This is a genomic window from Paenibacillus aceris (assembly GCF_017874035.1).
Taxonomy (GTDB): Bacteria; Bacillota; Bacilli; order Paenibacillales; family NBRC-103111; genus Paenibacillus_E; species Paenibacillus_E aceris.
Genome location: NZ_JAGGKV010000003.1, coordinates 115343 through 173013 on the forward strand (window position 1 = coordinate 115343; position 57671 = coordinate 173013).

Consider the following 57671-nt stretch of genomic DNA (forward strand, 5'->3'; position numbering starts at 1 on the left):
ATCTTGTGCGAACAGACGAATCGGATTCACTTTGAAATAGAGCTTGCCCTTATCTTCAAGTTCTTTCCCGTTAATATACACTCTCTCTTTATCTGTCATGCTGATCTGCAGTTTGATCCATTGGTTTAAAATCTGAATGACCGCTTCCGGGTTTTTGCAGTTTTTTGAAACCACCACATACCCGTTAACGCCTAAACCTATCTGTGATTTAGCAGCCGTTCCATCAATAGAAGGAAGTCCGTACACTTGCCAATCCTGGACCAGCTTGCCATCCTTAATCGCAGCGCTTGCTAGCGGCCATGCGCTTAAATAGAACGCACCGTAAGCCATCCCGATTTTATTGGCCGCTACCAGTTCATTTTCTTTATCCGGATCTTTGGCGCCGAATTCCGGATCGATTTGACCTGATTTGTACATATCCTGCAGTTGTTTCAAAGCGACTTTCATCTGCGGTTGTATACTTCCGTAGACCAGCTTACCGTCCGTGCCCTTCTGCCAGATGCCCGGATATGCATGGTAACCGTTAAAAAATCCAGTCAGCCCATAATCATCAAGAAGATCCTTCTGCAAGGTCAGTCCAAACGATTTGCCCGTTCCCCCTGGATCTTTCTTCGTAAACTCCTCGGAAATTTTCAATACATCCTGCATCGTTTTCGGCTCCGGAAGGTTGAGCTTACTGAGCCAATCTTTGCGCACCCAAAGATAGCTCGACGAACCGTACGGATCGGCAGTAAGCGGTATCGCCATTAGTTTGCCGTCCACTTTCGCGGATTTCATCTGGTTTCCGCCATCTTTGGTGAACCATTCTTTGGTTTCGCTGCTAGCGTATTTATCGAATATTGCGCTCATATCCATCAGCATATCCGCGTCAACTAACTGTTGCAGTTGTACCTGGTCAGCGACGGAAAAAAAATCGGGAATATCATTGGATGCAATCATCATGTTAAGCTTTTGAGCAAACTGTTTCGAATCCGCAACCCACATATTCTTAATACGAATACCCAAATCTTGCTCGTAGGCGTCGTATACCGAGTTTTTGTCCATCGATTCGCCCGGATCCCATTTAATATCCGATGGGTTACTGCGAACAGTCGTCAACTGAACGATTTTCTTTTCCGAATTAGTCGGCGAAGTTGATGTCGTCGGGCTTTGTGCTGCCTCTTGAGAATTTGTTGAACTACAGGCACTTGCAAATACGAGCGTACATGCAACGAGACCAAAAGCCGTTGTTTTCTTCCACTTATTCAATGTGTGTCCCCCTAAACGATCTTCAATAAGAATCCGCTTTCATAAATAATAATAGAGCACTGGTGAATTGAAATCCATCTACCTGTTTTTACTTTGTATACGTTTATTTACTTGTTACTCGATTACGATAATATGCTGCCTTGGCCATGATGTAATCGGTGCAGAATGAGTTGAGTCCTCCTATCGTATTTCCACATACAAAAAAACCAGCTAATTGATTATCAACACTTGGGTTTTGAAGGACTTGAAATAATTCATTGTACTGTTTTTTAACATAACAAGTACCTCTCATCAATTTGGTGGTATATGGAAAGATGAGTTAATAGTGAAGGTCGGCTCTTCTTTTCCAGATAGATTATTTCAGTTAACAGAAAAGAAATTTAATAAAAAAACAACAGGCTATCCCCAGTCATTTCTATGACATATGGGACAGCCTCATATTAAACCGATTTTAAATAAATATACACCATATTGTATTAATATAAACCCTAACGGATTATGGAACAAATCGTCCAACGAGTTCTGCAACAACTTTATAAAGAATTATCGAATTCTATTTATATTTTTGTTGGGGGTGGGGAGCAGAGCGAAAAAAACAGTTTTGAGTTTGTTGAGTAACTTATCTGTATCAAACAAGAATTCGAACATAGGATCTATCTTTGCACCTGTTTCTATTTCAGTTTCACTAATGTTCGAATTAGGAATTAAAGCTTTAGGAAAAAACGTCTTACTGAGGAGGTGAAATTATTAGTGGAGAGGAGGGAGTCCAAGTGTAGGATGAGAAAACCAAAAAAGCACCCACATATATAATGGGGTGCTTTGTAAATACTTCAAGACTTGTAAATGATGAATTCGATCCAACCGATAATGGAAAGCCAGAGGGGAATACAACAAAGGAATCCCCATAATAATCCTTTAGAAAATTTCTGAAAATCATCCATTGGATCAACTCCATTGCGTAGCGTTGGGTTATTTTCTCTTTTATTTTAAACCTTAAACTTGTTATTGTAAACGATTTCATTTTTATTTTTAAAGGAATTCCCGCAACTAACTTTATTCATAACAAAAGAAAAAGCACCCTCTAGGTGCTTAATCTATGTTCGTGATAAGTGATTTTACGCTTAAGATCTCTGCTAATATTTTCGTCTAAACAACCCTCGAGCAGCACAAGATGATAGTTCCGCCAAAACCGATGCCAAGTGCGTTTCCATTTTGATGTAATCTCCATTGAAACAACCTCCTAGTGGTTTAGTTGATAACTATATTGTTCGGATGTGATACCGGGATTGCGGGCGTCTAGAAACAAAGTAGCGGCATAGTTTAGTACTCCGCCTCTTTACTAAATCTGAGGAAGCAACAGACCAACTCGAAACAAAAGTAGCTGCTCATCGGGTACACAATCAAGCATCTCACACAAAACAAATAAAACCGAGGCTCCCCTCTAGAGAAGTTCCTCGGTTTTATCAGTTCGTTTTAAATACCTGGGTAACCTGGCCCATATGGATAATAAGGGTATGGCGGATAGGGATACGGAGGATAAGAATACGGATAGTAGGGATCCGTCACACTCAATAACAAAGGGGCTGCGACCCACGGAAACACATTGTTAAAGCCATCAAACCCGAAATGGTTGAAGCCATGCCCAAAACCAGGGCCGAAGTGCCCTGGACCAACGTGACCAAAGCCAGGTCCGATATGACCAGGGCCAACGTGACCAAAACCAGGGCCGATATGTCCAACATGCCCGAAGCCGCCCGGTCCACCATGTCCAATGCCTCCGCCGTGCCCGATGCCACCACCATGTATACCGCCACCTACGGGCGGACGAAATTCATGATTTTCAGGTTTCGTCACTTCAGGGATCACTCACATTCTTGTATAGTAGTTAATAGCCTAATACACTTTATGTGTGTGAATGCCTAGTTGGTGATTCAGTCGCAGAAAATGGGCGAAATAAAAACCGGGAGCCGTCCGTTAAGGATGCTCCCGGTTACATCATTATTTGCCTAAAATATCATTTTTTGCATCTTCTTTGATTTGTTCGTACTCTGCCCTATATGTATCAACAATACTTGTATCATACCCATTATTCGATAGCTTCGTGTTCAAATCGCTCATGAGTTGATTAAAAGTTGAATCAGCCTCATCGATTTTCGTCGATGCATCTGCAATTAAGCTTGTATCATGTGTACTTTTATATTGATTATACAGCGATGTGAGTTCTTCCTTGCTTTTGGTTTGAAGATCTCTCAGTTGTGCCTCGGTCTCGGATTTAATCGAATCCAAAGATGGCTTCGTGGAACCTCCGCCTCCGCCGCCACCAACAGCACCTCCACCGCCGACTGTACTGCCTCCAGCTGCTGGTGCTGTCGGTTCAGTTTTAGGAGTCTCTGGTACTATTACCTCGGGATCTTTCTTAACCGGAGTAGTCACAGCTGAAACTGTGTAGGTTTTTGGATCCCAGTTAATCGTTTTGCCAACAGACTCTGAGAAGAAGCGAATAGGCACATAAAGGCTGCCATCAACAATATAACCAGGCAAATCGTCTGACGGGCTTTTCGCAACGCCATCGAATACATAAGCAATCTTCTCTTTGTAAACATTCAACTTGCTGGAAGTCAACTTCGCTTTATCTAGCTTCTCATTGCTTTTCGAATATACCTGTGCGTTGAGCTTGTACTCTTTGATATTAATTTTGTCTGTTTCTTTAGGTTCGGAAATCGTAACCGTGTATGTATCAGCATCCCATTTCACCGCTTTATCAAGGGAATAAGAAATGAACCTGATCGGGACATAAGTACTACCTTCATAGATAAAACCCATTTGCCCTTCCGGTGGTGCATACTCTTTACCGTCAAATGTGAAATGCATAGGCACCTGATAGACATCCAAATCTATAGGAGCTTGCGCCGCGGATGCCCCAGTACTCATTCCCATAAACAATGCTAAAGATAATCCTGCTGCTGCTTTGATTCGATTTGTCACTTTCACTTGAAGCACACCTCGTATATGATTATTTGGTTGTAACCACTTTCTGAACTGCTGCTATTTCAGCATCTGTAAACTTGGAATAGGCAATCTTCTTCAGCTCTGCCTTTTCCTCAGACGTTAAACCGCCGCTGGCCATCTGTCGAAGCTTGTTCAGCTCAGCTGCCGAAAATCTGCTCATTGCAAACTTCACAGCCTCTTGTTTACTACTAAAAGATAACGCAGATTGCTTGTTGCTTTTCTTCTCTGTTGAAGCGTTATGAGTTGTTTCATCGCTAGCTGAAGCCTGTTCCTTCGAAGGCTCTTCTCCTTTGAGATCAGATCTCGAATCTGAACTTGGAGATTGAGAGCTTAGCTTATCCGCCGTATTTGGGCTCGCAGCAGCTGACTTGTCTTGGAGAGAAGTTTCCTCCGGTGTCTGCGGCAATGTCGGCAATTCTATTTGCTCAAACAACTGCTGATTAGTATCAGCCTCAGCTAATAGTTGAGTTGACAGTTTGTCTGCGATTACATTTATCGAATAGGTATAACCGGCATATCCGCCAATACCTAAAACTCCCACACCGATCAAAAGCACTAACCATCTTTTTCTCATTTGTGAGACTCCTTCTTCGAATCTTGGTAGCTCTTCCCTTGGCTTAGACCATATTTTGCTGCAATCTGAATCAATTGGTCATACTCGTCTTCAGATAGTTTTTTTAGAATGATCTCCTTAGCATCCTTCTTCTCCTCAACCGATAAGCCATTGCTAGCCATCTTCGCAAACAGTTGAAGATCTGATGCACTCAATTTCTTCAATAGGACTGAAGTAACCGTTACCTTCTCCTTAAGAGAAATGGAATCTTCTACCGCTTTCGCTTTATCCGTTGTTATTTGGGCTTGGTAGTCTAACCCGTCATTAGCTGCCTCTGGCGCTGGCTTTTGTAAGTTTACGATATTTGCTTTCGGAGATTCTGGAACCTCATTATGGGCCTGTTTGGGGGAATCCGCAGTTTCGTTAACCTGTTCAACCTTATCAATTTCTTTCTTTTCACTTGATTCCTGAAACTTTGTTGGAGCCTCTGAAGCATCACTAGTTACTTCTTTTGTACTAGTACTTTCAATCGGTCCTTTAGGATTATTCACTTCTTCAGCAAGGTCACTTATAGAAGCAGGCACCTGAGGAACCATCGACTTCAGTACATAAGACACAGCCATATTCGCTCCAAAATACCCAATTACAAGCAACACAACCACGCTGCTTACTACCCATAACATTCGTTTCTTCCATTTTTTCTTTTTCAACCTATCACCAACCATATTAAATAGGGAATAAGTACTATTATAAGCTTTAATAGTAAATAAGTCACATATTGGATGTGAATTTACAATGAAAATTTTTTCACTGACTAATTTCGACTTACTTTTTAATAGGAAACTGATAAAGTGTACCTTGGAAATTCAGATGGAGGGTGCAAAAGCTATGCCAAATTACTATTTTAGGGAATTTTGGACACCATTAAGCTTAACGGGAATTAAACTCTTTAAGGACGACGAAGGAGTGCTTTGGATCAAATACTGGGGATATAAGCGAAGAAGACTTAGAAAAACTTCCGAATTAAAGTAAAAAGCTGGTGTCTGCACACAGACACCAGCTTTTATTACTTCTATAGCTAAGAGAAATTCAGTCTTCGTTCATGATACTGTGCCTTACGCAGCAATTGCAGCTTTATTTCCTTATCAATACAACTCTCATACAGCTCTAAATTATACTTGAACCAGAAACGATGCCAAATCGTCGTAAGTATCATCCTATGAATTCCCCCCTCAAGTTTTGACGTTACCTTTATATTATAAAATATATATAAAGTTTCGACAAATTTTGAGGGTCTAAAGGCGGGGTTTGTAGGCCTATTTTCCAAAAAATCGGTAAATCAAGGAAAGATAGAGACTTTGCGTATTAAAGTGCTTTGTCGCAATTATCCGGCAATAGTTATACATGTTTTTTATTAGAAGTGCCATATCTCAACACATGTTATTGATAATATTCTATAACGACCTAATCTTATAAGTTCGAACCAACTACTGTTACTCTATCACTATTTTCTTTTTCAATCGTCTTTATTAAATACTTCAAGAACTCATCTCTTAAGTCATCTCTTTTAAGAGCAAATTCCACTGTCGCTTGCAAAAATCCTTGCTTGTCACCTACATCATATCTTCTTCCTTCAAAAATATAGGCATACATAGCTTCTCTTTGTGCTAGTACCTTAAGCGCATCAGTTAGCTGAATCTCTCCTCCTTTACCTGGGTTAGTGTGCTCTAAGATTTCAAAAATAGCTGGAGTGATTATATACCTTCCTAAAATCGCTATATTAGAGGGTGCATCTTCAGCCGTTGGCTTTTCAACTAACCCTTTGACTTTATAGACACTCTCCTCGATATGCTTTCCATCAACAATTCCATATTTGCTAACATCAGCTTCCGCGATCTCTTGCACGCCTAGTATTGTAGTTTTATATTGCTCATACATTTCCATCATCTGTTTAAGGCAAGGCTTGCTATTCACAACAATGTCATCACCTAGCATAACAGCAAAAGGTTCATTTCCTATAAAACTTTTCGCACAGTATATTGCATGGCCTAATCCTTTAGGCTCTTTTTGCCTTATATAGTGAATGTTCACCATATCAGATATACTTCTTACTTCTTTTAATAAATCATATTTCCCTTTTGCTTCTAACTCATATTCAAGTTCAACGGATTTGTCGAAATGATCCTCAATGCTTTTTTTATTTCTTCCAGTAATAATCAAGATCTCTTCAATCCCTGACTCAACTGCTTCTTCAATAATATATTGAAGCGTAGGCTTATCTACGATAGGCAGCATTTCCTTTGGTTGCGCCTTCGTCGCAGGTAAGAATCTTGTTCCAAGTCCTGCGGCAGGTATAATTGCTTTACGTACTTTCACTAGATATTCCCCCTCTGATCTTAATCTAAATAAACAAAAAAATTTTATTTCACACCATAATACTCAACATACCAATTCGCAAACTTTTGCAATCCTACCTCTATTGAAGTGTCAGGCTTAAATCCAATAGCTTCCTGCAAAAGGTCTGTAGATGCGTACGTTGCAGGCACATCTCCAGGCTTGATGGGTTCAAATATCTTCTCAAATAATATTTCTTTGCCTAATACATTACTTAAAACCTTCTCTAAGGTTTCTATAAATACCATCAACTTTTCAGGACTGTTGTTTCCAATGTTATATACTTTATGAGAAACTGGATCAGTAGGCGGTTTGACTAGAAGTCGCTCAATTCCTATAACGATGTCATCTATGAATGTGAAGTCACGATAGAGGTCATTTTCAAAATCACCATTATTAAATATCTTAATTGGCTTACCAGCAAACAAATTATCAGTAAAGCCGAAGTACGCCATATCTGGTCGGCCCATCGGACCATAAACGGTAAAGAATCGAAGGCCTGTAGCTGGAATTTTGTATAAGTGACTGTATGTATGTGCCATCAATTCATTTGACTTTTTAGTAGATGCGTAAAGTGATACTGGGTTATCCACGAAATCAGACTCTTCAAAAGGTACTTTTTTATTAGATCCATAAACAGAACTGGAAGATGCATATACGAGGTGGTCAACTGGATAATATCTGCAAGCTTCGAGGATGTTGTAAAATCCAATGATATTACTTTGAATATATGCATCAGGATTCTCTATTGAATACCTTACTCCAGCTTGGGCTGCTAAATTTACTACAACATTCGGCCTATATTGTTCAAAAATAGTTTCGAGCATGGATTTGTCTGAAATATCACTTTTGATAAAGGTGAATTTTCCATATGGTTTCAATTGCTCCAAACGAGCATATTTAAGATTTACATCATAGTAATCGTTCATATTATCAATACCAATCACTCGACAGCCTTGTTCTAGTAGTTTCTTAGATAAGAAATATCCAATGAAACCAGCTGCACCAGTAATAAGGTATATTTTACTAAGATCTAGAGGTTTGTAATTCAAGGTTCTTCGACTCCTTAATGTCTTCTCTCCTTGCAGATTCTCTTCCAATTGAGTGATATTCCACTCCTGCTTTTCTCATCTCTTCAACGCGATAAATATTTCTTCCATCATATACTAAAGGAGTCCGCATAAAATTCTTATAAGTTTCAGGTGAAACTGCTTTTACCTCTCCCCATTCAGTAAAGATAAAGCAGACATTAGCACCTCTTAATGCATCCTCTATATTCGCTACATATGTCATTCTACCTTTGCTGTTCCCACCTTCTGGATACACTTTGGCAAAGTTTGCTGCTCCTATTGGGTCATATGCGAAGATATCAGCACCTTGCTCTAATAATAAAGGTACATTATCTAAGGAAGCTGCTTCTCTTAAATCATCAGTGCCTGGCTTAAATGTCAGCCCTAATATCGCTACTTTAAGACCGTTAAAAGTAATGAGTCTTTTGCTAGCTTTTTTATATAACATCGTTTTTTGATCATTGTTTACATCAATGGCAGCTTTAACGGTTCTTAACTCATAACCGTGTTGTCTTGCAATATACTCAAGTGCTTTTGTATCTTTTGGGAAGCATGATCCACCAAAACCAATTCCCGCATTTAAAAATTTGCTTCCGATGCGTTCATCAAAACTCATGCCTTTTGCAACATCATGAATATTCGCACCAACCAGTTCACATAGATTCGCAATATCATTCATATAGGAAATTTTAAGGGCAAGGAAGTCATTAGATGCATACTTTATCATTTCAGCGGATCTTCTATTTACTGAAACAATAGGCAATCCAAACAGTTCATATATCTTCATCAACTGTTCTTCAGCCCATTTACTTTCTGTTCCGATAATAATCCTTTCTGCATGAAGCGTATCATGTACAGCAGATCCTTGTGCTAAAAACTCTGGGTTCGATGCTACTTCAACTCTCACATTATGAACTAAAAAGTCATGAATAAATTGCTCGACCTTATCATTAGTTCCAACTGGAACTGTAGATTTTACCACTACAAGACAATCCTTTTCTATAGTTTCAGCAATTTGCCTTGCAACAGTTGCTATATATGAAAGATTTGCAGAACCATCTGGCTGTTCTGGAGTACCTACACCTATAAAGATCGCATCTGCGTCCTTATAGGCAGCTTTGTAATCTGTTGTATAATCTATTCTCCTAACAGCATAATTCTTCTGCATCAGTTCTTCCAAACCGGCTTCGAAAATTGGAGAAACACCAGACTTCATTAACTTCACTTTATTTTCATCAATATCAACACATGTTACTTGATGACCCACTTCAGCAAAACAAACGCCTGCTACTAAGCCAACATAGCCAGTTCCCGCTACTGCGATTTTGAACATATTGTATACTTCCTTACCCTAGTATTTTTATTAAATTCTTAGATCTCCAGATATTATTTCTCTCATTTGAAGAACGATGAAGAATGATATAGTATTTATTATACTTGAAAGGAATTGAAAACAGCATCGCTATAATTTTGTACTTAATAATTATGACTTTCCAGATGACTTTTTTTTTATCTCATCATTTAAGATTTTTTGAGACATTAGAAATGTATTAAAGTAAACTAAAGAGAGGGCTGATGAATAAATGCCTACGGTCCAAAATGAATTCAAAAGTAGTATTTTTGAAATTGCAAAGGCGAAAAGAACCAATACTAGCCTAGCCGTGTCTAAAAAGAAAGCTTCTTTTTGCCTTTCAAATACTTCATAAACTCTACTTATAGGCATAAAAACCAATCGGGAGAATACTGAAATAGAAATTAATTGTGCGTATACCCCAGCATCACGCCACATATCACCAAATGCCAGTGAAAATAGAGAAGGACCCAATAATAATACAATACACATTGGGATTATCCCTATTAAAAACAGTTTTTTTAATAGAATTCTTGACAAAGACTTTAATTTCTGAGGATCCCTTTTCCCTATGTTTGCTGCTTCGCTATAAAAAACATCACTTATTGAATTTCCAATTAATGTAACAGGCATATTTATTACGGTTGTTGCTAAACCATATAATCCTGTAACTTGAGTACCAAAAAAAGCAGTAAGAAAAAACAGTGGAAGTTGGATTCCAGCAGCATTAAGAAATTGGCTAGGGGTTGAAAATAAAGGGAAATTTTTGTAGCGCTTTACCCCCCATAACATCTCTTTTTTACTAATTTTTTCAAGTGTAGTTCGCTTTAATATTGGTTTAGAAAGGCTAACCATTCCCGCGCTTTGACCCGCAATCTTTCCAACTATCAATCCAACTGATCCAAAACCAAATGAACCAAGAAAAATATTAAGGGTGTTTTGAACTATACTCTGACTTAATTTGGTATTTGATATAGTCTTAAAATCTCGTTCTCTATAAGCCAATTGGATAAAAATATTATATAACCCAATAAAAAATAATCCAAAAGATATAAATAATTTATATTTATATAGGATGTCTAACCCCAATAATTGCAACAATGGTTGACTTACAAAAGCCAATATAATACTAATAATAATTGTTATAGATAATAATATAATAATACTTACTGCGACCATATTAATTGCAACATTTTCATTCTCCGCAATTGCTATGGAAGATTCATACCTTAAAGAACCAAGAACTGATAACATACCAATTACTGCAGCATAAGCTGCCAAGACCCCATATTCCTCAGGTAAATATAACCTTGTAATGATTGGTGATACTAAATAGTTAATTACTTGGGCTAGTACCGTACCTCCAGTTATTAATAAGACACTTTTTACAAAAGTATTTTTTAATAATTCCCCATGTTTGATCATAATTTTCTCCTGTTATCTCTACCTCTCTAACTTACTTTGATACTCGGATAAACTTATCTTTTTAGATATTGATAGTATCATTTAAAACCTGACTCCATCTGTTCTCCCATATATTAATATTGAAGGCCTGGGAGATAGTCTGATATCCATTCTCCCCAAATCTTACACGTAAATTTTTGTCTAATATTAAACGTTCTAATGCATTAAAGAGTTGTACTTCATCTGGATTTACTAAAAGACCGTTGTACTGATCTACTACAACATTAGTAATTCCCCCCACATTTGTAGCAACTACCGCACAATTAGATGACATTGCTTCTAATAATGATAGAGATGTACCCTCTGAACCAATTGTTGGAACAACAGCTATATGATACTCACTATGGAAAGAAAGACTATCTTCGCTTCTGTATGTTAAAAAGTTAACTCTTAAGTTGTCTCGAAAGATATCTTTTAAGTATTTTTCATCGGGCCCACTACCAGCAAAAGTAATATTTACGTTAGTATACTTTTCTAAGAGTTTATGTGCCACTGCTGCAAATAACCTTGTACCTCTATACTTTTGGAACCGCCTTGCAAAAACGATATTAATTTTCCCATCTTGTTTTTTATTCGATTTATTTAATCGAGTACAGTTCGGTATTACTTCTATCTCTCTTTCAGTGTATGCTACCTGGGTTCTATACCAATTAAGGAAATTGTAGTCTACAGCTATTAGCTTTTTAATATCATTGAGTCTCTTGATAGTTTTGTAAGCTTTTATTGCTCTCCAAAAAATAAACAACATATTTTTTTGATGAGAGAAATGCTCATGTCCCCTTACGTCCCATGTAATCCCATGCTGAATCCCAATGATTCTTTTTTCAGTATTTTTTACCGACATAGTCTCACATGCAAAAATAATAATATCATTTTCATGGTTATAGTACTTCTTACATTCATCAAACAGAACTTTATTTTTTCTTTTCTTACTCCACTTTTTCTCCATTTCAATGCCATATACACTTATGCCATCATATATATTGTTAAAATTAATATTTGAATATTGAAAAATAACTGGTTCTAAGTTGTTTTCCTTTATTACTTTCACCAACATCTTTATATATGTTTGAATACCACCAATACTTAAGTCTTTCCCATCAGGCGTATAGAAGTTCTCATATAAAATAAATACTCTTCTCATTAATAATCGTTTCCTTACATTAAAGTAGTTTTGATTAAATCATTCTTTTAGCCATTGCAAACACATTATAAAGATTCTTTTCCAAAAATACTTTTCCGGATAAAGCCCAATAGAGCGTTTTGATATTCCCTCTGTGGATTAAAGAAATGATTAACCTCTGGTATCTCATTTGGTATCTAAGCGGTAAGTTTATTTCTCTTAAATTAGCATCAAGAACTGCTTGAACAATCCAATTTTTTCTTTCTTTTTTATTAAATCTCATTTTATTTGAAAATGATAATTCTAATGCTTTTATAATATTGCAAATATATTCTCGCTCTACGATATCTAAAACATTTTTGTTTTGTGGATTCCAACTAACTATTGTCTCGTCTCTATATTGTTTTAACTGATATATTATCTCTAGATAATTAACTGGGTACTTATCCCAAACTTTATTTAAATCATTTGTTAGATAAGTGTAAAATATGTGATCAATAAAACAAACATTTTCAGTATAGCTAATGTATCTTGATATAAATACTTCATCCTGATGTCTCCTCAATGGAGGAAATTCTATGGCATGCTCCTTGATTTTATGCAAGTCAAAAAACTTATTCCATGGTGCTCCCTGAATACCAAAATCACTATCCATAGTAAAAAACTTTTCATAGTTTCTTCGAATTTCTTCTCCTGAGAAACTCTTTGGTTTAAAATTTTTTTCACTTATAGTTTTGCCACCTAAATTAACATTTCTATATCCAAAGACCACTAGATCATAGTTATTGTTTGACATCGACTCTACTAATACTTCAATCGCGGTTGACTCAAGAAAATCATCAGCATCAGGAAAGTATACGTAATCCCCGCTAGCTTTAGTTATTCCATAATTTCTTGCTGGACCAGATCCCTGATTACTTGTATGGAAAACACTCACATTAATAAATTGTAAAGAAAGTTCCTTGCATTTCAAGTAACTTTTATCCTTCGAACCATCATCAATTAATATTATTTCTATATTTGAATATGTTTGTTTCAACATAGATTCTACGCATTTAACAATTTTATCTTCCATATTATAAACAGGGATAACTACACTAACTTTTTTCATTTTTCACTATCTCCCCAGTCTTGAAACACAAATTTAACATTATAGCAATATATATATAAAAATTACCCTCGATCACGAAACTTCCCGAAATAAAGTATCTTAGAAATAGAGCAACAGTAAAAATCATTGCCATATTCTTGATTATTTCAATTTTGCTTAAAAGTATCGTTCTAACAATAAGATATAATATTATCAAAAGAAAAATTGATCCTAGCAAATATCCAAAAGATAATAAAAATTCATAAATAATATTGTGAACATAAATCGCACTAACTAATTGTCTATCCCCAAAAACTCCATAAATCTCCAACCCCATATTTTCCAAAGCATAATTTGCCTCAGTATATATAACATCTCTTCCTTGAGATTCTATTAATTGATTGTTAAAGATTTTTGTAAGAAATCTACTATTACTAGATTCCGCGAATTGCATTAATAAATTTGTAAGTGCATCATTAAAAACAAAAATAGTTAATATTACTGTTGAGCCCAATATTAAAAATATAACTATTGTAAATTTTCCTCTTGCCTTAAAATGAATGATTTCGTACATTATGATAAATAATACTAAAAAAAGAATTGGTGCTCTAGCTCCAAATACAAGTACATTAGCAAAACCTACTAAAAAGGCAATAAAATTAATAAGTTTTGGCTTCCGGCGAAAACTGTAATATATAAAAACAATAAAAGGTAATATGGAATATGAAAATTCCATATAATTTAGAGAATTCGAGTAATCAACTAACGTTATACCTATTGAACCTAAAATAATTGATAAATATGAAAATTTCTGAAATATCTCCGATGCATAACTCCAATTATCTATTTGAGCTACGACAAAAATAGAAATTGGAATATAGTAGAAATACACCAACATCATGTTTGTCTCAGATAAATAGGAGCGACTGTTTTCAAATAATATATAATTTAAGAAAAAAAACAAAAGCACTAATAAATATATTCCCACTCTATTAACTGTAAAACCCCTATACTTAAAAACTTGTATATAAATAGCGAGTAATAATACTATATATATAGATAAAGTAATTTGAGTTGTACTCGACATTCCAAATTTTACTTTCAGTATGGTATTAATAAAATCCAGAAAAACACTTAGAAGCAATACCCAACTAAGGGATTTTAGATATGCAATATTTCTTTTTTCATCAAATCTTCTTTTATGAGTACAGGCACTTTCACTAACAATCTTCATTCTTTCACTTCCAACATTTTTTTTGACTCACAACACGTTGGTATTCACCTAGTTACAAGTTTATCACTTATTAATAGTAAATTTCTCTTTTGTTCTTCATTCAATGAATCAGTATTCATAGCATAACTTTCAATTTTCTTTGAAAATGTTTCCCAATTACCCAGTTTCTTAGCTGGATTTCCGCCTATAATAATACCTGACTCGTTAAAAGATTTTGTAACCACACTTCCTGCTGCAACAATTGTATTGTGCTTCAACTCAACTCCATACATAATCACACTTCTTGCCCCCAAAAAACAGTTATTTCCGATAGTTATCTTCCCAAATAAGTCCGTCATATTGGGTAATACCTTACAAATGCTGTTATCATGAGTGATAAATTGTACATTATTAGATATTGTAACATTTTCACCTATTGAAATTAGATATGGTTCTGGTGTCATAATATTGGAGCATAAATTTGTTCCGGTTCCAATGTTCATACCATGTTTTCTAAAGTAATCATTTATTATTTCTTTATTACTACCTAGTAATTTATATTTTAATTTTGCTAGAAAATATCTTAATTCATACATTTGGTTCCCCTCCACTTACATACCTACCAATTTTGTGTGTACCCAACTTAGAAAACGAAGTCCGCTTATAAATTTATATTTGGCACAAACAAGGAATACTCTTTTGGGAGTTGCTAGAAATGAAATTGATGAACTTCTAAACCATTCTGGGTTTTTGTTTCCATATTCATTAATATAGGTCATAATATCTTTATTACTTTTCCTAGCCTTACACATCATTAACAAACCACCATATAATAAATCACGTACAGATTTCTCATTAATTTCTTTAGTATATTTCTTTTCAAGATTTTTTCTTAAAATCGAAAAGGAATGCACCATATCCTTTTCATCCATGTTCCTATTATTTGACAATGAATTTTTTCTTTGAAAATAATAATATAAATTATGTTTTAAATAATATATAGAATCACATGCATCGAGTGCTAGACAAGTAAATGCAACATCTTCACATCGTCTAGTATTCGGAAAATGGACATTCTTTTCCTTTAATTTACTTAGAGAATAAAACTTACCCCATGTGTGATTGGATATAAAGGTAATCCCTTCAGACTTTGAGATAATCCCCTCATCTCCACGAATCATTGTCTGCATTGGTTGCCGTTCCCTATCACCTTTCAAATAATAATCATGAATTACACAATCAAAACCGTTGTTAGATATAATTTCATTAACTTTTTCTAACCAGTTCAACTCAACCCAATCGTCGTTATCTACAAAAGTAACCCAATCTCCTGAAGCTTTAGCCAATCCAAGATTTCTAGCATACCCCGGCCCCATATTTTCAGGTGTTTGTAAAATTTTGATGTCCAAATTGCTATTTTCTGCAAACCCCTTAATGCTTTGATAAGAATCGTCCGTTGAACAATCATCAATTAATATGATTTCAAAATATTTCAAAGTTTGGTTTTCCAAGCTATGAAAGTATTGCTCCATTAAATAAAAAGAATTATAAACAGGTGTAATGATTGAAAACTTCATTATTATTTACTCCTTTACATTCACCACATACAATCCTCTCTGCCCTTTAAAGACAGAATCAAAGCATATCTTATCCCCAGCTCTGTTCCATCTAGGATGCAGATCACATCGTACTTCGTTATCATATTTAAATGGTGCAAATACTTTTGCTAGTTCGCTAATCTTATCACCATTCAAACAATATACTGTGGCTACCCTTGCTCTATTAGGGTATGTATCCGTTGCAACCTTACTTCCATCAGGAGAATAGCTCGGGTGTCCATCAGAAGTTAACTGAGTCCAAAGTAGTTGATAATTTTTCGTTCTATCTCCCATAAGGTAATATCCATTACCCTTAGCATTTTTACGAGCAAATGCTAGTACCTCAGTATTATTCTTCCAATAACAATGTGATGTCATATTATCATCACTTAAATTAAACATTTCTGTACCATCAATGTTTACAGTAACAAGTCTAGTATATTTTCTAGAGCCATCGAACCATCTATGGAGTATCATAAATCGATCTCCCGATGGATTTATCATAATATGGTTGACTTTATGCTCTGCATCTTTCATTTCTGGTCTTGGTTCAAAGTTTGCAAAGTCTGTATATTTCATTAAGGGACTTACTTTACCATTATGCAAATCAATGTGCCACAAACATGGCGTAGATGGACATTTTTCATTTTGAGTTTCTTCTGGTAAATTAGAATATCCATAACCTTTACGTAACCGATGTAAGCGAGAAAAATCCAAAGTTATCGCAAACTTTCCGTCTTGAGAGACACTGTAAACTGGCATATCAATGATTCTCTCTTGGTTGGTTTTAATATTTAATATTACAGAACAGTATTGCCCTTTTCGGAAATCATTGTATATAATATTTTCTCTATAATCAGGGCCTAACCATTGAAGCATACAACCTTGCTGTACATTCCATGAATTAGTTTTTCCAATCACTTTGTATGAGTTATTATCTTTAGTGTCAAACAATAAAATATCTGCCGCTTCATAAGGTGCAACATCTGAAGAAGTATCCTTTGCTCTTAAGCAAAGCATGTACCTATCACTAGCATCCCATGGAGATTTATCATAATATCCAAAAAAGTACTCCATCCCATCATTTGGGGTAACCGCTATTATATTCCCCTCCGATTTAATCTTGGGCGATAAGGCATACATTGAAATTTGATATGCTCTTTTGATAACTTTTTTTATCGTTGGATATTTATTTAGTTGATAATTTATCTTCGCTTCTAAACTATTCAAATTGACACACCTCTACGACTTTCTCAATAATTTCTTATATAACCAATTTTGTACATATATAGGACATAAAAACATCGCCGTCTGTCCTACTGCTACTGTTACGTAATCTCCAAAGCCTGAGTAGCCGAGCTTCCACAGGTTACGTATAGTTTCTATATAGCTTTTAGTATTCTCCCAACTTCTACGACGCTTCGAAAGATCATTATTTGAACGAAATAACAATAATGACTCATTTATGTTTGCCGCCTTAAAACCTTTAAATAACATACGGCCAAATAGATCGACATCCTGGTTACGCCGTAAATCAGAATAACCTCCACATTCTAATACTTTACTCTTTTTATACATAACTGTCGGATGATTAAATGGACTTCTTCTTTTAGCGAATTCGTATATATCATCATGAGTTGTTGGAACAATTCTTGATGATATTATTTTTTTCGGTTCATTAAAAAACTCATCTATCATAGTTCCAACTATAACCAGTTGTTTATCTTTCTTAAACGCATTTAATTGTTTCTCACATCTATTCGGCAGCGAAATATCATCGGTATCCATTCGTGCTACAAGTTCATTTTTACAATGTTTTAGTCCAAGATTAAGAGCTAACCCTAAACCGATATTCCTCTCACTTACCACAATATTAAAAAGTTCTGAATATCTATCCTTGTACTCTTTTAACACGCCATCCAATTCGTCTGTTAGTGGTCCATCTTTAACAATAACAATCTCGTCTGGCATTACTGTCTGATTCAACATACTTTCAATACTTTGTTTCATAAATTCTGGTTTTTCTTTTTTATAAAGGGACATTAATACACTGTATTTTTCCATAAAGTCTTACCTTTCATAAATCAACTTTAAAAGCATACTAACAATTCATTAACCTTTTACTATGTTCCATAGCGGCAGAAAACTGTGCTTTGCTAATCTTCCTTTCCCGTAACAAATAAATACCAAAGTCTTCTGCAGTGTCCATACCTACTGCACTGATTCCATCTCTTTTAAAGACTTTAGCTACAGTCATAAAAATAATTTTCCAATCTCCTACGAATGTAATATTGGAAACGTATTGTAAATCAAGATGAAGTTTTTCTTCCCATGTAATATAGTTCCGACCGTTTACTTGAGCCCACCCTGTTAGTCCAGGCAAAACACTATGTCTCTCCCTTTGTTCCGGAGTCATAAAAACCATGTCCCTTACCAGCTGTGGCCTTGGCCCCACTATTGACATATCGCCCCTTAGAATATTAAAGAGCTCCGGAAGCTCATCAACAGATGTTGAACGCAAGAACTTCCCGAACTTCGTCAGCCTAACACTATCAGAGAGTAAATTTCCGTTTTCATCTCTTGCATCCGTCATTGTTCTAAATTTGTACATCATAAATATCTTCTCATTCAGTCCTGGCCGCTGCTGTTTAAAAAGCACAGGACTCCCCAGCTTAACCCTTACTAATAAAGCCACTACAAGCAGAGTTGGACTAGCCACTATAATAGCCATCAAGGACAATAAAAAATCCATCGGCCTTTTTAAAAATCTACTATAAATACCGGCATTTGAAGGTTTCATTTAGGCCCACCATAATTTCTTTATAGTTTCTACAACTCTTTCCAGATCCGTCTCCGTCATCTTTGTATCCGACGGCAAGCAAACACCGTTCTCAAACAGCTTTGCCGCAACATCCGTTCCAACAAAGTCGTACTTTTCGAAATACGGCTGCTTATGCATTGGTTTCCAGATCGGCCTTGATTCTATGTTTTCTTTTTCTAGAGCTTCCATAATGTCAATCGGCCTTATTTTACCATTCAGAATCATTGAACTTAACCAGAAATTCGGTTCATTCCAATCATTCTTAGGCATGAATTGCACACCTTCAAGTAATCCTAACTCTCTACAATAAAATTCGAAAATGTGTTTCTTCTTTTCAACTCTCTGATCTAATATCTTAAGTTGCCCTCTACCAATTCCAGCGACCACATTACTCATACGATAATTAAACCCTAATTCACTATGTTGATAGTGTCTTGCTTGATCTCTTGATTGTGTAGCCCAAAATCTAGCCTTAGCAATTCTCTCCTCATTATTAGAAACTAACATTCCACCACCGGAAGTAGTGATAATCTTGTTTCCATTAAAAGAGAAGATTCCATAATCCCCGAAAGTTCCAGTATGCTTACCTTTGTAGTATGTGCCTAATGATTCAGCAGCATCTTCAATCAATGCAACATCATGTTTCTTACATAATTCAACTATTCTGTCCATGTTCGCAGATAAACCATAAAGATGCACCACAATAACGGCTTTCACTTGAGGATATTTTTGAATAGCTTCTTCTAATGCTATAGGGCATATATTCCATGTTTCATAATCACTATCTATAAAAACTGGAATAGCATTTTGATAAATTATTGGATTGGCTGTAGCTGAAAAAGTGAGTGTAGAACAGAAAACAATATCTCCTTCACCAACTCCTGCCGCTTTAAGTGCTAAATGAATCGCTGCTGTTCCAGAAGTAAGTGCTGCTGCAGATCCAGAACCAACCTTTGCCGCGAGTTCTTTTTCAAATTGATTTACATTTGCCCCAAGAGGAGCAATCCAGTTCGTATCAAAAGCTTCCTTTATATATTTCATTTCATACCCCTCATCACTCATATGCGGTGATGAAAGGAATATTCTATCTGCCATTGTATGGTTATTCAGCTTCATATAAAATTTGATACCCCCACTGACTGTTACTACCACAATTAATACTCACACTCCTTACTTCCCGTCGCATAAAACACACAAAAGCCATCAACCCACATTACTAAAATTCGGCACCAAATGCTTCACAGCCTCACGAACAGTCCCCTGTTCCTCGCAAACAATCTTTTCCAATCGCACGATCTCTTTCGCAAGCTCACTGTGACTTATCTTCGACGGACTACCCACAAAGATCCGATCATGCGTGGTATTTCCGATCCCTTCTTCACTCAGAAGCAGCTCCTCGTAGAGCTTCTCCCCAGGACGCATGCCAGTGAAATTAATTTCAATATCCACACCCGGCTCGAATCCAGATAATCGTATGAGATCAGTTGCCAAATCAACAATTTTAACAGGATCGCCCATGTCTAAAATAAAGACTTCTCCTCCCTTTGCAAATGCTCCGGCCTGGATAACAAGTTGAACAGCTTCAGGAATTGTCATAAAGTAACGCACCATCTCTGGATGGGTAACGGTTACGGGTCCGCCTAAAGCGATTTGTTCTTTGAAATGCGGTATCACACTACCGCGACTCCCTAGTACATTACCAAAGCGTACGGCCACGAATTTAGTCTGACTGACACGATCCAAGCTTTGGATGATCAGTTCTGCAATTCGTTTTGTGGCACCCATCACACTTGTTGGATTAACTGCTTTGTCTGTTGAGACAAGAACGAATCTCTCTGCTTTATATTGGTGTGCGCATTCTGCAACATTTCTGGTCCCAAATACGTTATTCTTAATAGCTTCTGCAGGATTGCGCTCCATTAGTGGAACATGCTTATGTGCAGCTGCATGAAAAACAACCTTTGGTTGGAAAATACGGAAAACATCTTTCATCCGTTCTAGGTCCTGAACATCGGCTATCACCGGTTCTATTTTCAAAGCAGGAAACTTTCTGCTTATTTCTTTCTCTATCACATAGATACTGTTCTCTCCATGACCCAGCAAGATTAACTTGCTTGGTTGAAAGTGAGCGATCTGTCTGCATAGCTCGGAACCAATAGATCCGCCGGCGCCAGTGACTAATACGACTTTGTCTTGTACATAATTAGCTATCCCATCTAGATCAACGTTAATCGGGTCGCGACCAAGCAAGTCCTCGACTTGCACATCTCTGATGGCATTAATCGAGACTTTGCCTTCAATTAAATCATTGATCCTAGGGATGATTTTCATTTTGGCTTTGGTATGCTTGCATATATCGATAATCTCAGATACTTCTACTTTCGATACAGATGGCATAGCAATAATAATTTCTTCAATTTCATATAATTCAGCGATTCTTATAATCTCATTTCGCCCGCCTAGTACAGGGATCCCCATAACCAAGTGCTTGTACTTGAATGGGTCATCATCGATAAATGCGACTGGGTATACAGGAGCGCTTGGGTTAAATTTCAACTCTTTAGCTATGATGATTCCACAATCACCAGCACCTATGATGAGGGCGTTCTTCTTGTTCGTCTTCTTCTTATAGTACTTATCTCTTAAAACTCTCCATAGAAATCGGCTCGCTCCAATGATAAGGATCATATTCTCCAGTACTCTAACATAAACGGAGAAAGGGACCCTCGGCTCATGAAGCAAGAGCATAATGAGATAGGAAACTGTACATGTCACTAATACTGCTTTGATTATGGTAATTACTTCTCCGATACTTGCATATTCCCATACACGCTTATACATCTTGAAGTAAATCAAACTAGCTGAACCTACAATCATAGATACAGCTGCATATGCTATAAATTGATTCAAATAGGCATGCGGGATATGCAAATCAAACCTTAATAGATAGGCAATGAGAATGCTTAGACAAATCAGAACCATATCGAGTAAAACGAGTATTGTCTTTCTGCTCCCAAATTTCATTTGAATCCCTCACTAGTAAATCATTCTATTTACTCTCACCATAGTAATAGTAATAATAAGCATCTTTATTTTTCCTATCTACATTGTTAAGAACAACTCCGAGTATTCTAGCCCGTACGTTATCAAGATTTTGTTTCGCCTTTATCGCAGCGTCTCTTTTCACTTTGTCAGAATCGACAACTAAGATGACGCCGTCCGCGCGAGTGGCTATGATTTGAGAATCGGTCACTGCAATAGCAGGCGGAGCATCGATAAGAATAATATCAAATTGCTGCTTCAGCTCATCTAATACGCTAATCATTTTTTTGGAAGCGAGAATTTCAGATGGGTTAGGTGGAATCGGACCGGAACTAATAATGCTAAGGCTCGGGATAGTAGTTTCTTGTATTACATCAGGAATTGTCAGCTGATTGGTCAATAAATTAGTAAGTCCAAAGCGGTTAGAAACTTGCAATGTATGATGCATCGTTGGTTTTCTGAGATCTGCATCAATAACTAATACTTTCTTATCTGCTTGTGCATAAGCTACTGCGAGATTGACAAGGGTCGTTGATTTCCCTTCCCCAGGTCCTGCCGAAGTAACCATAATCACTTTCAATTCTTCATCAATCGAGGAGAACTGGATGTTTGTCCTCAGCGTCCGATAAGCCTCAGAAATCGGGGATTTCGGATTTTGGTGGGTAATAATCGGCCTTTTATTGGTTGAGTTTGACATGTGATGGCTCCCCTACCCTTTGTTCAAATGTTTTCTTACTTTGATTTTGGTAATCTTCCGGCCTCATTTTCGTAATCATCGTTAAGGTTGGCAATCCCAAATACTGCTGCACTTCTTCCTCTGTCTTTAATTTATCGTCCATATACTCCAGTAAGAAGGCTACGCCTAAAGCAAGCATGAGAGAGACAACAAAGCTAATCGCAATATTTAAGTTCTTATTTGGTTTTACAGGTATCGGTTGTTCGATTTCTTTTGCTTCATTCAGCAGTGAGATATTGTCGACTTTCATAATCTTAGGTATTTCACTTTGAAACACTTTAGACACGGCATTCACGATATTCGCCGCTCGCTCATAGGAAGGATCTTGAACGATAAGGGTCATGACTTGTGTATTATTAACCGAGCTGACTTTTACTGTTTTGACTAATTGCTCGGCGCTTATTTTCAATTCCGGGTAATCGGTAACTACCTTGTCCATAATTCTTGGAGTTCTAATGATTTCCTTATAAGTATCAATCAATCTAATATTCACATTCACTGTGTTAATGTCGACTTGAGATAACCCAACTTGATCATTCGATTTATTCACGATTAATTTCGTTGATGCCTCATAAATCGGTTGTATGAAAAAATAACTAACAACACTTGTTGCAATCGTAGCTAGTAAAACAATTGTGACTATCATCCACGCCCTTTTTTGTAAAATTTTTAAGTAATCCTTTAAATCCAGTTCCATTCCGTTCCCTCCGTATCCTATCTGTCGATATGTGTCGGTTTTTGTGAAAATTCAAGGAACCCCCCCCTAATTCTAGAGGAGGGTTCCTCCATGAGCTTATTTATTCAATAAACGGTAAATGACTACAGCTGCTTGAGCACGGGTCGAGTTTGCATTTGGATTGAATGTATTGCCTTCTTCTCCGATAATGATGCCTTCGCTTGCTGCAAGTGCCACGCCATCTTTCAAAGAACTGTTGATTTCACTGGAGTCAGTGAATCCTTTAAGTGCTTCATCGACTTTAGCCGGAGTGAGCGATACTCCCTTAAGTGCAAGTGCTCTGGACGACATAACCGCCATTTCTGCACGTGTAATTTGTCCATTCGGATCAAACTTACCTGCTTCTTTCCCATTCACAATGCCGTTCTTGACAGCAGAAGCAACATACACTTTGTACCAATCGGAATCACTCACATCATCAAAGTTTTCCGTTGCACTTGCGTTTTCCAAAGCGAACGTTTTGACGATCATTTTAGCAAATTCAGCACGGGTCACAAATCCATTAGGATCGAAAGCATTCTCCGCACGTCCTTCTAAAATCCCTTTGGCAGCAGCCACTTGAATCTGTCTTCCTGCCCATGCCTTGACTGAAGCTGTATCCTCGAAGGATACTTTATTTTCGACTACGGTATACGTGGAGAAGGAGTTACGAACACCTTTGAATGACCCATTTCCATAGCTACCGCCGTAAAATTCTAATTTACCGTCTACGATTTTGGCTAGTGACAGCAACTCGGTATCGAATTTATCGCTGTTAGGTACCGGAATCGTTACTTCAACAGGCTTATTGAAGCTTCCTACTTTGCTTCCCCCTGAACTAAATTCGAATTCATATACACCGGATGCAACTGGCAGCTGAGTTACACTCGTTGCAACTGTTGTATCTTGGTTAGTTACTTTGAGTGTTGTATCCGCACCGAATTCAGATGGACTAAACCCAAGTGAAAGACCATTCATGGAAATAGCGATCGTATCTCCCCCATTTGCGATAGCAGCAGCTAACAGATCTTTAGGCAACGGAATTTCAGTTGTTTTGGCAGTAATAGTCCCGAAATCAAGGGTAAGTTGAACTTTTACTTCCTTCGCTTCCGGATTCAACGCCTTCAATTGATCGTTAAGCGCTTTGGCTTGTGTTGCAATGTCCTTGAGTTTATTTACAAGGTCAGTTACATTCAATTGAGGCTTCGCAGTATCGCCTTCGACTTTAATTAATGATTTAAGATCTAGAGTTGCCAATTGCTTAATGGCATTTTCAACTTTGGATTGAGCCTCTTTGAAAATCTCTTGTTTTCTCGCTTCGGTAGCGTTTTTGAGCTCGTTGCTGAGCTTATCAAGATCTTGTTTTGCTTCTTGTGCTGGTTTGTTTGTGTTACTTCCGGCACCGGCACCACCGCCACCGCCTACGCCGCCACTACCATTACCGTTTCCGCCACCTGTATTTCCGCCACCTGTACTAGCAGGCTTTAACGTTATAGCATCCTTAGAAATATAAAGCAGTAAGCCGAATTTCGTATCACGCGCTTCAATTTTAGCAGAAGCTTGCGTGGAGCCAGTCAATACGAAAGCTTTCGCAGTCTCATCGTATTTAATGCCAGACGCCGCAGGAGCACTCCATTTTATGTAACTTGACACCGTAACTTCAGTGCCCATAAAGATCACTTTAAGCCCTGGCTTTTCCACAGAATCCGTGCTACCGGTATCTTTTACATAAACAATCTTGTCTCCCAAAAGATATCTCAATCCAGCAGATTCAACGGCAGTTCTAGCATCCTTCGCAATCGTTGAGCCCGACTGTGTATCGATATAGGTAGCAATTCTATTTTGCACAGCATTCAGGTCGCCTAACGTAATACCATATTTATTCAAAAATTGAGAGATGAGCAGTTCTTTATGTGCTTCTAAGACATCTTTTGTAACAATCTCATTGATTTCACTTTTAATGGCTTCCGAATCTATAACGCCACTGGCAATAACTTCAGCAACTTTTTTCAACAATACGTCTCTTTTGCTATTCAAAGCATCAAGAGCTGCTTGTTGGAAGGCAACAACATCACTCTTTTTCAAGCCGTCTGGCTCATCAATGCCTGGAAGACCGACGGATGTGAACAATAAACTAATCGCATCCCGATTAGCCTGAACTTTGACTAATTCATCAAAGGACTCTCCGGAGTCGCCGAAAAACAGGTCTAATCCATTAACAAGTTGAAGAACAGCACTATATTCCAAAGTTGGCGCATTATCCTTAACTTTATTCCAAACTTCTGCCGTCAATTCATGCTGCAGGTTCTTATCTGTAATAGGGTGGTCTTTCAGGTATTGCTTAACTGCGTTTACGCTGGCAAGACCTGTGGTATCCTTTGTTAATTCCGCATGTACAGCAGTAAGTTGATCCAAATATGTATTAGCTGAAGCCACGCTAACAGTCAACCCAAGCTTGCTCGCCAATCCTTTCTCGCTCAATGGAAGTCCAGCAATAGATGCAAACATCATGCTTGCGGCCAGTGTAGTAACAGTTACTTTCTTTTTCATCGTCATGCTAAAATTCACCTCAATTAAATTAGTTAACCTTATATATTAGATTTCCAAAACTGAAACCATTTTGGTTTCGCCCAAACAGGTTGATAGCTCTCGATTTCTGTGTCATGGATGATACTGTTGGCGTTATTTTGGAAGGTGTTCACGGTATCTATTCCCAACTTTTCCTGCAATATGTGATAGGCTCCGGCAAGAGCGAATCCTCGATTCGTTGTATTATGAGCATCAGATGAAACAAAGTGGGCCAAATGATTTCTGCATAAATGAATCGATAAAGTCTGAATCGATTTGCCGAAATGCCCTATTATTGAATGAGCTGTTATTTGAGATAAAGCACCTAGTTGTACAAGTTCAAGAAGCTTCTCAGGATTCTGGACGATCTCCCGGTTACGCTCCGGATGAGCAATAATCGGCACAATATTCATTAACCGCAACTCGTGCAAAAGCTCATGAATGCCAGACGATATTCGATCAGATGGGAATTCTAACAGCATGTAGCGGGAGCCATTCAGCGTAGATGTTCTTTTAGCCTCAATATCTTCTACTAAATTTCGATACACTCGAATCTCCTGACCGGCATATATGCGAAGCGGAATATTCCTTTGTTGCAGTTCTTCTTGGAACGCTTTGACTTGCGATTCAACAAACCGTGCGTCATTCGTAAATCTGCCGTTTTCATGATGAGGTGTAGCAATTACAGAGTGTATGCCCTGTACGACAGCTTCTCTTGCCATCAAAATAGATTGTTCCAAGTCGTCTGACCCGTCATCGATATCTGGCAGTATGTGACTATGTATATCAATCATTTTGAAACCCCAATCCAACAAAAATATGTAAAGAAGAGATATTAAGGGAAAAATACGACACTTTTCTACGTTAAAGACTCATTTTGAATTTTAACATATATGCAAATGCCTGCCTACACCTAAAGGCATATTTATGGTACTTTTGTCGTAATTTAATCTAATCTTTATGAAACAAAACATAGGTCAATTATCCTGACGTTCCCTCATATAGCTTAATTCATACAAAAATCGAGGGACTTGTACGACTTAACTCGTCACTAATCTTTTTGTTTCGACAGCAATCGACATATATACCCACGCTTTCGACACGAACGTATATTTTCAATTTCGAATTTTCAGATTGTTCAGAGCACCGATACAAAAATAATAGCCTCAATTTATTGTTCACAAATTTGAGACTTGATTTTTCAATAATGCTAAATTATCCCTTTCTAACTTTCATAAGATCGCACAACCCAATAAAAATTACAACTATCGTGGTCATAACAATAAACCTAAAATCCCATGCATTGGGGAACTCATTCACTTGCGTACCCGATATACGAAGTATGATCACAAATAAGAGGAGCATTAAGTCAAAAAACATACAGTACGCCATACGAGCTGAAAGCTTGTGGAGTGGAAGTTTGTCCATCATACGACCGAATCCAAAAATATCTGAGGATCTGCTCGGTTCATTGGATTTATTCTGGGGGGAATTGTCCTTTGGAGGTTCATTGCTCGGCTTTTGTTCGACGGTCATCTTTTTCTCCAGCTTTTTGCAATGGCTCATTGACATCCAGCACATCCAGCCACATTATAATAGCTGCGCCGAAGCAAAGTCCCACAAGGCATATCCCCCCCCAAAGTCGATAATAGATTCATTTCCCAAGTCATGATTACAGCAAGAAAACTCACAAAAAATAAGAATACAACGCCTGATTTTTTCATGAAGTTTCCTTTCATTGTCTGTTTCACCTCCCTCGTTTCTAAAGTTAAATTAGTATATGATAGATTGCTAGATTCGGTGTTAGTTCAACGTAAAAAAGACCTGTGGCCTCATCAGTGCCCCAGGTCTGAATCGATCTGTTATCTGTTCAACAAGCTTCCCACGTAACGCAGCAATTCATTCGCGCATACCGGGCAATAGCCATGCTCATCGATTAACTGCTTCGTGACATCATTGATTTTCTTCAGCTGCTTCTCATCCGGCGTTTTCGACGATGTCGTAATCTTCACGATATCCTTCAGATCGGCGAACAGCTTCTTCTCGATCGCTTCACGCAGACGTTCGTGGCTGCTGTAATCGAATTTCCTGCCTTTGCGGGAATAGGAGGAAATGCGAATGAGTATTTCTTCACGGAACGCTTTTTTCGCATTTTCGGAAATACCGATTTGCTCCTCGATCGAGCGCATCAGGCGCTCATCCGGATCCATCTCCTCACCGGTAAGCGGATCCTTGATTTTGCCCCAATTGCAGTAAGCCTCAATATTATCGAGATAGTTATCGAAAATGGTTTTGGCTGACTCTTCGAAGGAATAAACGAATGCTTTCTGCACTTCTTTCTTGGCGATGTCATCGTATTCTTTGCGCGCGACGGAGATGAAGTTCAAGTACCGTTCACGCTCATCCTTCGTAATCGACGGATGCTGGTCAAGGCCGTCCTTGAGCGCACGCAGCACATCCAGTGCATTAATGCACTGCAGATCTTGCCGGATCAGAGCGCTGGAAATCCGGTTGATGACGTACCGCGGATCAATGCCGCTCATTCCTTCTTCTTGGAATTCGTTTTGCATTTCCTTCAGATCCGCTTCCTTGTAACCTTCGACGACTTCGCCGTCGTACATGCGCATTTTTTTGACCAGATCCATGCCTTGCTTCTTCGTTTCCTTCAAGCGGGTCATGATGGAGAAGATCGCAGCCACCCGCAGCGAGTGCGGTGCCGTATGAATGTGCGACATATCGCTCTGTCCGATGAGCTTGTAGTAAATTTTTTCTTCATCGGATACCCGAAGATTATACGGGATCGGCATAACAATCATCCTGGATTGCAACGCTTCATTCTTTTTATTCGCAATAAAGGATTTGTACTCCGTTTCGTTCGTATGAGCCACAATGAGCTCGTCGGCGCTAATAAGCGCAAAACGCCCGGCTTTGAAGTTCCCCTCCTGCGTAAGAGAGAGAAGGTTCCAGAGGAATTTCTCGTCGCACTTCAGCATTTCCTGGAACTCCATAATCCCCCGATTCGCTTTATTAAGCTCCCCGTCGAACCGGTAAGCACGCGGATCGGACTCGGAACCGAACTCGGTGATCGTCGAGAAGTCGATGCTTCCCGTCAGATCGGCAATATCTTGTGATTTGGGATCCGAAGGACTAAACGTCCCGATACCGACACGGCCTTCCTCGGATACAAATACACGCTCCACCAAGACGTCCTCAATGCATCCGTTGTAGTCGGTTTTCAATCGCATTTGGCAGGAAGGACATAAGCTGCCTTCGATTTTTACATTTAACTCTCGCTCGATCTCGGGACGCAGTTCCATCGGAATCAGATGAAGCGGCTCCTCGTGCATCGGGCACCCTTTGATCGCATAGACGGCCCCTAAATCTGATTTGGCAAACTGCTCCAACCCACGTTTCAGCATCGTCACAATTGTGGATTTACCACCGCTTACAGGACCCATTAGCAGCAAAATACGTTTACGAACATCCAATCGACGGGCAGCGGAGTGGAAATATTCTTCTACCAGCTTCTCAATAGCTCGATCCAGACCAAAAATTTCTTGGTTGAAAAATTTGTAAGACTTGTGCCCAGACTGATCGTTAATCCCTTGCGAAGCAATCATATCATAGACTCTGGAATGTGCTGTTCTTGCGAGTCCAGGATTTTTGCGAAGCAATTCTATGTACTCCGCGAACGTACCGGTCCAGCTCAATGCATCCTTCTCCGTACGATGCTCCGAAATTCTTTTGAATATGTCCATGGGTACCTCCTTTCACTGCTGCCTTTCAAATATAGGTCAGCTCGTGATGGTGAATTGTGTACTACAATCCTATGCACCCACAGAAGATAACTTGCCCGAAATTTTTATGAGAATTGGATTTCACAATAAAGTTCATACGTCTTGCCAGCTTCTACTGCAAACTCAACCAGCTGCTGTCCGTCACTTACAAGGATGTCATCTCCCCCGCATCGCACGGTTACCGCATGAGCTGTCCGAACTCTGCACAAGCCGCTCCTCGTCGCATGAATATCTGCCTTAGATAGCTTTCCACTGCGCCACGTCAGGTTAACGATGTAACCTCCGCGGCCTCTTAACCCTGCTGCTTGGCCATCCGGCCACGCGGAGGGCAGCGCAGGCAGCAGGGCCAGTTCACCGGCATGCGACTGCAGCAGCATTTCAGCGATTCCTGCCGTAGCGCCGAAGTTCCCGTCAATTTGAAAAGGAGGGTGCGCGTCAAACAGGTTGAGATAGGTTGATTTGCGGAGCATATGTTTCAGATGGGCATACGATTGCTCGCCGTCTTCGAGTCTGGCCAGCATATTGACGATCCAGGCGCTGCTCCACCCCGTATGCCCTCCTCCATGCGCCAGCCTGCGCTGAAGGGTTGCTGCAGCCGCCTTTGCTAGCTCAGGAGTCCGATTCGGGCTTATTTGGGTTCCCGGATGAAGAGCAAATAACTGTGAGATATGCCGATGGCCCGGATCAGCCTCTTCATAGTCTTCCAGCCATTCCATGATTTGTCCGTGTTTGCCAATCTCCGGCTGAGGCAGTCGCTCTTGCAGATCGGAAAGCCGCTTGTACAGCTCAACATCAACCTCTAGGTACAAGCTGCTCTGTTTGCAAGCTTCAAACAACTCGTAGATGATCTGTGAATCCATGGAAGGCCCCATACATATAGCGCCCTTGGTGCCATCCGGCAAGAGGTAGGCATTCTCAGGAGAAACGGAAGGTCCGCTGACTAGCCGGCCATCCGGCGACTCTACCAAATAATCGACAAAAAATGCCGCTGCCTCTTTCAGGATGGGATAAGCTTTATGGCGTAAGAAATCCATATCTGCTGTGAACCTAAACCGCTCCCATAGATGCAGGCTTAACCAAGCTGCCCCCATCGGCCATATCACACAGGTTGGAAATAAACCTTCAGGCCGTGTTTCGCCCCATATATTCGTGTTATGATGCGCAACAAAGCCGGAGCAGCCATAGAGCTCCCTTGCGGTCTCGCGGCCGCTCGGCTGCATGCATTCTATATGATCGAACAACGGTTCATGGCATTCTGTTAAGCCGCAAACCTCAGCCGGCCAATAATTCATTTGTGTATTGATATTAATCGTATATTTGGACTCCCAAGGCGGCGTAAAGCTTTCATTCCAAATGCCCTGAAGATTGGCAGGCAAGCATCCCGGACGGGAGCTGGCAATGAGCAAATACCGGCCGTAATGAAAGTAAAGTTCCATTAAGCCCGTATCTTCTCTTTCACTGGACTCCTGCAGCAGATTCAACCGTACATCGGTGGCGATAGCATCTAACTGATCCTGTTCCGTCAAACGAAGCTCGACGCGATCGTACAAGGCATGATAATCCTCGATATGCCGGAGCTCCAGCTCGCTATCTGCGAACCGGTCAGCTTCATCGAGCTGACGCCGGCATGTCGCCATAGGGTCGGCCTCACGAAACGTACTGGCTGCTGAAAGCATTAGCGTAACGGAGCTGGCGCCTTCAACCGATAAGTAATCGCCTATTACAGAGATATGGCCATCGACAGAACGTGCTTTCACCATGCAGGCATATTCTACCCCGTCTTTCCCGCATTCGCCGCTCATCCAGATGCGATCCGACGACTCTGAGCCGCTTTCGCCTTCATAAGGCCTGCGGTTTAAATTGGCTGAAAAGTTCAGCATCCCTGGCTTGTCACATTCCAAGCGTATGATGAGCAGTTGGTCCGGGTAGCTGGCATACATAACACGTTGATAGGTGACACCATTTATCTTATATGTCGTTCTGGCGATAGCTTGATTCAAATCCAATTCTCGCCTATACGCTTCAACATGCCCCTGCTGACCATGAAAGTGCAGCCTTAAGTCTCCTAAAGGTTGATAGGGATTATAATATTTGGGCGTAGAAAAGAGAGCCAAACGAGTTAGTCTCGTGGCCTCTTCTACATTTTCTGCAAAAAGATGTTCGCGAATTTGATCTAAATAACGGGGACCATCAGGATTCAGACCTTTCTTAGGGCCTCCGTACCAGATGGAATCCTCATTTAATTGAATTTTTTCCTCTTGCACTTGACCGAAGATCATCCCGCCTAAACGGCCGTTTCCGATCGGCAGCGCCTCCACCCATTCTTTGGCAGGCTGCGTATACCATAACTTCTCACGATTGCTCAAAAAAAATCCCTCCTCTGCGCCATTCGCCTAGACCGCATGGATAGACGATGTCGGCATCACCATGGTCATCTTGGTTCCTTGTTCAATGATGCTTTCGATTCGCAGTCCATATTGCTCTCCATAAACCATTTGAATCCTGCGGTGAACGTTTAAAACGCCGATACCGCCCTTTTTACCCGCTTCATCCACTTCTCCATCTGCCAATCGGTTGGTATTCAACTTCTCTTGAAGCTGTAGGAGTTTCATTTCCGACATACCGGAACCATTATCTTCTACACTGATCCAAAAGATGCCATCGCTAACTCCCCCATCGATCCGGATAAAGTGATAATCCTCCAGACCGTCCGGAAAAGCATGTTGAAACGCGTTTTCAATTAGCGGCTGAAGGGTCAAACGAACCATGACATGAAGCAAATATTCGGGCTTAATCGCAACGTCGATCTCGAACTCCCGGCCTATACGATGCTTCAATACGACCAGATAATACATAACATGCTTCAACTCATTAGCCACAGTAATTTCTTCCAGATTCGTCTGAACGGAGTAGCGCAGCATATAAGCCAGCGCCTTTACAATTTCAGAAATCTCCTCGGAATCCTGAATGGTCGCGTAACAAACGATTGTCTCCAACGTGTTGTACATAAAATGCGGATTGATCTGCAGCTGCAGAGACTGAAACTCCGCCTTCTGTCGCTCCATCCTTATTTCAGAATTGCTTAACTCCACTTGTACCACACGATCTACGGCTTCAGACAACCGTTTAACCATCAAATTATAACGGACCATCAACTCAACAATTTCGTCGCGATGAGGTGGGAGCGGAATCGTTGCCCAATTCCCCTTTTCCGTCTCCCGCATGCCGGATTTGAGCGTTTGGACCGGTTTGGCAATCGATTTGCCGAATCTGTATGCAAGCAGGATCGCCAAAATCAAAGTGAACAGACCGACAACCAGTGTAGTCGAACGTATGTTCGAGAGTGGCTTGCGCAGCTCGCGAAGCGGCATGGACACAACAAGCTGCCAATCTGAAAACTCAGATTTGCGGGCTACATACATGCGCTCGTCGCCTTCATTAGCGTCGATAAAGGAACTCGATCCGGCCTGATTCAACTTTTCAAAAAAAGCCTTTGGAACGTCCGTTCCGACTTTCCCACCATTCGGATGATAAATGTAGCGCCCTTTATCATCAATGATAAACAGGTAGCCATACTTCCCTAAATCGATGCCTTTCCATAGAGCGGATAGATCGGCCGACCGCATTTCAATTGCGAGTAAGCCAGACAATTCAGGGGACGTATAGCCGCGAATACGGCGGACGATCGTCAGCATTTGATTTTCTTGCCCTTCAATAATCGTGTGATTCAATATGCTTAATTGCCCGTCAGCCGTCGTATTCGCAAGAAAATAATCGCGCTGCTTTTGAATATCTTCTGCATTGAAGGACTGCTCGTTCACATTATTATAATAGTAAACCGCATTCTTCTTATCGCTGATCAGATAGACAGAAGCGAGTTTGGGATTGCGTATAAATAAAGGATCTACGCTAAATTCCCGTATCGTTTTTCGATACAGATAGTAATCATATTCTTCCCTTGTGGCAGGCAGGTCAATGAACTCCATGATCTGCCTATTCGTTAACAAGGAGACAATCGAGCGCTCGTAGTCCTTCAAATACAGATCGGTATGATGAACGGCGTTTCCGGCAATTTGATTCATTTGGTTCTCTACCATTTCCTCCAGCTCACCGGAAGTAATCATATAAGAGAAGAACCCTACACAACTGAGCGAAAGGATAATGACAATGAGAAAATAGACAAATATCTTCTTCGTAAAACCTCTGATCTTCATTTGATACCTAAACTGGAGCGGTACTCCGTCGGGGAAACGCCGACAATTTTTTTAAAGGTTTTCGTAAAATGCGGGTAATCGTCATACCCTACATCCGCCGCGACATCGACGATTCGAACATGCGGAGCAGCCAACATTTCTTTCGCTTTGGCCATCCGTTTGCTGATCCGGTACTGCACGAAGGTCTCTTGGGTTATTTTTTTAAAAAGCGAGCTGAAATACGTCGGCGTCAATCCGACCATGGCAGCGACTTGATCCAAGGAGATATCCTCCGACAACCTGCTGTCGATATAAGCCTTGGCTTCTTCCATCGGATCTTTGAAATGTCCGCTGCGCACAGCATGCAATCCGCTGATCATGCTCAGAAGGCCTTTTTCAAACGCGTCCAGCACTTCTTTGACACTATCCGCCTGCAAGTGGGCAGGAACCGACGAGGGCGAGTAATGGCGGGCTTGGAAGCGTTTCACCAGCATCGCATTACAATCATCCAGCAGCTCTTTCAGCTGGGCAAGCGAGATATTCGCAGACAGGCAATACTCGCGCCAGCGTACGATGAGGCTTCCGAATTCCTCCATTTGCAGCGCCCAAATCTGCTGCTCCATTTGATCGATCCACTCGATATAACGGGACGGCGATAAATAACCCTGTTTAGGTTTTTTGATCAATTGATCCAGCATGTCATGGACATCGCTTTTGGTAGCCGGTTTCAACAAATAGTGCCTGACACCGTAATTCATGCTTTTTTGTGCATATTCAAAGTCATTGTATCCGGATATGACAACGGTTTTTATATGAGGGAACTCCTCATGAATAATTTTGCATAATTCCAGTCCGTCCATTTTGGGCATGCGAACATCCGTCAACACCAGATCAGGCTCTGACGCCCGAATTTGCTCCAAAGCAGCTTCGCCGTTCTCGGCTGTCTGAATTTTGGAGAAAGCGGGGGCGTACAGTTCCGCCATTTTTACCATCCCTCTGCGAATAACAGGTTCATCGTCTACGATCAATACATGCATGTCCAGACCTCCTTATGCTTCTCAACGTTGTTAATCCAATTATGACTCATGACAGCTGGTTCATCAACCAATAAAACCAGCTATCTATTAAACTTTCATCGCTCCGTTGCTGTCAAACGCGTTTGCGAGAATCGCCAGTTAACAACGTGATAGGAGGACGATGCTTCGTCTACTCCCGTCCATACACCGGCATAATTGCCATCTTGATCTTGGGTGACCGTCACCTTCTGCCAGCTGCATTTGCCATGCTCGTAATCGAAGGTTTCCCCATCATCGTCATATAACCATGCTGTGCCGGATTCGGTGCCGAAATGCACGAGTTCTATCTCTGTACGCGTTCCTGCTGCCGGAACATGCGGCAGTGCAGCCATCATCGGAAGGATGGATCCGCTTTTGACAAAGACCGGAATATGCTCCAATCCTGCTTGTACCCGGATCACGCAACCGCCGGTGTAACGCTCTCCGGTCTCCAAGCCGTACCAAATGCCTGCCGGCAAAAGCACTTCACGCTCCGTCTCCCCCTCAACCAATGGAGCGACTAGCAGCGCGTCGCCGACCATGTACTGATCATCCCACTCTCTTACTTTCTTCTTGCCGTATGCGGCATCTGTCGTATTCAATAGCTGCTGCTCGTCTGCGACTATTTTCGCTTCAGCTTCCGCGATCTCAGTTGGCGTTAGAACGAGAGGCATCGCCCGGAAAGGCGGAATCCCTTGCTCACGGTATACGGCAAAAGCTGTGTATAAATACGGCAGCAGCCTCATCCGCAGCTTAATATAGTGCCGAACAATGCCCTCCACTTCGGGGAAGGACCAAGGCTTTGTCCCGTCTCCCCAAGCATTCAGCATCGCAAGTGGCGAAAAACATACGGTTTGCATACGCCGAACCCAATCTTCGGCATTTCTCTCCCTGCGCACCTCAGGGGTCCACAGCAGGCCGCTAAAGGAAGAGTTGCAGAGCGCCCGAATAAACTGCTTATGGTCGTATAGATCCGAATACAGCACATAAGGCATCGATGAAGCAGCACCATTAGAGGCTCTGACGAGTCCGTAGGTTCTGCGATTTTGATTCCGAAACAGATCGGCCGTCATTTTTTGGAACATTAAGCCGTACATTTGTCTCATCTGCTCGCCGTCCAGGCCGGATGGGAACCGGGCATGCGCCGGGAACATCCAGGAGTTGTTCGTCAATTCGCTGCCGTCGCATTCATCCAGCTTGTACCCGGACACCCCAATGTTGATGTGCTGCTCTTCATGCTGCTTCTTATAGAGCTTGGCTGCCTCTGGCAAAGCGTAGTCCGGGGCAATCCCACCCCACACGGTATGGCTTCCCGAAAGCGGCTGCAGCGCTGCATACAAATCGCTCTGCGGCGAGACGTAAGGGTGCTCCCAGAGGTTCACACGGAAGCCCTTTTGCGATAGCTCATCCACAAAGCTTTCGGGGTCAGGGAATCTGCTCTTTTCCCATTCATAACTGACCGGATAGCTGTGGCTGTGCCAGCCGGGTTCCAGTCCGATCACATCGCAAGGGATATCGTGAAGACGGAACTGCTCGGCTTCTTCAATTACTTGCTGGTCGCTATATAGCGTCGGGACGCGGTGCCAGAATCCAAGTCCCCATTTCGGAGGCAGTACGCCTCCCCCGCAAAACAAATTATATCTGGCTACCACATCCGAAAGGGTAGGCCCGCCAAATAAGTAGATGACTGCACCTTCGGCAGGAAGCCGAACTTCCACCCGCGAGGCTACCGGCGTTGCCTTCCATCCCTTATCTGTATTGCGATCGCGAATTTCATCGTTCTGCGTATCCTCTTGCTTCAAAGTAGAACCGCAATACAGCGTCACGATACGGGATGTATCGACCCATACACCGTAACCCTGATCGCTCACATAAAAAGGTACAGGCGCATGCGTTTCACCGGTATCCTGCTTAGGATCGCTGTTTACACGCAAATAACGGTTTCTTCCCCGTTGATTCATGCGCATCAGCTGAAGGCCTGTACCATACAGCTTCTCAGTACGATTCAGAGGAAAGGACAGAATCAGGCCCCCTCCTGCTTCCTCAAGCTCAATAGCGTCCCAGGCAAAAGGCGGCTGCACTTGCGGCATTTGCTGCAGTGCCTCATCCTTGGGCGAAACGTCCATCCAAGTTAGCGGGGTAATGCCCTGAGGCTCCCTAATTGTTAAACGCCATATGCCTGGCGCCGTTTGTTCCCAATTGTTGATAGGCATGCTCGAATCTCCATTCATCTATATAGTTGGAACTTCAATGACGTACGTCCGACCGGACGCGCTAGCCAACTTGGCATAATGCACAAGTGCTTGCGTTTTCAAATAATCCCTGCCGCTTGTTTCCGCTTCCCGCCCCTCTCGCAGCGAAGCCAAAAATTCTGCCAGCGTATCCGTTTCATCCACGCCGCTGTAATCTGCGATCAGCTGTGCCTTGCCGTCCCTGATGACACGAATTTCCTTGTCGACTAACTCGATAGCTCCCTCCGTGCCCTCCAATCGCCAATTCCCGCTCCATGGTGTTTCGGTCCCTCTGGCTGAGATGGATGCGCTGTACGAAGCCGTAATACCGTTGTCCATTTCAAAGAACGCATAGGCATTAATGATAGCGCCCTCCTGTTCCCATGCATGGATTGGATTGTACAACTTAGCCTGAACCGATTTCCCTTCTCTTCCGCTTAAATAACGAATCATATCCAAATGATGAACACCGATGTCATCCAGAATGCTGACGGTGTATTTCCTTTGCACATTGTGATATCTATAAAACTGGATATCCATAGAAGACAGACTTCCGATAACACCCTCGTCCAGAAGCTGCTTCATTTTACGGATATACGGCATTCTTCGGTAATTTTCTGCAATCATAAAAGGCAGCTTTTCCTGCTCTGCCCGAGCGACAACCTCAATCGATTCCTCATAATCAAAAGAAATCGGCTTTTCGCACAAAACAGCCAGCTTGCGGTCAAACACCGCATGATTCACCGCTGTGTGCATCATCGGCGAAGTCACGTTGACAAGAAAATCCGCCTGCTCATGCTGCAATGCATCCTCTAACGAAGTATAAAAGGGAAAGGGATCATCCCCCATTTTCTCTTTCATCGCCAAATCAACCTCAACAACGGCTGCCAATAATCCCTGATCTCGCAACCGTTTATACCAGCTAAACCCTGCAGAGCCCAAACCAACCAATATCGCTTTCAAATGCAAGCCACCTCTCCATCGTTTCGTTGCCTTCATTATAGAAATTATTCAGACACGCAGAAAGGATAAAATTAAGATCGTATGTCATTTTTTACGATTTCACCTAGAGAAAAAAGTATCCTTCAACAGACTGCTCGTCTGTAAGGATACTTTCTTGTTAAACCGCTTATTTAATATCGATTTTAATCGCGCCTTGCTTCTTGTTCCAGCGCTCCGTCGCTTCTTTAATAATTTCGACGCCGCCTTTGGCCTTATACTCTTCGATAACTTTTGGCCAATCGGAGATAGGCTCTTTACCGTAAATCATTTTGATCATGTGATCGACGATAATTTTGGGACCAACATCGGGTTGTGGCGCTGCAAGATCAGGGAATTTAGAGAACGAGCTCAAATCCGGATAAAATCCGATGCCTGACAGCCCTTCCTTCGTCAATATCTCATCGAATGCTTTCAGAGTAGCTTTACCATCCTCATTCAGCAGCAATCTCGGTTTATTGTAAGTGGAGTCATGCACGGCCCACATCGTTCCGCTGCGGAACCCTTCTTCGTCCGTCTCTTCCTTCGTCGTCGGGAACTTATAGTTGATGTTTCCGCTGCTGTCCTTGGTGTAGGTATCCCCTTCAATTCCGAACGTGAAGAACGTTTCGGCTTCCGGTGAAATCATCCAATCGAACATTTTAATAATGTTTGCGGCTGTATCTTGCTTCACATTTTTGTTAATGAAGAAGGTACGGATGACAGGCGCATAATAGAAGTACCCGCCTTTCCCTTCAGGACCTTTCGGCGAAGCGACAATATCTACCTTGGACCCTGGAACAGCTTGCTGGATTTTCGTACGGTAACCCGGTAAGCCTGAAGCGTTCTGCGACCAAATCCCCGCTTTACCCGATTCAATATTTTTAGAAAAATCGGTTGAAGAGATCGTAGCGAACTCCTTCGGAATTAAACCTTCCTCATACATTGTTTTGTATGTGGTAAGAGCTTTCTGAACATTTTCTACATCGAAAAATTTCGGAACAACCTGACCATCCACCAATTCAAATTGATCCTTATAAGGCAGTACGTCATACGCTCCCAGAATAACGTCCGCATACTTGAAGTTTTCCCTCATTTGATACGGATTCTCTACACCCATCTTCTTGAACGCCCGCAGCACATTCAGAAATTCATCAACCGTTTTCGGCGCCTGAAGTCCTGCCTTTTCCAGCAGATCCGTACGGATGTACGTAGAACGGCGGGAAGGATTGCTCAAATATTCAGGAACCCCATAAATTTTGCCATTATACGAGACGCTATCCCAAGCGGCTTTAGGAACCGTTTTAAGCAAATTCGGAGCATACTGCTTCAGCAGATCGTCCAGCGGCATAAATACGCCGTTTTCGACGGAACCGGACATCGATTTACTGCCGGGGCCGCCAATACTGCCAACAACATCAGGGATATCGTTACTTGCGAACATGACGCCGAATTTGGCATCCTCCATGACCTTAACGTCCATATCTGTGTTCGTTAATTGCTCAAGCTTCAGCACCCATTTGTCCTTGTTCAAATCCGGCACACGGGTATGATAGCCCGTACTTACAGTCGTTGGAAAAAGGATTGAGAATTTCGTCGGTTCTTTCTTCGTACTTGCAGACTGTTGCGGCGATGCGTTTTCGGCTACTTTTCCATCTGTTGAACAAGCGGTGAGCGTAGATGCTGCCAGGATGACAGCCAGAGTGAGACTGATCGGTTTTTTCATATAACCCCTTCTTCCCTTGTTTGTTTGCAAGCGGTTTCACTGTTCTGTGTTATCATAACGATTACTTGGAATTTTTTGTATGTATAAATTTAAGGAGGTATGTGATTTTATACGATGCCTGAATCCCAAGTTAGGACTTGACGGAACCCACCATCATGCCTTGAATAAAGTGCTTTTGCAAGAACGGATAGACAAGAAGAATGGGGATCGTAGCGATGACGATGACCGCCATCTTGATTCCTTCCGGCGAAAGAAAGAGCATTAAATCCGAAGACAAATCCGATTGGCCGAATTGATCGGTGAAGACGATCTCCCGCAGCCTAACCTGCAGTGGAATCAAGTTCCGGTGATCAATATAAAAGACGGCCTCGGCGTATCGATTCCAATGTCCAACCGCATACATGATTCCCATCGTAGCCATAGCGGGCTTAGAAAGCGGCAGTACAATGTTCCACATGATCCTAAACTCACCGCACCCGTCAATTCTTGCCGAATCCAGCAGTTCGTTCGGAAGGTTCAAGAAAAACGAGCGCATGACGAATAAATTAAAAGCACTAATCGCCATAGGCAGCATTAACGCCCAAAGGGTGTTCAGAAGCCCTAATTGCTTCACCAGCAAATAATTTGGAATTAACGGAGCGCTGAAAATAAGCGTAAACAGCACCATCACCAGAATGGTTTTGCGGAATAAATATTCAGGTCTGGACAAAGGATAGGCTAACGTTGTTGTCATGAAGAGATTGATAAAGGTTCCAAAAACGGTAATGATGACACTGTTCCGAAACCCCAGCCATATCGTCGGATCCTGCAGAATCAGCTTATAGCTTCCCAATGTAAAACCTACCGGCCATAGCGATACTTCGCCTTTGTTAATTGCAACGTTGTTGCTTAAGGACTGTGCAATAATATGAATAAGCGGGAGCACCATACTTAGCCCGAGAGCTGCGAGCAAAATGATATTGAATATATTAAATAATTTATGACCTCTTGTCATAATCATAGTGTTCTACCTCCTGTCTCCTTCCGCATCAATACAGCCCTTCCCCCGTCATCTTTCTACTGAATGTATTGCTAAGCATAATCAATCCTAGACCTACAACCGATTTGAATAACCCGATTGCGGTCGTGTAGCTGTATTGACGATCAACAAGTCCAGCACGGTAAACGAATGTATCGATAATCTCCCCATTTTCGCTGTTAAGCGGGTTAAGAAATACAAATACGCGTTCGAAACCGAAATCAAGAAAATTGCCGATGTGGAGCAAGAACAAGATGACAATCGTCGGTAGAATGCTCGGGACGGTGATGGAAAACACCTGCCGAATCCGGCTCGCGCCATCCATCTGAGCGGCTTCATACAGATCCGGATTAATGCCTGCAATAGCTGCCAAATAAATAATGGTTCCCCAACCGCTATCCTTCCAGATACCCGAACTGATTAAAATGGTACGGATATAAGAATTTTCGCCTAAAAAGTAAATCGGATCGATGCCAAATAACGAGAGCAAATGATTGACGATACCCGTGGAAGGCGATAACACACCTACGACAACCCCGCCAACAATGACCCATGAAAGAAAGTGCGGCATATAGACCACCGTTTGCACAATCCGTTTGTACGCCATGACCCTAAGTTCATTGATGAGCAGGGCCAGAATAATGGGCACCGGGAAAGCGAAAAACAAATCGTAAATACCGATCAATATCGTATTTTTTAAAATCTGAATGAACTCCGTATACTGAAACATGCGCTGGAAATTTTCCAGGCCGACCCACGGACTCCCTTTTATTCCTTTGAAAATGTTGTAGTTTTGAAAAGCAATGACAGAACCGAATAGCGGGATATATTTAAAGAGCAAGAAATAAATAATTCCCGGTAAAGAAATCAAATAAATTGGCCAATGTTTTCGCATAAAAGCCCATTTCTGACTCTGCGATGAGAAATCGTAAACTGTTCGATCGGATGGCTGAATTTTACTGGCCATGTTCTCCTCCCCTTCATGCGTACAGCATTCATCTACTCTTTTATCTTACAAGGGTTGGCAGTAGGTAGCGATGGTGTAACTTATAGCGCTTTGTGTTTTTTTACGATTGCAAAAAGTACGCTCATGTTCGATTATTGCTCAACTCCGTACCGCTTTGCCGCACTGCGATACAGCCAGTCCTCAGCTATTTGGACTGCAGTCGCTTGATTAATCCAACCCGCTTCGATTTGGTTCCATAGGAACTCGCCCACTAACCGTTTGATCACGATGATTTTGCCGTAGCTCCACTCCATGCAGCGGGCATCAGACACAATCAGCGAGCTCTTGATGGCCGGAAGTGCTTCCAACCTGTACTGCATGCTGTCACGGTATGTGCTCGCCCGGAAGTTAAACCACCAATGACCGCCGACATGTACGTTTGGAAAGTTCCAAGCCGCTTGCACAATATCCAGATTGTTAAGCTCTGAAGCCACGACTAGCTCAAACGGACAGGCATACGCTTCGAATAAGGCGGATAGCTTCAAAATACGAGCCGGGTCATTAACAGGAGTGGCGGTTCCGCACCAGGAGCGCTCCACGCCAAGAAATAATTGAAGGAGCAGCCCTCTTTGTTCGGCAGCCGCACCTATCTCGTGCAGAAGCATCATGAGAATCTCGTCTTTGGTGCTCCCCTGCCCGATGACAACCTTTCGGTTGGCGCTAGCTGCATAACTCGGCAGAGTCGTCATGATGCCTTTGATACCATCCTCTTTGTACGCATCCAATAACTGCGCCAGCTTCAGACGTGTTTGCGCAAATGCGGCAGCCGGGTCATTCGACGATTCGATCTCTTTGACCCACGGGCCCAATTTCCCGTCAATACGCGGGATAAGAATGGCATTCTGCCTCATGCCTTGAAATTCTGCATGCTCAGGGATATTAACGACGAAGCGGCGCGCTTGCATCCGGTCTGCTACGTCTTGTGCCCACTCGGCTCTTTGGGCAGACTGCTTGACGGCCCTGTCAGCTTCCAGCACGGAGGCCTTGTCACGAATAACAATGCCGTAAAGATCTTGAAAAATGTGAGTGAACGCTATGTTCATCAATGTATTTCTGGTTCCATGATAAGCCTCCAGGAACGCATCGATCCGCAAATCCTCCGGGAGCTCCATCGCGTTTGCCGGGTAGCCTGCTGCCTGTAGTTCACGAAACAGCCAGAAATAGTGGGCAATTTCCCAAAAATCCTTAGCCGTGAGACGATCTCCCACCAGGTGGGTGTGTGTGTCCAAAACCGGCTGCTGCAGAATATGCTTAGTGAACGCTTCCTTACTAAGTTGAATTCCCATGCTCATTCCTGATTCCTCCTCCAATAACAACGATATCCCGAACGTTATCCAGCCAGAATTTGGTCGATAAGAGCTAATTCATCCTCTGTGAAATGCAGCTGCTTCAAGGCCGCCACATTATCCTCTAATTGCTTCACTTTACTTGCCCCGATTAAAGCGGAAGTCACATGTCCCTTGCGAAGAACCCATGCCAAGGCCATTTGGGCCAAACTCTGTCCTCGTTCCTGCGCCAGCGCATTCAACCGGCGAGATTTCGCGATTTTCTCCTCTGTAATGTCTTCTGGTCTCAGAAACACACTGCCCCCGGCTGCTCGCGAGTCCGCCGGAATGTTCTCCAGGTAACGATCGGTGAGTAACCCCCTGGCCAAAGGACTGTAAGCAATCGAACCAACGCCCTCTCTGGCTAGCACGTCCTGCAGGCCTTGCTCCAGCTTTCTTTCGAACATCGAATAGTGTACTTGGTGGATCACGAATGGAGTTCCGAGGCTTTTCAAAATACGGGCAGCTTGCTCTGTCTGCTCTGCATTATAGTTGGACACGCCAACATACAGTGCTTTCCCTTGACGTACTGCTTGATCCAGCGCGCCCATCGTTTCTTCGAGCGGAGTCTCGGCATCAAAGCGATGTGAATAGTAGATATCGACATAGTCCAAGCCTAGCCGCTTCAAGCTTTGATCGAGACTGGCCAGCATGCTTTTACGGGAGCCTCGCTCTCCGTAAGGACCTTCCCACATGCGGTAGCCTGCCTTCGTGGCGATGATGAGTTCATCGCGGTACGGGAGCAGATCTTTTTTCAAAATTTGGCCAAAAGTTTCTTCCGCAGAGCCTGCCGGAGGCCCGTAATTATTCGCAAGATCGAAATGTGTGATCCCCAAATCAAATGCGTGGCGAGCCAAAGCCCTGCTGTTCTCGAAGGTATCTACGCCGCCAAAATTATGCCATAAGCCAAGCGAAATCGGCGGAAGCTGAAGCCCGCTTTTACCGGTCCGGTGATAAGTCATTTTGCTGTATCGCTGTTCGTCAGCCAAATAGTTCATGAATGTAACCTCCTATATACGTGTCTTCGTTGGTTATGAAAAGATTAGGGTTGCAACGCCGGAAGCCGGAACCGCGAGCTTATGAACGCCGGTCGTAAGCTGGGCGGACAACTCCTCCACAATTTCTCCCGTGCAAGAGGTAATAACGATTTTAGCTGCTGCCACACAAGACATCTCTATGTAAAGTCCATCCTCTCTTCTGCCGTTCACCACAATCCACTGAGACACAGCCGTATCCATGGGCACAATCTTTTCATGGTAAGCGACAGCGATCCCTTTATCCCCTTTCACCGAACGTACAAGCGGATATAACAACTCCGGGTTCAGCGGTTGGATGTTGCCATCTAGAAGAAGTTCCTTGTTCTCTTTCCAAAAAGCAAGCCAGTAGGCCAGCATCGACAAATGATCGGATGGCAGTTTATCCAGCAGAACAGAAACTTGAGGCACGGAGAACAGGCAGTTAATCAGCTGGAGTGCGGCGCTTTCCACCGGCTCCTCCGGATGCCACATGATCATATCGGCATGGGCTGCCGTATTTCCGCAAATCAGTCGGATATCCAGCGTCCTCACGCGGTTCTGAATGCTATCGTTCGGGCAATCCGATGCCCGGAACATATTGCCGTACTTGCGCATAGCCGGTCCCACATACATTTGACGGAATTCGATCATCATGTCGGATTTCAAACCTTTCAACCTGCCGATCGAATCCGTTAATAGACGGTCAACAGCAGCCGGTATCGACTCATAATCCTTCCCTTCCGTCGTGGAGGGGAGCTGCTGCTCCGGTGAATAAAACGTATCGATGAAATCAAGCTTAAATCCGTCCAAACCCCATTCCTTCACCGCTTCTTCATATTTATGAATGATATATTCCCGGACATCCGGGTATCTCGGGTCGAGCACGGCAGCTCCATGATTCTCATTAAACCGCAGAATTTTATCCTTAAAGCGATCCCACACCTTGCTGTATTTACCGATAAAAGGCACCGAATACCAAAGAATAAACTTCATGCCTAGCTGATGAACCGCATCCACATGCTTTTTCATATCGGGGAATTTCCCCTCATAGGTCTCCCAATCTCCGCAGTACGCATACCCCCTGCGATTATCCTCCGTCTGCCAGCCATCATCGACGATAACAGCTTCCATGCCGAGCTTCTTAGCGAGAAGGCACTGCTCTTCAATGCGGGAGTTCGTTACATTCTGGTGCATGCTGTACCAAGTTGAGTACATCGGTTCCTTGGCTGCCGCAGGAACGTATGCAGGACGATATTCAGGCATAGCGCTCCACCACTCCTATACACTTTGCAAGCACTCAAAGTAAGGAAAATCTCTCGTATCCACGAGAAGCTTGGCTTCATAGACTTGGAAAGGGGCTGTCGTTTCTGCAAACAATTGAACCCTGCAATGAAAGTCAGCCTTTTCCTCGCTGATAGCTCCCGAATAATAAACGGTATTCAGTGCATCCGAATAAGCGAATGTAAGCCTATTGCGGCCTGCGCTGTTAAACAAAGCGTAAACAGGAGCCGAAGCAGCCGCGTTCGATCGCAAAGTGCGCATCCAGTCGGCTTTAAAGCTTTTATTCCGGTCTTGGGCAGGATGCCAGCTGGCCTGAATGTCACATGCGGGATGCGACCAGCACAGCGTGAAAACAGGAGGCACCGTCGCCTCAGCAGCTTCCAACCGCAGCGTAATTAGATCAAGGCCATCGTGAAGCTTTTCCGCGGAAAGAGAGACCGTGAACGGATGATCCTCGCTAGCTAACGTAAAGGTATGAATATCCGTCGTTATCTGCCTTTTCATACAGACTCCTCCTGCTGTTGATTCTTATGCCGGTTTGAGCTTGCATGGCACCACACCGTTACTATGGGATCAGCCTCACTCGAGTTCAGATGGTGATCCTCTCCCGGCTCAACAATCACGATATCCCCTGTTGTAACGGGAAAATGCTCCCCATTGATCTCCATCGTTCCTGTCCCTTGCAAAATAAGGAATGCTTCACAATCCCCGTGAATATGATAGTCTCTCCCGTCCGGACCGTCATTCGTGTGGCTTCGCTCTCCTCGTTTGGCAAAAGAAAGACCGCCTGAAGATAAATAATCACCCGGTAATACGCCCTGCAAAATATGCCCGTTCTTTGTATCCTGCAGTTCACTCAGACGCAGCTTTATCATCGTTACTCCTCCATTTTCAACCGGTAAAGGCGGCTTCGGAAATCACCTTTCCAGATCGGTAAATTCAGCCCAATATGCATTAACTCGTCACCGCCGAAGCATGACGCCTCCGTCTCGTCCGGAGCATCTGCATCGTAAACATGATAATTGCCGCCTCCCTCCAAGCCCTTCAGCCTTAGCTTCTTAAGAGGAGCGTTCGGCTCAGCCAACACTTGAAAATAAGCGACCAGCGCTTCCTTCCGGTCATCCGATACAAACATCCAGGCGGCGTCAACGCCTTGAAAAGGGCTGCTCAATCGGTAATATTCTCCGAATTGGATCAGCGGACGCAATTGTTTATATAGCGCAACCTGACGCTTCACAGCTTCTTTTTCTATCTCCGTAAAAAGGGTCAAATCCAGCTCGTAGCCGAAGTTGCCCGACATCGCTGCATGCCCCCGCATATCCAGAGGTGTCGAGCGATGCACTTGATGATTCGGGATCGCAGAAACATGCGCTCCCATAGCGCTGATCGGATACACGATGCTTGTGCCGTACTGGATTTTCAAGCGCTCCACCGCATCCGTATTGTCACTCGTCCATGTCTGCGGCATGTAGTAGAGCATACCGGGATCAAACCGCCCGCCGCCGCCTGAGCAGCTTTCGAACAACACGTTCGGGAATGCGGACGTTATCCGCTCCATCACCTCATAGAGACCAAGCATATAGCGGTGGGCCGTTTCCCGCTGCCGCTCCGGCGGGAGATGCGCTGAGCCGATTTCCGTCATATTGCGGTTCATGTCCCATTTGACATAGCCGATTGGACAGCTTGCAAGGATGTCTGTTATGACCGTTACGATGTAGTCCCTCACATCTTCACGTGAATAATCAAGAATCAGCTGCTGCCTCGCTTCCGTCCTGCGCCGGCCAGGCACGTGCAGACACCAATCGGGATGAGCTCGATACAAGTCACTATCGGGAGATACCATTTCCGGCTCAAACCATAGACCGAAGGCCAGATCCTGCCGATTCACACGGCTAACCAAGTCCGGCATGCCCTCAGGCAGTTTGTTTCGATCGACGAACCAATCTCCGAGGGAGCTTTTGTCATTGTCCCGCTTACCGAACCAACCATCGTCCAGGACAAGAAGTTCTAAACCGAGCTCCTTTCCGACCTTGGCAAGCTCTTCGATTTTATCCGCATTGAAGTTGAAATAAGTCGCTTCCCAATTGTTGATGAGAATCGGTCTGTGACGATCCCGAAACTCCCCACGGCATAACCGTGTGCGGTACAGCTTATGATAGGTGCGCGACATCCCGCCAATACCATCTGCCGAAAATACAAGGACGGCCTCAGGCGATTGAAACGATTGCCCCGCCTCCAACAACCAAGAAAAGTCAAAGGCGTTAATCCCCATGACCACACGGGTTGTTCCGTAAGGATCTACCTCTGCTTGTGCAACAAAACTTCCGCTATAGACCAAGCTGAAGCCATAGACTTCACCTTGATCTTCATCCGCCTGCTTGGTCAGCAGGGCCATGAACGGGTTAAGCGAATGGCTGCTGCTCCCCCGACGGCTCTCAATCACAGACCCGCCTGTTGCAATAGGGCGTCTTTCGATGTGGCGCTCGCGCGCCCATGAGCCTGACAAGTGCAGCATATCGAAGTCAGAATGAGATAAATCGATGCCAAAGCTTAAAGCTCTAAGCAGCTTAATCGAACGGTTTCCGGTGTTGATGAAACGTACGGATCTGGTCACTGCATCATGATCGCAGAATACCGTATACGTAAGAACAGCCTTCAAGCCGATCTCTGGATCCGCCAAAACAATATCCAAGCTCTCCGCTTCGCTCTCCTCTTCCACATAGGTAGCAGGCAGTCCCTCAAGCTGCGGTTTACCCGCATAAATCCGATGGGATTCATAAATAAGCTCACTGACCGTCGTCCCGTCATCCATCTGAACCTGATAGGCAGGTACGCGGAAATCACTGCCTCCGTACGCCGGAAACTCCTGCGGCAGCGTGTCCAGCGACAGCGCTAGATCGTTCGGATCTGTAGATGGCGAGAATGAGCAGCGGCGTCTACTAGCGAGCAAGCCCCCAAGATTGCTTCCGCGTACCTGCCGCCCCCAATGAACGTGTGCAAGGTATTTGGATTTAACCAACTGCATGATATAGCTGGATGACTTCCCCTGAAGATGGAAGGTTTGCGACTTTGAATCATAACTAATCCCCATATCCCGCAGCTCCTTTCTTGGCATTAAACCTTTACATGTTTCCAAACCATGCGTTTAAACCTGAAGTAAATCAAATTTGACCGCAAAAATTGATCGCAGGCAACGGCACTCCATAAGCCGAACATCCCCCACGAGAAGACGTAAACAAACAGATAACTGAGTAAAACCCGCACGCCCCAGACACCAATCAAAGTCGAGTATAAAGGAAACCGAGTATCCCCGGCTCCTCGCAGCGCTCCACCCAGAATGAACTGCGAGATTTGGGAAACCTGGATGAAGCCTACGATCCGAAGGGCCCAAGCTCCTTCACGGATAATTGTTGCGTCACTCGTGTAAAGCCTAAAAATATATGGAGCAAATAAGATAAATCCCGCTCCCATTACACCGGCTACGATCATGCCGTACTTCCTGATTTGCCATACATACCGCTCAGCGAGGTCGGGTTTGCTGACCCCAAGCGTTTGACCGACCAGTGTTGAAGCCGCTATGGCAAAAGCAGCCCCAGGCATAAACGAAATGCCAATAATACTCGTCACAATTTGTGATGCCGCTATGGCAACCGTCCCAAGTCCTGCGCATATTTTGACGAACGTCATAATCCCCAGACGCATAATGAGCTGCTCAAGACTCGACGGTATACCGATTTTCAACATGCGGTAAATCATGCTTTTATCCAAACGGCTAATTTCCGCCCAACCGATTCGAACCGCAAATTTCCCGCTGAACATGACCGATAGAAAGGTGATCATCGCCCCGGCTTGAACCACTAAGGTGGAGATGGCCGCCCCCGTAACACCCATTTTCGGCAATCCCAAATGGCCGTAAATCAACACAAACCCGAGGGAAATGGACAGACACCCCGACAGCACATTAATTTTCATCGGTGTCCGGGTATCTCCCGCACCTCGCAAAATAGCGGACAACGCCGAAGAGATGGAGGAAAAACCGATGGACAGAAACATCAACCTGGCATAATGCAGTCCGTATAGAGCCACTTCTTCGCTAGCCCCCATCATGCGGAGCAAGTATTCCGAATATGTGGTACCAAGTACAACGACGAGGATAGAGAGTAAGGATCCGAGCAGTAGAGACTGGCCTGCGGCGCGATTGGCATCGCCCACGCTTCCCGCTCCCGTAGAACGGGCCACAATAACTGTCGTCCCTGTATTAAGCGCCGCAAAAAGGACGCTCATCAACATATAAGGTTGACTCGTTAATCCAACGGCTGCAACAGCAATCGCTCCTAAGTGGCCCACCAGAATCATCATCATCATTTGGGTCAGGTTAAGAAGCAGCATCTCTGCCAAAGACGGACCTGCAAGCCTGAAAATGATCCGGCGAACCGCCTTGTCATCATGCGGATCAATGGCGGTGACAGATGCACCATTGGGTTCTAAACTCATGGCCGCCCCGCCATCAGATGTTCCATCCAGGCAAATAGGCTTTCGTATTCTCCAGCATCTGATCGAACAGCGCCTCAGCTTGGTTCACATCGATATTCACAAGCGGATCGTTTACGAACGCATTGAACGCTAAGGCTTTATCCTTTTGAAGAGCAGCCTTTAAAATAAGCTCCTGATTCACCGTATGCTGCAGCACCAGGTTGTTCACAGAGAGTGGAAGTTCGCCTGCATAAACAGGGCGCAGACTGTTCGCAGAGAATACAGCATTCGTCTCCACAACAGCGCCCAGTGGAATGCCCTTCATCTGACCCACATTCGGAACGTTGACATTGGTCACGAAAGGTTGAAGACCGATCAAACCTTTGAGCTGTCTCACTTCTTCCTCTCCCGATGCCTTAAGCGGCAGCTTCTCCTCTCCGTTCAGCAGTTTGCCATAATAAAGCTCTGTTGCAACGTGCTTCTCGACACGGCTTTTGACCGTAGTTAAACCAAATTTCCAGAAACGTACCGTTTCCGGATCTTTCATATACCAAGGAGGCATAAATTCTGCCAAATGGCGATCCCCTGCTGCCGCAATGATGCCATAACGCCGGAACAAATCGAACTTCACACGGTTAGCGGCTGTATACGTGTTCGTCATCCAGGCATCTTTGTTGTGCTCAAAGCCCGACTCATAGTACTTATCTACAAACTTCCGGTACATGGGAAGCAAATCTGTCTGCTGATACGTGGCTTGATCAATCCATGTAAAATGATTAATGCCCAGCACGTTCACCTTCACATCATCCCGGTGCACGCCTTCCAAGCCTTCCATGTCACGCAGCATGCGAATCAAAAGCCCTTGCGTGCCGAAAATTTCATGGCAGCAGCCGAGCGCCTTTATGTTAGGGAAAACCTCATAGAGCGTCCGCGTACAGAGCGTCATCGGATTCGTATAGTTAAACACCCAGGCATCCGGTGAAAAGCGCTCAATAGCCTGAGCAATTTCAACATACATCGGAATCGTGCGCAGCGCCCTAACCAGTCCCCCAGGTCCGGTTGTATCGCCTACCGCTTGGTAAATGCCGTACTTCTCCGGCTCATGAACATCCGATGCCATCTCGTGGAACGTTCCGGGAAGGATCGAAATGAACACAAAATCACATCCGCTAAGCGCCTCCTGCAGGGTCGGATAAGCCTTATAGGTCCATTTGGATTTCGCTTCGGCATAATCGGAAACTGAGTTGCCTAATTTCTCATTATTTTTGGCCTTGTCATAGTCAAGGTCATATAACCTGATCGTCCCCGACAGTTGGTCATCCAGCGCTAGATCTGCAATGAGATTTTTCGCCCAATACATCGAGCCTCCGCCAATATAAGCAATTTGTATCTCGCTAACTTTCCCGCTATTGAATTTCATCCTGTTCCTCCTTAGGCGTCATGCATATGTCACAAGTATAGAAAACAAACGCCATTTAAGGGATGGCAAAAATTTAGCGGGGTTGTGATTTTTTACACTTTTCGCCAACCACAGTTGGAACTCCATTCCCTTATTTAGGCGAAAAGCGGCATGTCGGGGTTTGGAGGGGAACTACAGGATCTTATTTCACCTCAATCGTCCAAAAGCCATCCAGAATGGGGAAATAGCGGACCCTCGTTTCCCCTCCCTTGCTCAAAGGGCTGTTTTGGACAAAATAGCGACCTGTTGTTCACTTATCTACGTGCAAGGAAGTCCCGACTAGGCTCAGCACAAAAAAATCCTCCCCAGCGTAGGGGAGGATTGATGTCATTAGCTCTTATAACAGCCTCAATAGCCGCAAAATCGTAAACCGGTTGCGCACAAACAGCGCATCCTTCAAGGACGCCTCCACCAGCTCCGGCTCCACGCCGAGCTGCTCGGGCGTCAGCGGTCCCTGCACGGCCTCGAGCCAAGCGATGAGCTGCTCGGGCGCAGGGACCGCACGGGCGATGGCGTGCACATCGCCCCACCTCGAAGCGATGCGCGCCTTCAGCGCCTCGCTATCAATAACAACGCCATCCGCCGGAACATTCTCGGCGATGACCTGCTCCGCCATGGCCCCATAGGCCCTGCGGATGCGCTCCGCATCCGCGAGCCGGCTCGGGGCCTGGCTTTGCGCTAGGCGCGCAGCGGCCTCAGCGGCCGTGATTCCCTGCAGCGATGCATATCGCTGCGCCATCAGCACGGTCGCGACGCCGACCTTCGCGCCGTGCAGCAGCGCCCGGCGGCGCTGCTGCAGAAGCACCATCTCCCAATAGTGGGAGAGATGGTGCTCAGCCCCGGAGGCCGGCCGGGAGTGGCCGACCAGGAGCATGGAAAGGCCGGACAGCAGCAGGCCTTCCATAAGCTTTAACAACCCGAGATCCGTGCGCTTCGCGATCTCGTCCAAGTGAGCCGTGCATAGCTCCACGGCTTCCAGCGTCAACCGAGCGCTCAGCTCGCAGTAGTGCTCGTCAAGCAGCACGCGGCCAAGCGACCAGTCCGCGAGCGAGGTGTGCTTGCCGAGCATGTCGCCGACGCCGGCGGCGATCATCGCTTGCGGTGCCTCCGCCAGCAGGGCGAGGTCGGCGAATATCGATTCCGGCGCGTTGGCAGGAATCGTCTGTTTGAAGCCGCGCACGATCAGCGGCGCGCCGACCGAGGCGAAGCCGTCCACTGACGGCGCTGTCGGCACAGACAAGAAAGGCCGCTTCGTGCGGTGGCTGACGAAGCGCACGATATCGTGAAGGGTCCCCGCCCCCACGGCAATAAGAGCTTGCGACGCTAGCGGCGTGTCCAGCAGCACCTGGACGATCGCCTCCTCGTCGGCGGCAACTTCCCCCATCGCGTTCTCACGGATCACGCTGATGCTGACCTTGACCTGCGCAGCCTCGAGCTGCCCGCGCAGCTTCGCGCCAGCCGCTTGGTACGTCTTCTCGTCCGCAACAAGCGTCACTTCACCGTAGCCGGCATCCTTCACATAGCCGGCCACCTGTCCCAAGGCATCTCGTTCAATGACGATGCGCCGAATCGGAATTTCATGCTTCTGCCCACAGGTGCAATCGATCGTACGACCTAACCACGTATCCAAAACCTCACTCATCCCCATCATCCTCTCCAACAAATCTCACATCGTCCGTCTAAACCCCAAGATGTACGTACAAGTACTTTCCCCTATTTTAGCAAAACCTGTGCTATAATGATACACATTCTGACTGCCTTCATCGCAAGTAGGAGGAGAATATCCACCATGCCCATTCAAACCGAGACGGAGCTTTATGCTCCGATTAAACAATATTTTGAGCAGCGCGGTTATGCCGTTCGCGGCGAGGTCAAGCACTGCGACTTAGTTGCCATCCGCGGTGACGAGCCCCCGATTGTCGTTGAACTCAAAAAAAGCTTCAACATCCCGCTCCTTGTGCAAGGAATCGACCGTCTGCGTCTAACCGAGCAGGTGTACGTCGCTTTTGAGCTGCCGAATAAAGGGAGAGCTCCACATCGCTTGCAGTGGGAAGACATTCGTCGGCTCTGCCGCATGCTGGGACTTGGCGTCCTGACTGTTCAATTCTACAAACGCAAAAAGCCCGCAGTCGACCTTGTCTGCGAGCCTACGCCATATACGTTGCGTCATAACAAAAGAGCAGCCTTGCGGGTCGTCAACGAGTTTCATGAACGCAGCGGCGACTACAATGTGGGAGGCAGCTCCCAGCAGAAGCTGATGACCGCCTACCGTGAGAAATCGCTGCACTGCGCCTATTTGATGCGAGAGCACGGACCTCTCAGTCCGCGGCAGCTGCGTGACCTAACGAATAACAAAGCCGTCAGCTCCCTTCTCCAAAAAAACTACTACCGCTGGTTCGTACGCCAAAGCCGCGGCATTTATCACATTACTCCCCTCGGTGAGAAAGCGTTGGCTGAATACATACACGTTACCGCAGCCTTTTCTACCTCGTCCGAAACGACTGAACTTCCCTAAGAGCGAACGACAACCCGATTGGCGTTCGCCTCTTCTTTTAACATGAGCAGCACTTTATTCATCCAGATCGCAGCTTGCGCGCCTTCACCCATAGCAATCGTCACCTGCTCTGCGTGAACGCCTACATCACCAGCTGCCCAGAGGAACGGCACGCTTGTCATTTTGGAACGGGAATCTGTCACGATATGCCGATTTTCCATGCGTTCCGCACCTAGCTGACGGGCCAGATCCGACTTCACTTCATTTCCTCCAAATGCGATAAAACCGCGCTCGGCTTCCAGACGCTGCCCAGTTACCGTTACGAGGCCTCGAAATAGACCATTTTCCTGTACAATAACCTCTTGAATGTCATCCGATATGTAGGTAATCCCATTCTTCTTTAGCTCTTCCAGAAAACTCATTCTCACTGCGCACTGCCCATGGTTAACGTAAGTCAGCTTATCCGTCCTCAGCCTCAGCTTCAGCGCCATGCCCGCTCCGGCATCGCCTGCGCCCAGCACAATGGTTGTTTTATTTCTGATTTCATATCCATCACAGTCCGGGCACACATAGATCGTTAATCCCAGACATGACTTTAGCCCTGGAATTTCAGGAATACGATCCATTAATCCTGTCGCTAAAAGCAGCGTCGGAGCTTCATACCCATTGCCCGACTTCCCCCATAACTCGAAACCATCTCCCGGCTTCCCTTTGTTTACTGCTTGTACAACTTCATCATTGGCAAAAGCAACCCCCAGCTTCTCGGCCTGCAGCCTTCCCAGCCTGCGGAGTTCTTCACCTGAAACGCCATCCGGCCAACCCAGCAGGTTGTGATAGCTTTTGCACAAGGTCGATCTTCCGTAACCGGCATCAATAACAAGAACTTTATGCTCATATCTGCCAAGCTGAATGGCCGCTTGAAGTCCGGCAATGCCTCCTCCAACGATCACACTGTCATACTGTTTCATAACCTGAAGTCCCTCTTCTCCTATCATCTATCCCTAGGATAACCTTGTTAGGACGCTTTCATGCTCCCTTCAACGATTCTTAATGGACCAGACTAAGGCGAACTGCGTAAGGGAAGCGGCCATAAGAATCCACGGAATCAGTCCGCCATCCAAGTCACTTCCGAATGTAATGAAGCAAAAAATCGAAATCACACGCCCGACATTGAGGAAAAGCTCCCGAACGACAACGCTTTCTACTTTCAACTCGCCCTTGAGCGGCAGTTTGGCGATGAGTCCATAATAGTAACCCGTCATCGTATTGCCTTGCAGCGGAGAGAAGATGGAGTAAAGAATCATAAACCCTACGACAGACCAGATCGTGATACTCCCCAGTAAAAAGGAAACTCCAACTAGATAGCCGACCGTGGATAACATTAAATACAGACGAGACTTACTGCCCTTCGCATATTTGGAAATAAACATCCCCATCACAATACTTAAACTGGAGTAAAGCACGCCTAAGTAACCTACAATATCTTCCCGCGGCATCACTTTAAATAAAAGAATGTTCGGAAGGAACAGCATAATGCCTTGGAGCAAGCCCATCCCGAAGAAACCGAGCAAAGCCTTAAGCCAGTCCCTTTCTTTCTTCATAATCAGACCGGTCCACTTTAAGTAATAAACTCTATGGTGCCCGCTGGATGCTTTTATTTTCATAGAAATCATGGCTGCTAACAGAAACATACAGAATGCAATAGAAAAGACAATCGTATATCCGCTAAGTCCCTCTTTCAAACGGATAATAAACCCGGCAAGCGCCGGTCCTGCCAAAGAAGCCATGGTGAAGAAAATCATATTATAGGCCAAATATCGAATCCGATTCTGCTCGGTTGACACATCATACATAAGTGTTAAATAACCTACCCAGTAAAATGCACCGGCCAACCCATTGAAGATGGCAAACGCTATGTAATATTCCACGAGGGCTTCTTGAGCGATAATGACACTCAAATAAAATAGACCGATCAGCATGATGCCTAAGCGGTATGACACCATTCTGTCTTTCTTCTTGATCATCCAGCCGCCAATGGCAAAACCAATCGGTGTCAGGAGGTAAACGATAATGCTGTACGTTCCGTTTACGGCTACACTGTGTGTTAAACGCCAAAGATACAAGTTCAGAAACACACCCGACATGGAAGCGCCGAATTGAAATGTCGAATGAATAATGAGCGAAATAACAGCTTCGCGAGTTAATCTTTTCTCTTGCGGCAGAGAATTTCCTCTGCTTTGCAGCCAAGTCCTAATTCTTAAGTACATCGTAGCCCCCCGCTCCTCAGTCATCCTTATTGTAACAGCCCGAATTCCTTCTGTTAAACGGCAAAAAGCCCCAGCATTGGCGCTGAGGCTTTATTACAACCCACTATTGTATTACTTCTTCAGGCTATCCCATGTTTTCTGGAATTCATCCAGCATTTGATCCTTCGTATACTTCTTCGCGACATAACCTTGCATAATATCGCCGAATTTTTTACTGGATGCTTCGCCGCCTGGGAATTTGAACCAGTTCCAGCTAAGTGTTTTACCAGCTTTGCTGTACGTGATGATGTCTGCTGCTAATGGTCCAAGTACTTTCTCGTCAGCAGGAATGGATTTGAAAGCAGGGATGAACTTGAATTCATCTGTAATGTATTTTTTACCTGTATCGGAAGTTACCATCCAGTTCAAGAATTTCTTCGCTTCGTCTTTCACAGCGGAGTTTTTGTTGATAACCCAGTTGTTAGGTACGCCTACGAACAATTTGTCGTTCGATGCAGCATCATCGCTGATTGGCATTGGCAAGAAGCCAATTTTGATATTCGGGTTCGTTTTGGAAATTTGAACTTGCGTCCAGTTACCTTGTTGCGTCATCGCCGCCTTGCCTGTAGCAAAGTCAGTTACTTGTGTATTGTAGTCCGTTTGCAGCGGGTTCTTGTTGCCGTATTGCAGCGTCAGATCAAACAATTTCGACCATTGGTTGAATTGCTCGTTGCCTGTAATCTTCGCTGTTCCTTTGTTCAAGCCGTCGATGAACGCATTTGGATCTTTTTGGTAAGCGAAAGGAAGGTTTACAAAGTGGTTACCAAGTACCCACCACTCGCCATAGCCGTTCTCGAAAGGTGTAATGCCTTTAGCTTGCAGCTTTTTAGCGGCATCTTCCAGCTGTGAAATCGTTTTTGGAAGCTCTGTGATTCCTGCTTGTGCGAACAGATCTTTATTATATTGGAAACCGTAGCCTTCAAGGTTAAGCGGTTGGCCGTAGATTTTACCGTTTTTCGTCATTGGTTCTTTGGCCACGTCTACCAAATCGCTCACCCATGGTTGATCGGAAAGATCTTCCAGGTTATCAATCCATTTATCAAGATCGGAGAAGCCGCCGTTGTTGAAAATGTCCGGTTTGTCGCCGGAGTTGAACTTCGCAAGCAAAGCTGCGCCATAGTCCGCACCGCCGCCGACTGTGTCGATTTGAATTTTCACGTTAGGATTCAGCTTTTGATATTCTGCAACCAATTTACCTAATTGGTCAGCGATTTCTACTTTAAATTGGAACATTTTAATCGTAACCGGTTTACCAGCTGCAGCTGGAGTTGCGGATGCTGCTGCTCCCGTTGAAGCAGTCGGCGCAGGTGTCTCTGTT

General features: G+C 43.5%; 47 protein-coding genes (2 of these 47 running past the window's edge). 1 reads left to right on the plus strand and 46 read right to left on the minus strand.

What is annotated here, in order from left to right:
• The 43 genes from J2Z65_RS07295 to J2Z65_RS07505 all read right to left on the minus strand — a co-directional run.
• A protein-coding gene (locus J2Z65_RS07295; protein ID WP_167061639.1) for a type 2 periplasmic-binding domain-containing protein crosses the window boundary here: on the minus strand, window positions 1–1248 show its 5' portion. It extends 414 nt beyond the left edge of the window; only the first 1248 of its 1662 coding nucleotides appear in the window; it begins with the start codon at window positions 1246–1248; the stop codon falls past the left edge of the window.
• 1081 nt (window positions 1249–2329) lie between these two features.
• Window positions 2330–2476 (minus strand): hypothetical protein, encoded by a 147-nt coding sequence (locus tag J2Z65_RS07300; RefSeq protein WP_167061642.1) that lies wholly within the window; start codon window positions 2474–2476, stop codon window positions 2330–2332.
• A 245-nt stretch (window positions 2477–2721) separates the two neighbouring features.
• The gene (locus tag J2Z65_RS07305; RefSeq protein WP_193580988.1) at window positions 2722–3102 is read right to left on the minus strand and encodes a hypothetical protein; all 381 of its coding nucleotides are present in this window, start codon (window positions 3100–3102) and stop codon (window positions 2722–2724) included.
• 144 nt (window positions 3103–3246) lie between these two features.
• A complete protein-coding gene (locus J2Z65_RS07310) occupies window positions 3247–4239 on the minus strand; it encodes a stalk domain-containing protein (RefSeq protein WP_167061645.1) in 993 nt (330 codons plus the stop codon).
• Between the two features lie 22 nt (window positions 4240–4261).
• The gene (locus J2Z65_RS07315) at window positions 4262–4831 is read right to left on the minus strand and encodes a hypothetical protein (protein WP_167061648.1); all 570 of its coding nucleotides are present in this window, start codon (window positions 4829–4831) and stop codon (window positions 4262–4264) included.
• On the minus strand, window positions 4828–5520 hold the full coding sequence (locus J2Z65_RS07320; protein WP_167061651.1) for a hypothetical protein: 693 nt from the start codon (window positions 5518–5520) through the stop codon (window positions 4828–4830). Before J2Z65_RS07320 ends, J2Z65_RS07315 begins: the two co-directional genes overlap by 4 nt.
• 368 nt (window positions 5521–5888) lie before the next feature.
• The gene (locus J2Z65_RS07325; RefSeq protein WP_167061654.1) at window positions 5889–6026 is read right to left on the minus strand and encodes a hypothetical protein; all 138 of its coding nucleotides are present in this window, start codon (window positions 6024–6026) and stop codon (window positions 5889–5891) included.
• Between the two features lie 254 nt (window positions 6027–6280).
• Window positions 6281–7186 (minus strand): UTP--glucose-1-phosphate uridylyltransferase GalU, encoded by a 906-nt coding sequence (gene galU, locus J2Z65_RS07330; RefSeq protein WP_167061657.1) that lies wholly within the window; start codon window positions 7184–7186, stop codon window positions 6281–6283.
• A 44-nt stretch (window positions 7187–7230) separates the two neighbouring features.
• Entirely contained in the window at window positions 7231–8256 is a 1026-nt protein-coding gene (locus tag J2Z65_RS07335; protein ID WP_167061661.1) for an SDR family NAD(P)-dependent oxidoreductase, read from the minus strand.
• Window positions 8231–9607 (minus strand): UDP-glucose dehydrogenase family protein, encoded by a 1377-nt coding sequence (locus J2Z65_RS07340; RefSeq protein ID WP_167061664.1) that lies wholly within the window; start codon window positions 9605–9607, stop codon window positions 8231–8233. The genes J2Z65_RS07335 and J2Z65_RS07340 overlap by 26 nt, the downstream gene beginning before the upstream one ends.
• A gap of 150 nt (window positions 9608–9757) precedes the next feature.
• The gene (locus J2Z65_RS07345) at window positions 9758–11050 is read right to left on the minus strand and encodes a lipopolysaccharide biosynthesis protein (protein WP_167061667.1); all 1293 of its coding nucleotides are present in this window, start codon (window positions 11048–11050) and stop codon (window positions 9758–9760) included.
• A 61-nt stretch (window positions 11051–11111) separates the two neighbouring features.
• Entirely contained in the window at window positions 11112–12233 is a 1122-nt protein-coding gene (locus J2Z65_RS07350; RefSeq protein WP_167061670.1) for a glycosyltransferase family 4 protein, read from the minus strand.
• 34 nt (window positions 12234–12267) lie between these two features.
• On the minus strand, window positions 12268–13323 hold the full coding sequence (locus tag J2Z65_RS07355) for a glycosyltransferase family 2 protein (RefSeq protein WP_167061673.1): 1056 nt from the start codon (window positions 13321–13323) through the stop codon (window positions 12268–12270).
• On the minus strand, window positions 13310–14536 hold the full coding sequence (locus tag J2Z65_RS07360; protein WP_167061676.1) for an oligosaccharide repeat unit polymerase: 1227 nt from the start codon (window positions 14534–14536) through the stop codon (window positions 13310–13312). The genes J2Z65_RS07355 and J2Z65_RS07360 overlap by 14 nt, the downstream gene beginning before the upstream one ends.
• A 44-nt stretch (window positions 14537–14580) precedes the next feature.
• A complete protein-coding gene (locus tag J2Z65_RS07365) occupies window positions 14581–15111 on the minus strand; it encodes an acyltransferase (protein WP_167061679.1) in 531 nt (176 codons plus the stop codon).
• Between the two features lie 15 nt (window positions 15112–15126).
• The gene (locus tag J2Z65_RS07370; protein ID WP_167061682.1) at window positions 15127–16092 is read right to left on the minus strand and encodes a glycosyltransferase family 2 protein; all 966 of its coding nucleotides are present in this window, start codon (window positions 16090–16092) and stop codon (window positions 15127–15129) included.
• A gap of 6 nt (window positions 16093–16098) precedes the next feature.
• A complete protein-coding gene (locus J2Z65_RS07375; RefSeq protein WP_167061685.1) occupies window positions 16099–17343 on the minus strand; it encodes a TolB-like translocation protein in 1245 nt (414 codons plus the stop codon).
• 12 nt (window positions 17344–17355) lie between these two features.
• The gene (locus J2Z65_RS07380) at window positions 17356–18177 is read right to left on the minus strand and encodes a glycosyltransferase (protein WP_167061688.1); all 822 of its coding nucleotides are present in this window, start codon (window positions 18175–18177) and stop codon (window positions 17356–17358) included.
• A 37-nt stretch (window positions 18178–18214) separates the two neighbouring features.
• Window positions 18215–18913, minus strand: a complete 699-nt coding sequence (locus tag J2Z65_RS07385) for a sugar transferase (RefSeq protein WP_193580989.1) — start codon at window positions 18911–18913, stop codon at window positions 18215–18217.
• Window positions 18914–20029 (minus strand): DegT/DnrJ/EryC1/StrS family aminotransferase, encoded by a 1116-nt coding sequence (locus J2Z65_RS07390; protein WP_167062722.1) that lies wholly within the window; start codon window positions 20027–20029, stop codon window positions 18914–18916.
• 108 nt (window positions 20030–20137) lie between these two features.
• Window positions 20138–21958, minus strand: a complete 1821-nt coding sequence (locus J2Z65_RS07395) for a polysaccharide biosynthesis protein (protein WP_167061691.1) — start codon at window positions 21956–21958, stop codon at window positions 20138–20140.
• A 25-nt stretch (window positions 21959–21983) separates the two neighbouring features.
• A complete protein-coding gene (locus tag J2Z65_RS07400; RefSeq protein WP_167061694.1) occupies window positions 21984–22673 on the minus strand; it encodes a CpsD/CapB family tyrosine-protein kinase in 690 nt (229 codons plus the stop codon).
• Window positions 22654–23409, minus strand: coding sequence for a YveK family protein (locus tag J2Z65_RS07405; protein WP_167061697.1), 756 nt, complete (start codon window positions 23407–23409; stop codon window positions 22654–22656). Before J2Z65_RS07405 ends, J2Z65_RS07400 begins: the two co-directional genes overlap by 20 nt.
• Before the next feature lie 96 nt (window positions 23410–23505).
• Window positions 23506–25983, minus strand: a complete 2478-nt coding sequence (locus J2Z65_RS07410; protein ID WP_167061700.1) for an S-layer homology domain-containing protein — start codon at window positions 25981–25983, stop codon at window positions 23506–23508.
• Between the two features lie 32 nt (window positions 25984–26015).
• A complete protein-coding gene (locus tag J2Z65_RS07415) occupies window positions 26016–26789 on the minus strand; it encodes a tyrosine-protein phosphatase (protein ID WP_167061704.1) in 774 nt (257 codons plus the stop codon).
• Window positions 26790–27857: 1068 nt separating this feature from the next.
• Window positions 27858–29753: a PrkA family serine protein kinase gene (locus tag J2Z65_RS07420; RefSeq protein WP_167061707.1), complete on the minus strand. Its 1896-nt coding sequence runs from the start codon at window positions 29751–29753 to the stop codon at window positions 27858–27860.
• A 104-nt stretch (window positions 29754–29857) separates the two neighbouring features.
• Window positions 29858–32158, minus strand: a complete 2301-nt coding sequence (locus J2Z65_RS07425; RefSeq protein ID WP_167061710.1) for a glycoside hydrolase family 95 protein — start codon at window positions 32156–32158, stop codon at window positions 29858–29860.
• A gap of 27 nt (window positions 32159–32185) precedes the next feature.
• Window positions 32186–33916 (minus strand): cache domain-containing sensor histidine kinase, encoded by a 1731-nt coding sequence (locus tag J2Z65_RS07430; RefSeq protein WP_240159824.1) that lies wholly within the window; start codon window positions 33914–33916, stop codon window positions 32186–32188.
• Window positions 33917–34002: 86 nt separating this feature from the next.
• Entirely contained in the window at window positions 34003–35022 is a 1020-nt protein-coding gene (locus tag J2Z65_RS07435) for a response regulator transcription factor (RefSeq protein ID WP_167061717.1), read from the minus strand.
• A gap of 95 nt (window positions 35023–35117) precedes the next feature.
• Entirely contained in the window at window positions 35118–37253 is a 2136-nt protein-coding gene (locus tag J2Z65_RS07440) for a glycoside hydrolase family 31 protein (RefSeq protein ID WP_167061720.1), read from the minus strand.
• An 18-nt stretch (window positions 37254–37271) separates the two neighbouring features.
• Entirely contained in the window at window positions 37272–38234 is a 963-nt protein-coding gene (locus J2Z65_RS07445) for a Gfo/Idh/MocA family protein (protein WP_167061723.1), read from the minus strand.
• Window positions 38235–38400: 166 nt separating this feature from the next.
• Window positions 38401–39975: a type 2 periplasmic-binding domain-containing protein gene (locus J2Z65_RS07450; protein WP_167061726.1), complete on the minus strand. Its 1575-nt coding sequence runs from the start codon at window positions 39973–39975 to the stop codon at window positions 38401–38403.
• A 130-nt stretch (window positions 39976–40105) separates the two neighbouring features.
• Window positions 40106–40975: a carbohydrate ABC transporter permease gene (locus tag J2Z65_RS07455; RefSeq protein ID WP_167061729.1), complete on the minus strand. Its 870-nt coding sequence runs from the start codon at window positions 40973–40975 to the stop codon at window positions 40106–40108.
• Between the two features lie 28 nt (window positions 40976–41003).
• The gene (locus tag J2Z65_RS07460) at window positions 41004–41960 is read right to left on the minus strand and encodes an ABC transporter permease (protein ID WP_167061732.1); all 957 of its coding nucleotides are present in this window, start codon (window positions 41958–41960) and stop codon (window positions 41004–41006) included.
• Between the two features lie 131 nt (window positions 41961–42091).
• Complete coding sequence (locus J2Z65_RS07465; protein ID WP_240159825.1) at window positions 42092–43291, minus strand: glucuronate isomerase; 1200 nt, start codon at window positions 43289–43291, stop codon at window positions 42092–42094.
• A 38-nt stretch (window positions 43292–43329) separates the two neighbouring features.
• Window positions 43330–44322 (minus strand): aldo/keto reductase, encoded by a 993-nt coding sequence (locus J2Z65_RS07470; RefSeq protein ID WP_167061735.1) that lies wholly within the window; start codon window positions 44320–44322, stop codon window positions 43330–43332.
• A 33-nt stretch (window positions 44323–44355) separates the two neighbouring features.
• A complete protein-coding gene (locus J2Z65_RS07475) occupies window positions 44356–45603 on the minus strand; it encodes a glycoside hydrolase family 36 protein (protein WP_167061738.1) in 1248 nt (415 codons plus the stop codon).
• Window positions 45604–45618: 15 nt separating this feature from the next.
• Window positions 45619–46125 carry a hypothetical protein gene (locus tag J2Z65_RS07480; RefSeq protein WP_167061741.1) on the minus strand — a complete coding sequence of 169 codons (507 nt, stop codon included), beginning with the start codon at window positions 46123–46125 and terminating at the stop codon, window positions 45619–45621.
• Window positions 46122–46496, minus strand: coding sequence for a cupin domain-containing protein (locus tag J2Z65_RS07485; protein WP_167061744.1), 375 nt, complete (start codon window positions 46494–46496; stop codon window positions 46122–46124). The genes J2Z65_RS07480 and J2Z65_RS07485 overlap by 4 nt, the downstream gene beginning before the upstream one ends.
• Window positions 46497–46498: 2 nt before the next feature.
• A complete protein-coding gene (locus J2Z65_RS07490) occupies window positions 46499–48712 on the minus strand; it encodes an alpha-galactosidase (protein ID WP_167061747.1) in 2214 nt (737 codons plus the stop codon).
• Window positions 48713–48735: 23 nt separating this feature from the next.
• Complete coding sequence (locus tag J2Z65_RS07495) at window positions 48736–50115, minus strand: MATE family efflux transporter (protein ID WP_167061750.1); 1380 nt, start codon at window positions 50113–50115, stop codon at window positions 48736–48738.
• A 13-nt stretch (window positions 50116–50128) separates the two neighbouring features.
• Window positions 50129–51514, minus strand: coding sequence for a family 4 glycosyl hydrolase (locus tag J2Z65_RS07500; RefSeq protein ID WP_167061753.1), 1386 nt, complete (start codon window positions 51512–51514; stop codon window positions 50129–50131).
• 376 nt (window positions 51515–51890) lie between these two features.
• Complete coding sequence (locus J2Z65_RS07505; protein WP_240159826.1) at window positions 51891–53195, minus strand: sn-glycerol-1-phosphate dehydrogenase; 1305 nt, start codon at window positions 53193–53195, stop codon at window positions 51891–51893.
• A gap of 147 nt (window positions 53196–53342) precedes the next feature.
• Here J2Z65_RS07505 and J2Z65_RS07510 point away from each other — a divergent pair, with 147 nt between their 5' ends.
• Complete coding sequence (locus tag J2Z65_RS07510) at window positions 53343–54068, plus strand: DUF2161 domain-containing phosphodiesterase (protein ID WP_167061759.1); 726 nt, start codon at window positions 53343–53345, stop codon at window positions 54066–54068.
• Here J2Z65_RS07510 and J2Z65_RS07515 read toward each other — a convergent pair.
• From J2Z65_RS07515 to J2Z65_RS07525, 3 genes are all read right to left on the minus strand, one after another.
• Window positions 54065–55015, minus strand: a complete 951-nt coding sequence (locus J2Z65_RS07515; RefSeq protein WP_167061762.1) for an NAD(P)/FAD-dependent oxidoreductase — start codon at window positions 55013–55015, stop codon at window positions 54065–54067. The two genes, J2Z65_RS07510 and J2Z65_RS07515, sit on opposite strands and share 4 nt — an antisense overlap.
• Window positions 55016–55084: 69 nt before the next feature.
• Entirely contained in the window at window positions 55085–56314 is a 1230-nt protein-coding gene (locus J2Z65_RS07520; RefSeq protein ID WP_240159827.1) for an MFS transporter, read from the minus strand.
• Between the two features lie 111 nt (window positions 56315–56425).
• On the minus strand, window positions 56426–57671 hold the 3' portion of the coding sequence (locus J2Z65_RS07525) for an ABC transporter substrate-binding protein (protein ID WP_167061765.1). The gene runs 74 nt beyond the window's last position; 1246 of the gene's 1320 nt are visible here — the last part of the coding sequence; its start codon lies off the right edge, out of view — the gene reads right to left on this strand; its stop codon occupies window positions 56426–56428.

What these genes read in the sequence shown, in the direction of transcription:
- J2Z65_RS07350 (WP_167061670.1), bottom strand. Translation starts at nt 12,233, where the DNA reads ATGAGAAGAGTATTTATTTTATATGAGAACTTCTATACGCCTGATGGG.
- J2Z65_RS07510 (WP_167061759.1), top strand. Translation starts at nt 53,343, where the DNA reads ATGCCCATTCAAACCGAGACGGAGCTTTATGCTCCGATTAAACAATAT.
- J2Z65_RS07395 (WP_167061691.1), bottom strand. Translation starts at nt 21,958, where the DNA reads ATGAAATTTGGGAGCAGAAAGACAATACTCGTTTTACTCGATATGGTT.
- J2Z65_RS07500 (WP_167061753.1), bottom strand. Translation starts at nt 51,514, where the DNA reads ATGAAATTCAATAGCGGGAAAGTTAGCGAGATACAAATTGCTTATATT.
- J2Z65_RS07505 (WP_240159826.1), bottom strand. Translation starts at nt 53,195, where the DNA reads ATGAGTGAGGTTTTGGATACGTGGTTAGGTCGTACGATCGATTGCACC.
- J2Z65_RS07515 (WP_167061762.1), bottom strand. Translation starts at nt 55,015, where the DNA reads ATGAAACAGTATGACAGTGTGATCGTTGGAGGAGGCATTGCCGGACTT.
- J2Z65_RS07450 (WP_167061726.1), bottom strand. Translation starts at nt 39,975, where the DNA reads ATGAAAAAACCGATCAGTCTCACTCTGGCTGTCATCCTGGCAGCATCT.
- J2Z65_RS07495 (WP_167061750.1), bottom strand. Translation starts at nt 50,115, where the DNA reads ATGAGTTTAGAACCCAATGGTGCATCTGTCACCGCCATTGATCCGCAT.
- J2Z65_RS07460 (WP_167061732.1), bottom strand. Translation starts at nt 41,960, where the DNA reads ATGGCCAGTAAAATTCAGCCATCCGATCGAACAGTTTACGATTTCTCA.
- J2Z65_RS07435 (WP_167061717.1), bottom strand. Translation starts at nt 35,022, where the DNA reads ATGCATGTATTGATCGTAGACGATGAACCTGTTATTCGCAGAGGGATG.
- J2Z65_RS07400 (WP_167061694.1), bottom strand. Translation starts at nt 22,673, where the DNA reads ATGTCAAACTCAACCAATAAAAGGCCGATTATTACCCACCAAAATCCG.
- J2Z65_RS07490 (WP_167061747.1), bottom strand. Translation starts at nt 48,712, where the DNA reads ATGGGGATTAGTTATGATTCAAAGTCGCAAACCTTCCATCTTCAGGGG.
- J2Z65_RS07465 (WP_240159825.1), bottom strand. Translation starts at nt 43,291, where the DNA reads ATGAGCATGGGAATTCAACTTAGTAAGGAAGCGTTCACTAAGCATATT.
- J2Z65_RS07455 (WP_167061729.1), bottom strand. Translation starts at nt 40,975, where the DNA reads ATGATTATGACAAGAGGTCATAAATTATTTAATATATTCAATATCATT.
- J2Z65_RS07360 (WP_167061676.1), bottom strand. Translation starts at nt 14,536, where the DNA reads ATGAAGATTGTTAGTGAAAGTGCCTGTACTCATAAAAGAAGATTTGAT.
- J2Z65_RS07485 (WP_167061744.1), bottom strand. Translation starts at nt 46,496, where the DNA reads ATGATAAAGCTGCGTCTGAGTGAACTGCAGGATACAAAGAACGGGCAT.
- J2Z65_RS07480 (WP_167061741.1), bottom strand. Translation starts at nt 46,125, where the DNA reads ATGAAAAGGCAGATAACGACGGATATTCATACCTTTACGTTAGCTAGC.
- J2Z65_RS07370 (WP_167061682.1), bottom strand. Translation starts at nt 16,092, where the DNA reads ATGAAGTTTTCAATCATTACACCTGTTTATAATTCTTTTTATTTAATG.
- J2Z65_RS07405 (WP_167061697.1), bottom strand. Translation starts at nt 23,409, where the DNA reads ATGGAACTGGATTTAAAGGATTACTTAAAAATTTTACAAAAAAGGGCG.
- J2Z65_RS07345 (WP_167061667.1), bottom strand. Translation starts at nt 11,050, where the DNA reads ATGATCAAACATGGGGAATTATTAAAAAATACTTTTGTAAAAAGTGTC.
- J2Z65_RS07385 (WP_193580989.1), bottom strand. Translation starts at nt 18,913, where the DNA reads ATGAAACCTTCAAATGCCGGTATTTATAGTAGATTTTTAAAAAGGCCG.
- J2Z65_RS07315 (WP_167061648.1), bottom strand. Translation starts at nt 4,831, where the DNA reads ATGAGAAAAAGATGGTTAGTGCTTTTGATCGGTGTGGGAGTTTTAGGT.
- J2Z65_RS07475 (WP_167061738.1), bottom strand. Translation starts at nt 45,603, where the DNA reads ATGCCTGAATATCGTCCTGCATACGTTCCTGCGGCAGCCAAGGAACCG.
- J2Z65_RS07430 (WP_240159824.1), bottom strand. Translation starts at nt 33,916, where the DNA reads ATGATTACTTCCGGTGAGCTGGAGGAAATGGTAGAGAACCAAATGAAT.
- J2Z65_RS07420 (WP_167061707.1), bottom strand. Translation starts at nt 29,753, where the DNA reads ATGGACATATTCAAAAGAATTTCGGAGCATCGTACGGAGAAGGATGCA.
- J2Z65_RS07520 (WP_240159827.1), bottom strand. Translation starts at nt 56,314, where the DNA reads ATGTACTTAAGAATTAGGACTTGGCTGCAAAGCAGAGGAAATTCTCTG.
- J2Z65_RS07390 (WP_167062722.1), bottom strand. Translation starts at nt 20,029, where the DNA reads ATGGCAGATAGAATATTCCTTTCATCACCGCATATGAGTGATGAGGGG.
- J2Z65_RS07410 (WP_167061700.1), bottom strand. Translation starts at nt 25,983, where the DNA reads ATGACGATGAAAAAGAAAGTAACTGTTACTACACTGGCCGCAAGCATG.
- J2Z65_RS07365 (WP_167061679.1), bottom strand. Translation starts at nt 15,111, where the DNA reads ATGTATGAATTAAGATATTTTCTAGCAAAATTAAAATATAAATTACTA.
- J2Z65_RS07355 (WP_167061673.1), bottom strand. Translation starts at nt 13,323, where the DNA reads ATGAAAAAAGTTAGTGTAGTTATCCCTGTTTATAATATGGAAGATAAA.
- J2Z65_RS07440 (WP_167061720.1), bottom strand. Translation starts at nt 37,253, where the DNA reads ATGCCTATCAACAATTGGGAACAAACGGCGCCAGGCATATGGCGTTTA.
- J2Z65_RS07415 (WP_167061704.1), bottom strand. Translation starts at nt 26,789, where the DNA reads ATGATTGATATACATAGTCACATACTGCCAGATATCGATGACGGGTCA.
- J2Z65_RS07325 (WP_167061654.1), bottom strand. Translation starts at nt 6,026, where the DNA reads ATGATACTTACGACGATTTGGCATCGTTTCTGGTTCAAGTATAATTTA.
- J2Z65_RS07470 (WP_167061735.1), bottom strand. Translation starts at nt 44,322, where the DNA reads ATGAACTATTTGGCTGACGAACAGCGATACAGCAAAATGACTTATCAC.
- J2Z65_RS07340 (WP_167061664.1), bottom strand. Translation starts at nt 9,607, where the DNA reads ATGTTCAAAATCGCAGTAGCGGGAACTGGCTATGTTGGCTTAGTAGCA.
- J2Z65_RS07380 (WP_167061688.1), bottom strand. Translation starts at nt 18,177, where the DNA reads ATGGAAAAATACAGTGTATTAATGTCCCTTTATAAAAAAGAAAAACCA.
- J2Z65_RS07300 (WP_167061642.1), bottom strand. Translation starts at nt 2,476, where the DNA reads ATGGAGATTACATCAAAATGGAAACGCACTTGGCATCGGTTTTGGCGG.